A 56,430-nucleotide genomic window follows, 5' to 3' on the forward strand; every position below is an offset into this window, starting at 1 on the left:
CGCGCTCCGTTATTGAGCATGGCGCGCTGACGCTGGACCTGGCCAGCCACGAGGTTAGCTTCGAGGGCCAGCCGGTCAAGCTGTCGGCCCGCGAGTTCTCCGTGCTGCGCGCCTTGCTGGACAGTCCCGGCAGCGTGGTGTCGAAGAGCCAGCTGGAAGAAAAACTGTATGGCTGGAACAGCGAGGTGGAAAGCAATACCGTCGACGTGTATGTGCACCACCTGCGCAAGAAATTCGGCGCCGACTTTATCAAGAACGTGCGTGGCGTCGGCTACAAGATTCCGGTGTCCCGATGATGACCATCCGCCGCCAGCTGCTGCTTGGCCTGATGGGGGCGATGCTGCTGTGCGTGCTGGGCGCCGGCGCCTCGCTATATCGCTCGCTGCTCAGTGAAACCAACGAGCTGGCCGACCTCCAGCTGCGCCAGCTGGCGGCGGCGCTGCCGCACGAGTTTGCGCCGGACAGCGGCATGCCCGCCGCCGAAGACCCCGAGGAAGAATTCGTGCTTCAGTCCTGGGACGAGGAGGGCAAGCAGCAATCGCTGCTGCCCGGACGGCAGGAGCTGCCGCGCTACGCGGTGCAGGGCTTCTCGATGGCGACGGTCGACGGCGAGCAATGGCGGCTCTACGGCGAAACACGGCGCGGCCGCTACGTGCAGGTGGCGCAGCGGATGGAGGTGCGCGACGAGCTGGCGGCCAGCATGACGCTGCGCGCCGGCGCGCCGCTGCTGCTGTTTGGCGCGGTGCTGGCGGTGCTGATCGTGGTGGTGGTGGGGCGCGCGCTGCGCCCGCTGAACCGGCTGGCGCAGGCGGTGGCCGGACGCTCGCCCGACGCCCTGACACCGCTGGCCACCGACGACATGCCGCCGGAATTGCGTCCGGTGGTGCTGGCACTGAATGGCCTGATGCAGCGGTTTGAGGCGGCGCTGACGGCGCAGCGCACTTTCGTGGCCGACGCGGCGCACGAACTGCGCTCGCCGCTGACGGCGCTCAAGCTGCAATTGCAGCTGGTGGAGCGCGCCGGCAGCGAGCAGGCGCGCCAGGTGGCGCTGGTCAAGATGCATGAACGGCTGGACCGCGGCACCCATCTGGTGCGGCAGTTGCTGAGTCTTGCGCGCCACGAGACGCCGCTGGGCGCGGCGCAGCGCCGGCCGGTGGACCTGGGCTTGCTGCTGGAGGCGGCGGTGGCCGACCATTCGGCGCTGGCCGACAGCCGTAATATCGATCTGGGCATCGAGGCGCCGACGCAGGTGGTGATCGTGGCCGACGCCGACGGCCTGCGGGTGCTGCTGAATAACCTGATCGACAACGCGCTGCGTTACACGCAGCAGGGCGGCAGGGTGGATTTGCAGACGGCGGTGGAAAACGGCCGCCCGCTGCTGCGGGTGCGCGACAATGGTCCGGGCGTGCCGGCCGAACACCGCGCGCGCCTGTTCGACCGTTTCTTCCGCCCCGACGGGCAGCAGGTGTGGGGCTGCGGCCTTGGCTTGTCCATCGTCCGCAACATCGCCGATCATCACCAGGCCGACATCGTGCTCACGGAAGCGGAAGCTGAAACGCGACGGGGCCTGTGCGTGACGGTCGTGTTCAAACCCTAGATCAGACGCCTGGCGGCGGGCCGCCGGCGCCAGGGCCGCCCGGACCACCGGGGCCGCCCGGACGCGGGCCCCAGCCGCCTTCCTCATGCTTGTCCGAACCCGACCCCGCGCCGCCGAAGCGGTACGACAGGCCGACATACACCACGCGGCCGTCGAAGCGGCGGGTGCTGGTTTCGCGCAGCGTATTGCTGTTGATGATGGTTTCCATCTTGTTGGTGTTGAACACGTCGGTGACGTTGGCCACCAGCGTCAGTTGCGGCGTCAATGTATGGCGCCAGCTGGCGTTGAGCGTGCGGTTCGGCGAGCGGTAGCCCTGGCCGGACAGCTGCTTGCCCATCATCTGCAAGGCCAGCTGGAACTGGTTGGCGGGATCGTACTGATAATTGAGTCGCACGCGGCCGCTCAGCGAGTTGGCGGTGCGTTCCACCAGCACGCCGCTGTCGTCGTAGAAGCTCTGCGTGGCGCGCATCAGGTTACCGCTGGTGTTGAGCGTCAGCGCTGGCGTCAGCTTGCCGCTGACCGTGAATTCCAGGCCGCTGGAATGGCTGCCTTCGCCATTGGCCTTGGTGGTCAGCAGCACGTTCGGCGCCACGAAGTAGCGGTAGTCGACGATGGCGTCGGTGTCGTGGCGGTAGTAGCCGCGCAAGTTGGTTTCCAGGCCGCCGAAGCGCGTTTCGTAGCCGATCTCGAAGGAGTCGGTCTTGGTCGGCTTCAGGTCCGGGTTGCCCGAGGAGACGTTGAATTCGTCGCGATAAGTCACATACGGATTGAGGTCGTTGGCGTTCGGGCGGCGGATGCGGCGCGCGTAAGAGAAGCGCAGGTTGGCGTCGCTGTTGACCTTGTACGTCGCGTACGCGCTCGGAATGTAGTTGATGTAGTGGTTCTTTGCCTGGACGCCGCCGGTGATCTGGTTGATGTCCATGTCGGTGTATTCGGCGCGCAGGCCGGCCAGCGCGCCCCAGCGCTCGTTCAGGCGCATTTGATAGGTGCCGTACAGCGCGTACACGGTTTCGTCCAGGTCGTAGGCGTTGGTGCGGCCGTTGTTCACGTGCGCCACGCCGGTGGCCGGATCGATATCGGTGTACAGCGTGTTGAAGGAGTTGTCGTTGGTCGCCACCTTGTAGCCGGCCTTGGCGGTGCCGCCCCACAGAGGACGCTCGTAGTCGCCGGTGAAGTCGACGATGCGGGTGCTGAACTGGTTGCGCTGCGTGGCGCGCGTGTCGGCCATGCCGGCGGTGGCGTAGTCGTTGGTGTAGTCGCTGTCGTTGTCGTTTTCCGAGGCGGACACGCGCAGGTCGATCTTCAGCGTCTCGCCCGGCAGTTCGCCCTTGTGGTCATAGCGGCCGCCCCAGCTGAAGTTGCTGCTGTCGCCGTTGCGCACGGTGCTGCGGACGTAGTCGCTGGCCGGAATCAGGCTGGTGGCGCCGTTGATGTAGTGGTCGCTGGAACGCTGGTCGTTGGTGCGGCTGTTGTAGGACACGCTGCCGGTCAGCGTGTCGGCCTGGCCGAGGTTGTAGCTGACGCTGCCGTTGACGCTGGCCATGTCGTTCAAGCCGCGCCCGGACGACTGCTGGCTGCTGTGCACGAACTCGCCGGTGTTGGCGTCGAGGCGGTCGCGGCTGACATCGGCCACCGAGTTGCGGCCGTCGTGGCGGACGTTGGCGCTGCCCTGGAAGCCCCACGCGCCTTCGTTGTAGCTGCCGTTGACGCCGCTGTTGTAGCGGCCGGCCGTGCCGGCGTTGCCGTTGACGGTGGCCATGCCGCCCGGCTTGCGGTTGCGGCGCATCACCAGGTTGAGGATCGGGCCGCCGCCAGCCTCGTTGCCGAACTGCGCGCCGGGATTGTTGATGACCTCGACCGATTCGATATCGTCGGCGGCCATGGCCTGCAGCGCCGGGCCGCGGTTGTCGCCTTGCAGCATCGCCGATGGCTTGCCGTCCACCATGATCTGCACATTGCTGCTGCCACGCAGCGTCACGCTGCCGTCCGGATCGACATTCACCGACGGCACATTGTTGAGCGCGTCGGCGGCGCTGCCGTTGGTGCTGGAGACGTCGGACTTGACGTCGTAGACCTGGCGGTCGATGCGGTTGGTCGGGCGTTCGGCCGAGACGGTCACCTCCGGCACCACCGGCGCGGCCTCTTTGGCCTTGGTGGCGGCGGCCGCCTTGCTGGCGGGCTGGTCGGAGGTGGTGGTTTGAGCGTAAGCGGGCAGGATGGCGCTGCCGGTCAGGCAGCAGGTAAGCAGGATCTTTTGCATGGTCTGGACGGCACACCGTCTCTGTACGGTAGAGTTGCCATTATACCAGCGCGAAATACGCCAAAACCCGCATTTACGCTTCTTTACCTGGGCTTTACATAGCGTGTTGCGTCAGGTGCCGGCATAGGCCATGGTGGCGCTCGACACCAGCAGAAAGTCGCCGCCTATCCAGTTCGAGGTGAAGCCGCCGAACAGCGTATCGACCGCGAGTATGCGGATCGTGACGGTGACGGTGGCCGGCAGCGAATAGCCGTCGCAGTAGGCGGCGCCGCAGATAATGGTGATCGTCGGCGGATACGGCGTGCTGGAAACAGCACTCAGTTCCGACTCGATCATGGCGCGCGCCAACGCCGTGTGATAGCCGATCTGCGCCGGATTTTTCATGTCGAGCTTGCTCACCGACGACAGGTAGCGGCTGGCGTTGCGCGCGGCCTTCTGCGCCACCTCATATTTATAATGCAGGCTGCCCGCCAGCAGCAAAAACATCAGCACCATGAGGATCACCGGCAGCGCGAGCGCAAGCTCGATCGTGGCGATGCCGCGGCACTTCAGGCTGGGGAATGGGCGCATGGTTGCTCCGTGTCGGTGGTCCGCCAATGCTGGCGGATGCAGGCGCAACTGCCTTGCGGCCAGACAAGAAATAGCGCCGCCGCGCGCGTCGTTCGGCGGCTGGCGTGACCGGCCTCAATTCTTTTCCATTTCCCCGGAACCTGGCGGCACGTCCCACGGTCTAACCACGGCAAGTTGAGCCATACAACGACTTCCGGGGGATGACATGGATCTGATTACACGCCTGGCCGGGCTGCTCGCAGTCACGGCCAGCTGCTCTGCCGCAGGCGCGCCCTTGCTGTTCGAGGAGTTTGACAACATCAACGCCCTGGCCGGCAAGGGCTGGCTGTTCGAGAACCGCAGTGCGCCGCCCGGCGTCAGCGGCTGGTTCCAGGGCAATCCGGTGGTCTTTCCCGCCGCCGCCGGTGCGGCCAACTCCTATGTCGCAGCCAATTTCAACAGCGCGGCCTATGGCGGCGACATCGACAACTGGCTGTTCACGCCGCAGCTGCAACTGGTCAACGGCGAATCGCTCAACTTCTCGCTGCGCTTGCTGGGCGAGGGCGCGCTCGACCGGGTGGAGGTGTATCTGGACGCGGGCGCCGGCTACGCCTTGCTGGCCGGCTTCGAGGCCGACGCCGATACTGGCTGGCAGGAGCGCGCGGTGCTGGTCAGCGGCCTGGCCGCGCCGGCCAGCGGGCGCTTCGGCTTCCGCTACGTGGTCGACGATACCAGCCTCAACGGCAACTACATCGGGATCGACTCGGTCAGCGTCAGCGCCGTTCCCGAGCCGGCCACGGTGGCGCTGATCTGCCTTGGCGCCATCGCGCTGCGGCGCCGCAAGCGGCCGCCGCGCCGCTGGCTGGGCTTCTTCGGGCTGTCGGCGCTGGCCGTGAGCGCCCATGCGGTGGAGCCCGATGGCAATGGCGTCATGCGTTTCACGCAGGTGAGCGTGGTCGCGCAGCAGGCCGCGCCGTCGCAAGCGGCAGCCGGTGGCTTCATGGCCTACAAGGACCCGCTCACCGGCCAGCTGACGCGTCCCGATCCGCAGCAGGCGGCGCTGCTGACCGCCGCCGCCCGCGCCCCCGCGCCGCTGGCGCGCCAGACGCCGCCGCAGCTGACGCGCGCGCCGCACGGCGGCGTCAGCCTGATGCTGGACGAACGCCAGGCGCGCTACGCCGTCGCCCGCAAGCATGCCGACGGCCGCGTCACCGAAAGCTGCGAACCGCAACGCGGAGCACGGCCATGAAAAAGCTGCTGACCGCCATCTGCATGCTGCTGCTGGCCGGCGCCAGCCAGGGCGCCGCCACCATCACCATCGTCAACGGCGACGCGCCGGGCGTCGGCTTCAATGACCAAACACCGGTGGCGCCGGTCGGCGGCAACGCCGGCGTCACGCTCGGCGCGCAACGGCTGAACGCCTTCCAGGCCGCCGCCAGCAAATGGGGGCAGACGCTCGATAGCAACGTGCCGATCCGCGTACTGGCCACCTGGGACGCCTTGCCGTGCACCGATACCGCCGCTGTGCTCGGCAGCGCCGGCGCGCTGGAAGTGTTTGCCGACTTTCCCGGCGCGCCGCAGCCCAACGCCTGGTACGGCAAGGCGGAAACCAATAAACTGCTCGGCTTTGACGCCGACCCCGAGGTGCCGGACCTGCGCGCGCGCTTCAACGTCAACCTCGGCCAGCCGGGCTGCTTCACCGGGTCGCCGTTCTATCTCGGCCTGGACAACAACCACGGCCCCAATACCGACCTGGTCACGGTACTGCTGCACGAGTTCGCTCACGGCCTCGGGTTCCAGACCTACACCGACGACCAGACCGGCGAGCTGCTGGCCGGCATCCCCAGCATCTGGGACTATTTCCTGCTTGATACTACCACCGGCAAGGCATGGAAAGACATGAGCAATGCCGAACGCGCCGCGTCGGCGGTCAAGTCGGGCAAGCTGGTGTGGAACGGCGTCCAGGTCAGCAACGCCGCGCAGAGCGTGCTGCAGGCGGGCACGCCGGTGCTGACCGTGCTGACGCCGGCCGAGGTCGCGGGTGTGTATCAGGTCGGCGGCGCCGCCTTCGGGCCGCCGCTCAACAGTCCGGGCCTGACCGGCGAGGTGATGCCGGTGGTCGATACGCCGCCGGACCAGGGGCTGGCCTGCGCGCCGCTGTCGCCGCTGAACGCGCGCGCGGTCAGGGGCCGGATCGCGCTGGTCGATCGCGGCGCCTGCGCCTTCACCGCCAAGGCGCGCAATGTGCAGGATGCCGGCGCCGTCGGCATGATCGTCGCGGACAACGTTGCCGGCGCGCCGCCGCCGGACCTCGGCGGCAGCGATCCGGCCATCGTCATTCCGGTGGTGCGCATTACGCTGGAGGACGGCCAGGCGCTCAAGGACGCCGTTGCCAGGCGCGCGCGCACGCGCTCGGGCATGTACGCCAATATCGGCGTCAATCTGGCGGTGCGCGCCGGCGCCGATCTGCTGGGGCGGGTGCTGATGTATGCGCCGCGGCCGAACCAGCCCGGCTCGTCGGTGTCACACTACGATACCAGCGCGCGCCCGAACCAGCTGATGGAGCCGGCCATCAACGCCGACCTGCGGCACGAGGTCAAGCCGCCATGGGACCTGACCTATCCGCTGCTGAAGGATATCGGCTGGTAGCGGCGCTTACGCCGGCGCCGTCGTCACGTAGTCGACGATGCGGTCGGCGCAGGCCTCGGAAATGGCGATGAAGCGGGCGCCGTTGCGAAAGCGCCCGTGCGTGCCGATGGCGTTGCTGTGCACCACGGTCAGCGTGATCTCGTTGCGGATCGCGCTGCCGGGGAAGCTGAAGTTGAGCAGCAACTGCTCGTCGGTCGGCATGGCGTGGTCGCTGACAAAGGCCACGCCCATGCGCGAAATATCGATGATCTGGGTCGGCCGGCTGGACTGGCCATGGATGTCGCTGACGTAGGCGTCCACCTGCAGCAGGCGCCTGACATGTTCTCTTCTCGGGTCCATCGTTTTTTGGGATAGCCGCTTAAAAGCGATAGTATAGTGTGGCTGCGCACATACCGGCTATCTGAATTTCACTACGCTGCGGGCATGACTACCTCGCTCAATACCCAGATAGATCGCCTGCTCCGCAAGGTGTTCGGCATCGACGCGCTGCGCGATGGCCAGCGCCGCGTCATCGACAGTGTGCTGGCCGGCCGCGACACGCTGGCCGTGATGCCGACCGGCAGCGGCAAGTCGCTGTGCTACCAGCTGCCGGCGCGGCTGATGCAGGGCGTCACCGTGGTGGTGTCGCCCCTGATTTCGCTGATGAAGGACCAGGCGGAGAAGCTGGAGGAGGCCGGCATCGCGCGCGCCGCGCAGGTCAACAGCAGCCTGTCGCGCGCCGATGAGCTGGAAGCGCTGGAAGCGATTGAAAATGCCGGCAAGGACGTCATCTTCTGCACGCCCGAGCGTCTCGCCACGCCGGAATTCCAACAACTGCTGCAACAGGCGCAGATCGCGCTGGTGGTCATCGACGAGGCGCACTGCATTTCGCAATGGGGCCATGACTTCCGCCCGGCCTATCTGGAAATCGGCGCCGTGCTGGAAACGCTGGGCAAGCCGCAGGTGCTGGCGCTGACGGCCACCGCCACCGACGACGTCATCGCCGACATCCGCGTGCAACTGGGGCGGCCCAAGCTGCGGGTGGTCAACACCGGCATCTACCGGCCCAACTTGCAATACCGGGTGCGCCAGGTGACGAATCCGCAGGAAAAGAACCAGGTGCTGCTGGACCTGGTCCGCAACACCGGGGGCGTTGGCATCATCTACGCCGCCACTGTCAAGGCGGTGAAGGAGGCGTACCACCTGCTGGCCGATGCCGGCGAAAGCGTCACGCTGTACCACGGCCGCCTGAAAGCGGCGGAACGCAGCGAGAACCAGAACCTGTTCATGAACGGCGAGCGCCGCGTCATGGTGGCCACCAACGCCTTCGGCATGGGCATCGACAAGACCGACACCCGCTTCGTGATCCACCTGCAGGTGCCGGGCAACCTGGAAGCGTATTATCAGGAGTCCGGCCGGGCAGGGCGCGACGGTGAAGACGCCGAATGCACGCTGCTTTACTATCACGACGACACGCGGCTACAGAAATTCTTCCTCATGAAGAGCAAGGCGCCCGACGAGAAGCATGAACTGGACCGCGAAAAGCTCGAACGCATGATCGCTTACGCGCAAAGCGGATTTTGCCGCTGGAAGCTGCTGCTCGACTACTTCGGCGACTCCGCGCCCAACTTCGAGCGCTGCTGCCGCTGCGACAACTGCCTGTCGCCGCCCGCCATCTCAGGGGAGCACTTCGAACAGCAGGAACTGGGTGACCTGGGCCTGGTTAAAGTTGTCGTCGGAAACCAGCACCAGGCTGGCGTGGCCGTTGGCTAGGCGCGGGCCGAAGGCGATGCCCTCCAGGTTATCGATCACCGGCAGGCCCAGGGTGGCCAGGTCCAGCACCAGCCGCTTGCGCACCGGCGTATAGCTGGCCGCCTTCAGCGATTGGGTGTGCTGCACATCGGTGGCGTGGGCGGTGTCGATCTCGTGCAGCCGCACGAAGGTCTGGTAGCCGCCATCGGCGCCTTGCACGCCGGCCCGTTCCAGCACCAGCAGCTTGCTGTCGCCGATTGCCAGTATCTCGGAAATGCCGTTGTTGGACGCCATGCCCGGTCCCGGCCTGGCCGGAATCGCATCCAGCGGATAGACGTACTGCCCCAGCACCTTGCCGTCGCGGCTGAAATGCGTGATGCGGCTGGCGGCGCCGTGCGTCGGATCGGGCAGCGGCCCGTCCTGGTAGAGCGGTCCTTCCAGCGAGGCCCATAGCGAATTTCCATCCGGCGAAAAGCTCAAGCCCTCGAACGCCTCGTTGTTGCGCGGCCCGGAGCGCTGATCCTGCGCCACCGTGAACAGCGGCGGCAGCGGCAAACCGGCCACGAAGCGGCCATCGCGCGCGGCATGGCGCACGAAGGGATCGAGTCCCAGCCGCGCATCGCCCTCGCTGGCGTACCAGATGCTGGCGTCGCGCGGATCGACGCGCAGCGCTTCCAGGTCCGGCACCGCGCCCACGCCGGGCCGGTAGGCTTCCTTCGACGGATAGGCGCTGCCGTCGGGCTGCCGCATCGTGGTCACGCCGGTCAGTTGCACCGACGTGAACGCGTGCTGGTCGAACGCCAGCCTGGCGCGGTAGTAGCGCGCCGGATTGTGCTGCGAGCGGTCGTCGCAGATCATCACCCATTCATCGTTGGCGGCATCGTAATCGATGCCGGACAGGCCGCCGACCAGCGTGCCCTGGTACCGCATATGCCAGGGCAGGCGCTGTTCGCCGATGAAGCGCAGTTGCGTGACCGCGTCCTGCTGGCGCGGCGGAAGCTCGGCGCAGCCGGCCAACGTCAAGGCCAGCCCGCAGGCGAGGGTGATGAGTGGCTTGTTCATGGGCCGCGATCATAACATCACTCGATCAACCATTGCGGGAAAGGGTCGGGATAACGCCGCCACGCCGTCTCGCCCGCGGCCTGCTCGGCGTCGGTCAGCACGCAGCTGGAGAAGGCCTGCTCGATCTCAGCACGGTCCATGCCGCGGCCGATGAACACCACTTCGTTGACACGGTCATCATACGGCTCGGCCCAGCGGCCAACCGGTTCCAGCGACGCGATCTTGCCGGCGCGGGAATACACCACCGCCCATTCCGGCCGCGTCGCCAGCCACAGATAGCCCTTGGCCCGCACCAGGCCGGTGAAGCCATGGTTGAGGAAATGGTCGAAGCGTTGCGGATGCAGCGCGCGCGGCTCGCGCAGCACAAAGCTGGAAATGCCGTATTCCTCGGTCTCCGGCGTATGCTCGCCGGCCAGTTCGCGCGCCCAGCCGGCCATTTCGCTGGCCTTCTCCAGGTCGAACTTGCCGGTGCCGAGCACCTTGCGCAGCGGCACCTGGCCGCGTTCCGCATAAACGATGTCCGCGCCCGGATTCAGCGCCTTGATGACCGCGCGCACTTCGCCGATCTGCTCCAGCGTCACCAGGTCGGTTTTGCTGACCACTACCACGTCGGCAAACTCGATCTGCTCGCACAGCAGGCCGGCCAGCGAACGGTCGTCGCCTTCGCCGGCGGTTTCGCCGCGCTGCGCCAGGAAGTCGGTGCTGTTGTAGTCATTGAGCAGGTTAAGGGCGTCCACCACCGTCACCATGGTGTCGACGCGCGCCACCTGGTTCAGCGACTGGCCCTGTTCGTCTTCGAAGTCGAAGGTGGCGGCCACCGGCATCGGCTCGCCCACGCCGGTCGATTCGATCAGCAGGTAATCGAAGCGGCCTTCGGTGGCCAGCTTGCGCACTTCCAGCAGCAGGTCCTCGCGCAGGGTGCAGCAAATGCAGCCGTTGCTCATCTCGACCATTTTCTCCTCGGTGCGGGAGAGGGCGGCGCCGGCGTTGCTGCTGCCGTCGCGCAGCAGGCTGGCGTCGATATTAACTTCGCTCATGTCGTTGACGATGACAGCCACGCGCAGGCCGTCGCGGTTGGCCAGGATGTGGTTGAGCAGGGTGGTTTTGCCGGCGCCGAGAAAACCGGAAAGGACGGTCACGGGCAGGCGGCTATCTTGGAAGGACATGACGAATCTCGCTTAAATGCAAACGAGTTGCATATTAAGCGGATTGGGAAGTAAACGCAACTAAGTTGCGTTAGTTAGGTTTTACGATTGCAATTTGCGCAAGTGCCTTTGATGAGGAAGTCGATTTCCTGGGTCTGGAAGCCTTCCGGCAGCTTGATCTTGCGCGGCAGCGCCAGGTCGGTGAAACAGGTGACCTGCTCGCAACTGATGCACTGGAAGTGCGCATGCTCGTGCGCGTGATGGCCGGCGCCGGCGCTGAAGCGCCACACCTGGTCGGCGCCGGCGATGCGGTGGATCAGTTCATTCTCGGTCAGCCATTCGAGGACGCGGTACAGCGTGACGGAGTCCAGCTCCTCGTGCTGTTTTTTGGCCAGGGCAGCCTGGATCTCATGGTGCGTCAGCGATTTTTGCTGGCCCAGCAAAAAATCGAGAACCAGCACGCGCTGGCGGGTGACACGGGCGCCGGTGGCTCGGATCTGGGATTCGGCGATAGATGTTTGCATGCCGCTATGGTAACACGCCACGTAATGCGGTTAAAATACCGGCCATATGTATCGCCGCCGCCGCATAGTCCACGTCTTCCTCGCGCTGCTGTTGCTACTCACGCAGCAGTTGGGGGTAACGCACGTCTACAGCCACTGGAGCGGCGTCGAGCAGTTGAGCGCACAGGCGCTCGCGCAGCTCAGCGAGGCCGATCAGGCCGAGCACCGCAAGCGCATAGCCGTCGACAAGGTCTGCGCCGAATGCATGTCGGCCGCGCAGATGGAGGCGGCCATCACCAGCACCCCGCTGACGCTGGCCCTGTCCACCCTCGGCACCGGGCCGGTCAGGCTGCAGTTTACGCGGCCGGCGTGCGAACGCACCGTCTGTGTCTTCCAGTCCCGCGCGCCTCCTGTGGCCTGACACCCGAAATCCGTCCTGAATTTTGAGTTTTGTCGCCGCCGCGTGTCCGCACAGCCGGGCCGTCGCGCGCGACCGTCACCACATTGCTAGAGGTTTTACATGAATATCCAACGCACGCTGCTGGCCAGCGCGATCCTGTCCGCCTATTCCACGCTGGCTTTCGGCCAGACTGCCGCCGCACCCGAAGTGCAGCAGGTGATTGTCACCGCCAACCCGTTCGGCACCAGCGCCAATGACCAGATCCTGACTCCGGCGAAAGTGCTGTCCGGCGACGAGCTGCGCGACAAGGCCGGCAGCTCGCTGGGCGAAACGCTGTCGCAGGAACTGGGCGTATCGGCATCGGCGTTTGGCGCCGGCGCTTCGCGCCCGATCATCCGCGGCCTGGAGGGCGCGCGCGTCAAGATGCTGGAAAACGGCATGGCCGTTTCCGACGTCTCCGGCCTGTCCAACGACCACGCGGTGGCGGCGGAAGGCGCGGTAGCGCAGCAGATCGAAATCCTGCGCGGCCCGGCCGCGCTGCTGTACGGCTCCGGCGCCATCGGCGGCCTGGTGAACGTCGTCAACGAGCGTATCCCAACCACGCTGGAGCCGAAGCTGACCGGCCAGATCGAGGCGCGCGCCAGCACCGTCGATCAAGGCCGCAACGCCTCGGGCACCATCGACGGCTCGGTCGACAAGTTCGCCTGGCACCTCGACGGCAATGCGCGCAATGCGGACGACTACAAAATCCCGGGCAACCGCGTGCTGGGCGACCTGGATTCGGCCTCCGGCCGCCTGCCGCATTCGGACACCCGTGAGCGCAACTTCGGCGCCGGCGGTTCCTACGTCGACAACTGGGGTTTCGTCGGCGCGTCGGTGTCGCACCTGACCAATGTGTACGGCATTCCAAGCGACGAAGGCTCGAAGATCGACCAGAAGCAAACCCGCTACGACATCGACAGCCTGGTGAAATCGCCGTTCGCGGGCTTTGAAAGCTTCAAGTTCAAGGCCGGCTTCACCGACTACGAACACGCCGAAATCGGCGAAGACGGCGCGCCCGAAGTGATCTTCAAGAACCGCTCGACCGAAACGCGCGCGGAACTGACGCACAAGGCGGTCGCCGGCTGGCACGGCACCTTCGGCGTGCAGACCGAGAACACCAACTTCTCGGCGCTGAGCGCCGAGGGCGGCCCGGACACCGTGCCGGTCACGCATTCGACCTCCAACGCCGCCTTCCTGGTGGAAGAGACGGACTTCGGCCCGGTCAAATTCAATGCCGGCGGCCGGGTCGAACGCGTCAAGCGCGAGCCGGTAACGGGCGTCGACCGTTCGTTCAACCTGCGTTCGGCCTCGGTGGGCGGCATGTGGCCATTCGTGCCGGGCTACGCGCTGGGCGCGACGTTCTCGTATGCGCAGCGCGCGCCGTCGACCGAAGAGCTGTATTCGTCCGGCCCGCACGACGCCACCGTCACCTTCGACATCGGCAATGCCGATTTCAAGAAGGAGACCTCGCGCAACATCGAGCTGAATCTGCAAAAGACCACGGGCCTGGTGCGATGGAAGGCCAACCTGTTCCGCAACAAGGTCAGTGACTTCATCTACGGCCATATCACCGGCAACCTGCTCGACGAAGAGGGCAACCCGGGCGACGAGCTGCGCGAGCGCATTTTCGAGCAGGCCGACGCCACCATCCATGGCGCGGAGGCGGAACTGGAATACAACCCGACCGGCGCCGGCTGGTCGGGCCGCGTATTCGCCGACACCTCGCGCGGCAAGCTCGATCGCGGCGGCAGCCTGCCGCTGCAACCGGCCACCCGTTTCGGCGTCAGCACCGCGTACAAGATGGGGCCTCTGCGCGCCGGCCTGTCGCTGGTGCACGCGCAGTCGCAGGATCGCCTGGCGTCGTTCGAAACCACCGATACGCCGAGCTACAATCAGCTGAACGCCAATGTCTCGTACACGCAAAAGCTGAACGGCTACGACCTGACCTGGTTCGCACTGGCGAAGAACCTGACCAACGACGAAATCCGCGTTTCGACCTCGGTGCTGAAGGATATCGCGCCGCTGCCGGGGCGTAATTTCGTGTTCGGCGTGCGCGCCAAGTTCTAAGCGTGCAGGCTGGCGAGGATGTCGGCCTTCAGATGGGCCGCGTCCACGTCGCCGCGCTTGCGCGGGGCCGGGCCGGGATCGAACCCGGTCAGGCGACCGTCCAGCAGTACCACGCGGTCGCTGAGGTAAAGCGCCTCGTCGATGTCGTGCGTCACCAGCAGCACCGTGAGTTTGTGCTCGCGGGCGACGTTGAGCAGCAGGTCCTGCAACTTCATGCGGGTGAAGGCGTCGACGGCGGAAAAGGGCTCGTCGAGCAGCAGCACGCGCGGTTGCGTGAACAGGCCGCGCGCGATGGCCGCGCGTTGCGCCTGGCCGCCGGACAGCTGTTTTGGCAGCGCGCCGGCGTGGTCTTGCAGTCCGACCTCGGCCAGCAGGCGCGTGACCAGGCGCCGCGTCGACGGTGCGTTAGCGCTGTCGAAGGCGACGTTTTCGGCCACCGTCAGCCACGGGAACAGGCGCGGTTCCTGGAAGATGAAGCCGATGTCGCGGCTGACGCCTTGCAGCGGCTGGCCATGCAGCTTGATCTCGCCGCTGAACTGGCGGTCCAGGCCCGAGGCGATCGACAACAGGCTGCTTTTGCCGCAGCCGCTGGCGCCGATCAGGCTTACCACTTCTCCCTCCTTTAATTGCAGGCGGATGTCGCGCAGGATGGTGCGCGCGCCGTGGCGTTTTTCCTTGACGTGGATATCGAGTGCGATGGTCATACGTAGCTGTCGCGCCATGCCAGGCTGCGTTTCTCGATGGCGGCCATCAGCGAGTCGCTGGCTTTGCCGAGGATGGCCAGCAGTGCGATGGCCGCCAGGACGATGTCCGCGCGGCTGGTTTCGCGGCCGTCGGAGAGCAGGTAGCCCAGGCCTTTGCTGGCGGCGATCAGTTCCGCCGCCACCATGAACATCCAGGCCAGGCTAAGGCCGTTGCGCAGGCCGGTGAGGATGGCCGGCAGCGCGGCCGGCAGCAGCACGCGCCGCGTCAGCGCCACAGCCGATAGCCGGTAAAGCCGCGCGACTTCAATCAGCTTGCGGTCCACGCCGCGTATGCCGGAGGCCACGCCCATGTAGACCGGGAAGAACGCGCCGATGGCGATCAGGACGATCTTTGGCGCTTCGTCGATGCCCAGCCACAGCAGCAATAGCGGCACCCAGGCCAGCGACGGGATCGCGCGCAGGGCCTGGAAGCTGGGGTCGAGCAGGGCTTCGGCATGGCGGCTCAAGCCGACCGCTGCGCCCAGCAGCACGGCCAGCGCGGCGCCGCTCGCAAAGCCTGCCGCCACGCGCAGCGTGCTGGCGCCGATGTGGCCCAGCAGTCCTTGCGCGCCGAGATCGCGCAGGGTATCGATAATTTGCGAGGGCGCTGGCAGCAGGTTGGCAGGAATCAGGCCAGCGCGCACCGACAGCTCCACCGCCAGCAACGCTGTCACCGGCAGCAGCAGGCCAAGCAAGGCCCGTCGCCTACGTCCGTCCCCGGCGCGCACGTCGGGCGCGTCCGAAGCCTCTGCCGCCACCACCGTCGCTTCCGCAGCCACCGCCGTTGCCGATGTCGCCATGCTGAAGTGTCCTATGCCCGCGCGATATAGGATTGTGCGAAGCGCGTATCCACCAGCTCCGCAATCGCCTTGTTCAAATCGGCATCGCGCTTGACCAGCGCCTCGTCCTTGAGAATCGGCGCGGCGACCTGCAAAGCCTTCACATGCTCGGCGCCCGGCTGGGGATTGGAGAAATCGCTGCGCAGCTTCACCTGCAGCAGCGCCACCGGCAGCGACACCTTGGCCTCCTCGGACAAAATCTTCGCCGCCTCGGAAGGATGGGCGCGTATCCATGCGCGCGCCTTCTCGTAAGCCTTGATCACGCGCGCCACCTCTGCCGGCCGCGTGGCCAGGAAATCCTCCCGCACATTCAGGAAGCCGTAGGTATTGAAGGCGATATTCCGGTAAATCAGCTTCGAGCCGCTTTCCAGCTCGCTGGCCGCCATGTGCGGATCGAGTCCCGCCCACGCATCCACCTTGCCCTGCTCCAGCGCCGCGCGGCCGTCCGCATGCTGCAAGCTCACATGCTCGATATCGCTGCGCGTCAAGCCCGCCGTCTGCAGGGACCGCAGCAGGAACAGATACGGATCGGTGCCTTTGGTGGCGGCGACCTTCTTGCCCTTCAAATCCGCGATGGTGCGGATATTGGAATCCTTGCGCACCACCAGCGCGGTCCACTCGGGGCGCGAATAAATATACGGCGTCTTGATCGGATTGCCGTTTGCCTTGGCCAGCAAGGCCGCCAGTCCGGCGGAGGAACCGATATCGATGCTGTTCGCGTTCAGGTATTCTAGCGCGCGATTGCTGCCGGCGCTCAGCACCCAGCGTACCTGCACGCCATCGGCCTTGAACTCATCTTCGAGCCAGCCGAAGCGCCGCAGCACAAGGCTGGTGGGCGAATAGTAAGCGTAGTCCAGCCGCAGCTCCTTCAGCGGAGCCGCAACGACCAGCGATACGGGAGACAAACCGGAGATGGCGGCGCTGCCGGCCGCCAGTTTCAACAGAGTTCTGCGCTTCATGTTTTCCCAAGGTTAGGCGTGGATGTATAAAGTATTACACCCACGCCGCGCCGGGTACACGAAGAAATCCAGCTTTACATAGTTGGAAAGCGCATCAGGCCAGGGCTTCCGCCGGGCCGAAGAACTCATAATGCGTCTGCGATGGCGGCACGCCCACCTCGCGCAGATACGACTTGATCGCCTTCATGAACGGCGTAGGGCCGAGGAAGTAGGCTTCCACATCGCGCGTCTCCGGCAGCCACTGATCCAGGTGCCGGGGATGCAGATTGCCGTAGCAGTAGAAGCGCTGGAGTTGTGGATGCTCGGCCGCCAGCGCATCCACATGCTCGCGGAAGGCATGCACCTCGGGGTTGCGCGCCGCATGAATGAAGTGGATAGGGCGCTTGCTCGCCAGCGCCTGCGTCAGCATCGCCAGCGTTGGCGTGATGCCGACGCCGCCGCTGATCAGCACCAGCGGCTTGTCGCTATCGGCCAGCACAAAATCGCCGGCCGGCGGGAACAGCTGAACGCTGTCGCCGACATGCACCTGGTCGTGCAGGAAGTTCGACACCTGGCCGCCCGGCTCGCGCTTCACGCTGATGCGGTAATCGTCGCCATTGGCGGCGGCGGACAGCGAATACTGGCGGCGCTGCTCGTTGCCGTTCATGTTGACCACGATGCCGATGTACTGGCCCGGCTTGTGCGTCACCACCTTGCCGCCATCGGCCGGCGCCAGCACGAAGGAGGTGATCTCGTCGCTTTCCGGCGTTTTCGACACCACCTTGAAAGCGCGCGCGCCGCGCCAGCCGCCATTGGCCTGTTCGTTCTGCCGGTAGAGATTTTCCTCGGCGCCGATCAGGATATCGGCCAACTGGCCATACGCCGCGCCCCACGCCTCGATCACCGCATCGGTCGCCACCTCTTCGCCCAGCACCTCGCGGATCGCCTTCAGCAGCGAGGCGCCGACGATAGGGTAGTGCTCCGGCTGGATCTGCAAGGCCACGTGCTTGTTGACGATGGTGCCGACCAGCGGACCAAGCTTTTCCAGCTTCTCGATATTTTTCGCATACATCAGCACCGCGTTGGCCAGCGCGCGCTGCTGGGTGCCCTCGTGCTGGTTGGCCTGGTTGAACAAGGGCGACACTTGCGGATAATCGCGGAACATCGACTTGTAAAAGTGGCGGGTCAGCGCTTCGCCGCCTTGTTCGAGCAGGGGAACGGTGGCGGTGATGATGGCTTTGTGTTGTTGGCTAAGCATGGTCTTCTCTCGTGGTTGTGAACTCGACGAAAAGAAGTATATCAGATGAATGTTTAAATTGCAGAACTTGTTGACAGGCTGGATATTGAGAATGAGAAGTGTTATCATCTCCGCCATTTACATACTTTCATATTGCTTCCATGTCCGAATTCAAACTGACCGCACTGGCCGCCGCCGCATTCCTGTTGGTGGCGTCCGCCGCCCACGCCCAACAAACGGAAGACGCGCCGATGGAATCGATCCAGGTCTCCGGCAGCTGGCTGGGATCGGGGCTGCAAAACAGCGTCAAGAATTTCGCCGGCGCGCGCACGGTGGTCGGCAAGGAAGCGATAGAAGAGAGCGGCGCGGCCAACATCGGCGACGTGCTCCGCCGCATCCCCGGCGTGCAATCGACCGACAACTCGGGCACGGCGGGCAGCGCCATCTCGCTCAACATCGGCATCCGCGGCCTGACGGGCCGCTACTCGCCGCGCTCGACCGTGCTGCTGGACGGCATACCGCTGGCGGTGGCGCCGTATGGCCAGCCGCAACTGTCGTTCGCGCCGGTCAGCCTGAACAATGTCGAATCGATCGACGTCGTGCGCGGCGGCGGCGCGGTGCGTTACGGCCCGCAAAACGTCGGCGGCATCATCAACTTCCGCAGCCGCGCGATCCCGGAGGGCGAGGGCATCCACGGCGACGCCAGCGTGCGCTACAACGACTTCGGCGAAGGCGGCAGCAACCGCCAGTACAGCGCCTTCGTCGGCGGCACCGCCGGCAACGGCCTCGGCGTCGCACTGATGTACTCGGGCATGGAAGGGCGCGAATGGCGCCAGGGCAGCGACGAAAAGGTCAACGACGTCGCCGTCAAATTCCGCTACCGGCTCGACCGTAACAGCGAGGTGTACGGCAAGGTCTCGTACTACGACGTCAAATCGAAAACGCCGGGCGGCCTGACGGTGGCCCAATACAACGCCGATCCGTTCCAGAACACCCGCCCCAGCGACTTCTGGAGCGGCGACCGCAAGGGCGCGGACGTCGGCTACCTGAACACGATATCGGCCACGCAGGAATTCGAGGTCAAGGCCTACTACAACGAAAGTTTCCGCCAGAGCGCGCTGATCAACGCAGCCAAAACGCAAATCACCTGGCAGCCGCGCAACTACGAAGTGCTGGGCGTGGAGCCGCGCTACACGCAGCGCTTCAGCAGCGGCGGCCTGACGCACGACGTCACGCTCGGCTACCGTTTCCTGCGCGAGCGCGGCGACGACAACAGCTACATCCAGACCGTCAGGACCGGTGCCAACGGCGCCACCACCAGCTTCCTCAACAGCACCGACGCGCACGCCGCCTACATCGACGACCGCATCGCGCTGGGCCAATGGCGCATCACGCCGGGCTTGCGTTACGAAAAAATCTCATCGACCCGCGACGACGTGGCCGCCAGGTCTACCTTCGAAACCGACAACAACAAAGCGCTGCCGTCGCTCAACGTCGCCTATTTGGTCAACCGGGCGCTGACGGTCTTCGTCAACTACACCACCTCGTTCGGCGCGGTGCAGAACACGCAACTGAACTCGCAAACGCCAGGCAACCCGCTGAAACCGGAGCTGGCGAAAACGGCCGAACTGGGCGCGCGCTGGAAAACCGGCGCGGTCAGTGCCGAAGTCACCGCCTTCCGGCTCAAGTTCGACAACCAGATCGCGCAAGTGCCGGGCATCACGCCGGCCACCTTCCAGAACATAGGCGCCACCCGGCACGACGGCCTGGAAACGGCGATCGACTACAGCTTCGACGACGCCAGCGCGCTGGCCGGCCTGAACGTCTACGCCAACTACACGTACACCAAAGCCATCCAGGAATCGGGCGCCACGGCGGGCCTGGACGTACCGTTCTACTCGCGCAACACCGACACGGTTGGCGCGCGCTACCGCGTTGGCGCATGGACGGCCAACCTGTCCAGCACACACCAGACCAAGCAATACTCCGACACCGCCAACACGGTTGCGGAAGCGGCAAACGGCGGCGCCGGCCTGATCCCTGGCTTCCGTCTGTGGAACGCGCAAGTGTCGTGGAAACAACCTGCCTACGAAATCGCGGCCGGCGTCAACAACATCGCTGACAAGCGCTACTACACGCGCAACGTCGACGGCAACGCCGGCCGCATGGTCGGCGCGCCGCGCACCGCCTACCTGCAACTGCGCGTCGCCTACTAAACCGAATCCGGGGTCAGGTCTGACATTCGCACACGGGCTCAACTGCGTAGCGGTTGAGCCCGTGTGCGAATGTCAGACCTGACCCCGGGCGTAGGACTAAGATGACATTTTGCAATGTTCGCAGCCTACATTGGACTACAAGGTGCTCCTATACCGGCAGTTTAGGCCGCTGGGTATAGTGTCTACATCAACCAGACAGACACTTACAGAGGCACACCATGAACGCAATCCATACCGCACCAGCCGCCCAACAGACCGTTAGCCTGATCGGCGCGCAACAGAACGATTTGCTGCGCGCCCTGTCGCGCGATGATCTGCTCGCCCTGTTCGGCGACCTGGAATTGGTCACGTTGCCGGAAGGTAAGCATCTGTTTGATTTTGGTGACGCCGTCGAGTACACCTACTTCCCGACCAACGCCATTGTTTCCCTGCAGTATGTCATGGAAGATGGTGCGACCACCGAGATCGCTGTTGTCGGCCGCGAAGGTGTGGTGGGCGTGGCGCTGCATCCGACCGAGCGCGCCAGCTACGCGGCCGTGGTCCAGACCGCCGGCTATGGCTACCGTCTGAAAACCTCGGTGCTGCGCGACGTGTTCTATAGCGGCGGCCCGTTGGCCCAGCAACTGATGCGCTATACCAGCATGATGTTCGCCCAACTGGCGCAGAGCGTGGCCGGTAGCCGTCATACCAGCATCGAGCAGAAGCTGTGCCGCTGGCTGCTGGAGCGCCTCGACCGTTCGCTGTCGAACGAGCTGAAAGTGACCCAGGAGATGATCGCCAATATGCTCGGCGTGCGCCGCGAGAGCATCACCGGCGCGGCAGGCAAGCTGGCCCAGGAAGGCCTGATTACCTACCGCCGCGGCCTCGTGACCGTGCTGGACCGTGATGGCATGGAGCGCCGCGCGGGCAGCTGCTACCAGGGCCGCGTCAATAAATCGGCCCCGGCCCAGCAACGTTACGCGGCATAAGAAGTGATTAGTGCAGTACGCGCGATGGCGGATTGATCAGGAAACCACCGAAATCCGCCCGCGCCGGCAGACGCGCAGCCAGATCCTGGTCCAGCTTGCGCTGCACCAGTTTGTGCCAGGCGCTGGCCCACCGGGCCGCCAGTTGCGATTCTTCCGCCGAGCGCGCATACAGCGTTCTTTCCACGGCGAGTTTTTGGCGTTGCAAGGCGTAGCTGGCGGATATCAAAGTAGTCATGGCGTAGTTGACTGAATAGTTGATCGGGAATGCGTTGCCATTGTGCTCCTGTCACCCCGGTGCTGAATGTGCGCCACTTCACCCATAGCGATGAGTAAAACTCTGCATTGCGTGTAAAATGCAGGGCTGTTGCTCATCCGCATCGTTTCTTTCCGGCTTGTTCCCTCATGAATTTCTCTAAAAACGCGTTGGCGGGCTTGACCACGTCATTCGCGCTGGTGCCCGAGTGCATCGCTTTTGCGCTGGTTGCGCATCTCAATCCGCTGGCCGGGCTGTACGGCGCTTTCTTCATCTGCACTATCACCGCCTTGTTCGGCGGTCGTCCCGGCATGATTTCCGGCGCCGCCGGTTCGATGGCGGTGGTGATCGTGGCCCTGGTTGCACAGCACGGCTTGCAGTATTTCCTCGCCACCGTCGTGTTGAGCGGGCTGATCATGCTGTTGTTTGGCGTGCTGCGAATGGGGAAACTGGTGACGATGGTGCCGCATCCGGTAATGCTGGGTTTCGTCAACGGGCTGGCGATCGTCATTGCGTGGTCGCAATTGCAACATTTCAAGGACGGCGCCGGCTGGTTGCAGGGCGCGGCGCTGGCGTGGATGTGCGGCCTGGTGCTGCTGACGATGCTGATCGTGTATCTGCTGCCGCGCTTGACCAAGGCGCTGCCGCCCGCGCTAGTGGCGATTGTCGGCGTCGGCGTGTTGTCGGCAACGCTGCATCTGCCGGTGCGCACGCTGGGCGACATGGCGCATATCGCCGGCGGCCTGCCGTCGTTTGCCTTGCCGGAGCTGCCGATGAATCTGGAGACGCTGCGTATTGTGCTGCCGTACGCCTTCCTGATGGCGATGGTGGGCCTGCTGGAAACGCTGCTGACTTTTAACCTGACCGACGAAATCACCGAGACGCGCGGCTTGCCGAATCGTGAATGTGTGGCGCTGGGCGCGGCCAATGTGGCGTCCGGCCTGTTCGGCGGCATGGGCGGCTGCGCGATGATAGGCCAGACCATGATCAACCTCAGCTCCGGCGGCCGTACGCGCGTGTCGGGGGCGGTGGCGGGCATCATGATCCTGCTGTTTATTCTGTTCCTGTCGCCGCTTATCGAGCAGATTCCGCTGGCGGCGCTGGTGGGCGTGATGTTCGTGGTGGCGCAGGAGACGTTTGCCTGGGGTTCGCTGCGTGTGCTGGGCAAGGTGCCGCGTCACGACGCCTTGCTGATTGTGGCGGTGACGGCGATTACGGTGGCGACCGATCTGGCGATGGCGGTCATGTGCGGCATCATTATCGCGGCGCTGAGCTTCGCCTGGCGCCATGCGCGCGATATCCGCGCGGACGTGAGCAGCGTCGATGGCGTGAAGCGCTATACGCCGCATGGGACGCTGTTCTTCGCTTCCGTTGCCCACTTCAACGCCTTGTTCGATCCGCAGGGTGATCCGCAGCACGTGGTGCTCGACGCCCGCGATCTGCGCCTGGCCGACCATTCGGCGGTGGTGGCGGTGGCCACGCTGAGCGAGCGTTATGCCAAAGCCGGCAAGACGCTCCAGGTCCAACACCTGTCCAAGCGCTGCGAAACGCTGCTGCAACGGTCGGGAGTCATGGCTACCGCGTGACGTGCCGATCGGGGCGTGCGGCTACCGGCCAGGGATGCGCCAACGTTTGAAGCAGGTCAGTAGAAGTAAGGCGTCTTGCCCGCCCACTCGGTATTGCCGTAGACCTTGTGCAGCAGCGTGAAGGCGCGCTTCGACAGCGTTTTCGCATCCGCGTCCAGACAACCGCCGCGCGTCGATTGCACCACGGTGTGCAACAGCCATGGCAGCTCCGGATCTTTCGGCATCGCCGCCGCGCGGCGCAGCACGTGGTCGCCGACAAAGCCGGTGGCGGTCTTCAAAGCGCCCAGCTGCGCCAGCTCCTTGTTTCGCACGGCGGCATTGCCGGTTTCCGGCGCCGGCGGCGCCTGTTCGGTGGCGACGTCCTCGTCGACCTCGACCCCGGCCTTGGCCGGCAGCTTGCACCACATGCTGGCCGTGGTTTCATCTTGCGGCATCTGCGCAAAGTCGGCGCGGGTGGCGGTCCAGCCGTTCAGCGTTGGCGTGAGCTGCCATTTCATCGCGCTGACCAGCATCCAGTGACGACGCTCCTGCACCGTTGCCAGTTTTTGATACTCGCGCATCACCGGCGCCAGCGCCGGCGCGCTTTGCTCGACCTGTTTCGCGGCAGCCAGCGCCGGCGCTTCCTGTCCAAGCAAGTCAAAACGCATCCACGCCGCGATGGCGATGCGCGTGCGCAGCGCCGCCGGCAGGCGTTTGTCGGCGCTTAGCGCGAACAGGTCGGCGGTGGCAAGGCCGCTGTTCAGCCAACGCTGGCCGTCCGCCGCCAGTTCTTCGACCGGCGGTTGGCTGCCGGCCTTCTCGCCGGTGTCGGCGTCGCGGCGCTCGGCCAGGCCGCGCATCAGGTAAGCCGCCGCTTCCGCCGGCGTCAGCGCGATGGCGAAGCGCTCCTGGCGAAACAGATTGCGCGCGCTTGGTGACGCCGCGCGTTGCAGCGCGCCGCTGGCCAGCACCGCATCCTCAAGCACGCGCGCCTTGTCGGCCTGCCTGGTCAGGCGATAGTGCCGCGCCAGCGCATAACGGACGGTCAGATATTCCGGCGCATTTTCCGGCACCTGCAAGGCCGCTTTCTCGACATCCGCCGGCAGCGTGCTGTGGTTGATGGTCGCCGCCATCAGCCAGACGCGCGCCTGCGGCGTATTGCCTTCTCTGGCGTAGCGGCGCCACTGCGCCAGCGCATGTTCGCGTTCCGGCGCGCAGGTGCTAGCCTGCGCGCCGCCGTAGCACTGCACGCTCTGGATCCAGTCGATGAAGCCGACGTTCTTGCGCATGGCGTCCACCGGCATCAGTCGATCCGCCAGCAGGCGCCAATCGCCCAACTTGTCTTCGGCGTAGGGATCGGCGTTGGGATTGTCCAGCGCCTTGCTCAGTTCCGCGAAGCGCAGCTTTGGCGTCAGGCGCGCACGCATGCTGCGGCCGATGGCGCGGGCGTCTTCGTGCATGTCCTTGAGCGAAGCATCGGCCAGGATGTGATCGATGCTGCGCTGGATCGCGTCCATGACTTTCTGCTGCGCGGCCTCGCGTGCGGCCGCCGCCTCCGGACCCTCGGATGCGATTTCACGCTCGCGCCGCCAGCGCTCTTCCTGCGATACGCCCGGCGGCACATAAGTGGCCAGACGCGCCTGCGCGCGCAACGCCAGGTATTCTCCCCAGTGGCGCAGCGGATGCTTGTCGGTGGCGCCGATGCGCGCGAAGACCCGGTTGGCGGCGGCGTAGTCCTGCGCGTAGAAGGCGGCGGAAGCCAACTGGTATTCCTGCATCTGGCGCCAGTACAGCGCTTCCGACGCCGGCAGCGGCGCCGGCTGCGCCACCGCCGGCCTGGCCTGGCCCCAGCCGGGCGGCTTCGCTTCGGGATCGTCGCCACAGATGCGGAACACCTGGCGCTGGGTGTTGACCCACGCCGCCAGCCGCACCGGCGTCGCGTCCTCGCGCTGGGCCAGCGCGTTCAGCGTTTGCGTGGCGAAGGCGTAGCTGCTGTCCGGGCAGGCGCGATAGGTGGCGGCGACATTGTCCTTGTCGCGCGCCGGCAGCACTTCGCGCTTCAGCGCAGCGCTGACGGCCAGGCGCCAGCCATCGTAGACGTTATTCGGCGCGCTTTCGCGCCAGTCGCCGTAACCGCCCGGACGGCCCTCGACCGAGACCGTCAGGCCGTTGGCCATGCCCGGCGACGCCTTCAGGCCCGGCGCGCCGAGCATCACGCCGCGCCACGCGGCATACAAATAGCTGCGCGCGTAGGACGGCAGCACCACGCCCAGCTCACCGGCCTGATAGCGGTTCAGCGCAATGTCCGCCCCCAGCCGGTTGGTGTAACGGTCGTAGGCGACGTCGCCGCTGGCGCCGGCGTTGGCGGCGACCAGCAGCGCGACGGCGGCCAGGGCGCCGGGACGATAAGAACGATTCATGGAGTGCTCCCGATATCTGTGCCACGCTTCCATGCGTAGCGGTCGAACCAATAGGTCTTGCGGTAGCGCGCCGCCACCTGCGGCGGAAACGCTTCTTGCGGCGAAAAGCCGGCGACAGTGCGGCAGCTGGCGTGCAGCGTCGCGGGCGATTGTTCGATGACGCGGCGCAGGGCGGCGTTGTCGCGGCCCATGCGGAAGAACATCGGCACCACTTCGTCGGCGCCCAGATCGTCCAGCCATGCCGGCGAGCGGCACCACCAGGCCAGCGCGGTAACGGACAGCTTGATTTGCGGCGGCAGATCGGCGCGCAGCTGGCGCACCAGCGACCGATAGAACACGCGCTGCGAAGGCCTGGCCTCCATGTCCAGCTGCACCCAGCCCGAGGTGCTGACGGTCGCCGCCTCGTGCATCGCGCGCAGGATCATGGCGCGGCGGCGTTCGATATCGATGGGCGGATTGACGGTGCTGACTTCCACATGCACCACCGGCGTAATGCGCGAGGCGGCGGGCCAGCGGGCGCGCGGGCGGGTCAGGGCGGCGTCGCCGCTGAGAAGAATGTGACGTTGCAGGACGGCCGCTTCGGGCTGCGACCATGGCGGCAGCGCGGCGCCGTCCCACAGCCATGCGATCTGCTGCGCGGCGGCGCAGGGGCAGAGCAGGGCCAGGATCAGGAATACAAGGGGCATCAGTGCAATGGGGCGGCGTAGAGACTAAGCCGCCCCATTGTACCGCAGTTACTTGCCTTCGAGCGCTGCGATCGCCGCTGCCACGCCGGCGCCGTAGGCCGGATCGGCCTGGGTGCAGTTGTCGATGTGGCGCTGCTGCACCGGCTTCGACACGCCATGGATCGCGCGCGCGGTGTTTTCGAACAGCAGCTGCTTCTTGTCGTCGGTCAGCAGGCGGAACAGATTGCCCGGTTGCGAGAAGTAGTCGGTGTCCACGCGGTGGTTCCAGTGGTCGGCCGCGCCTTCCAGCGACAGCGGCGGTTCCTTGAACTGCGGGCTTTCCTGCCATTCGCCGCGGCTGTTCGGCTCATACGGCGTCTGGCCGCCGCCGTTCGGCGTCACGCGCATGGCGCCGTCGCGGTGGTAGCTGTGGAATGGGCACTTCGGCGCGTTCACCGGAATCTGGTGGTGGTTCACGCCGAGCCGGTAGCGCGCCGCGTCGCCATACGAGAACAGGCGCGATTGCAGCATTTTGTCCGGCGAGAAGCTCACGCCCGGCACCACGTTGGCCGGCGAGAAGGCCGATTGCTCGACTTCCGCGAAGTAGTTTTCCGGGTTGCGGTTCAGTTCCAGCACGCCGACATCGATCAGCGGGTAGTCGCCCTTCGGCCACACCTTGGTCAGGTCGAACGGATGGTACGGCACCTTGGAGGCATCGGCTTCCGGCATGATCTGCACCGCCAGTTTCCAGCGCGGGAATTCCTTGCGCTCGATGGCGTCGAACAGGTCGCGCTGCGAGCTTTCGCGGTCGGCGCCGACCAGTGCGGCCGCCTCGGCGTCGCTGAGGTTCTCGATGCCCTGCTGCGAGACGAAGTGGAACTTGACCCAGAAGCGCTCATTGGCGGCGTTGATGAAGGAGAAGGTGTGGCTGCCGAAGCCGTGCATGTGGCGGTAGCCCTTCGGGATGCCGCGGTCGCTCATGACGATGGTGACCTGGTGCAGCGCTTCCGGCAGCAGGGTCCAGAAGTCCCAGTTGTTCTCGGCGCTGCGCAGATTGGTCTTCGGATCGCGCTTGACCACGTGGTTCAGGTCCGGGAACTTGAGCGGATCGCGGAAGAAGAACACCGGCGTGTTGTTGCCAACGATGTCCCAGTTGCCTTGCTCGGTGTAGAACTTGACGGCGAAGCCGCGGATATCGCGTTCGGCGTCGGCGGCGCCGCGCTCGCCGGCCACGGTCGAAAAGCGCATGAACACGTCGGTCTGCTTGCCCACTTCCGAGAACAGCGCGGCCTTGGTGTAGCGGGTGATGTCGTGGGTGACGGTGAAAGTGCCGTAGGCGCCGGAGCCCTTGGCGTGCATGCGGCGCTCGGGGATCACTTCGCGCGCGAAGTGGGCCAGCTTTTCCAGATGCCATACATCCTGCAGCAGGACCGGGCCGCGCGGGCCGGCGGTCTGGGTGTTTTGGTTGTCGACGACGGGAGCGCCGGCGGCAGTAGTGAGATTTTTCATGAAACTTCCTTCGCCTGTTTGGGATGAACGGAAACTTCCAGCATAACGACTACCACAGCTTTGCGCCGCTCTCAAAAGAGAGAGCCGCAATGAAAAACGCCCGGCGGTGCCGGGCGTTCGATACTACATCAATTACTTGCTTGGGTAGATGATGTCGTCGCGACGGTCGTGCGCGCGGGCAGCGTTGTCGGTGCCGGTCGATTTCTCTTTACCGTACGAAACGGCTTCCATCTGGCCGTCTTTCACGCCTTGTGCTTTCAGGGCGGTGATCAGGGCCTGGGCGCGCTTCTGGCCCAGGGCCAGGTTGTATTCCGCGCCGCCGCGGTCGTCGGTGTTGCCTTCGACTTTGATTGCTACGTTCGGGTTAGCCGACAGGAACTTGGCGTGGTCCGCGACCAGGGCGTCGAATTCCGGCTTGACGGTGTACTTGTCGAAGTCGAAGTAGACGCTACGGTTTTTGTAGATCGAGCTGTTTGGGTCCAGGTACGCTGGCAGCGGTGCCGGTGCTGGCGCCGGTGCTGGTGCGGCCACTGGCGCTGGGGCCGGGGCTGGCGCAGGTGCCGGTGCTGGCGCCGGGGTTGGTGCAGGTGCTGGGGTCGAGCATGCGCTCAGCAGTGCGATGGTGCAGGCTGCCAGCAGGATATTGGTTTTAGCTTTCATCGAAATTACTCCCGAATTGGTTTTGTTTGTGGGGACACGCTAGGTGTGAGGCTGTTCCGCAGCCCGCGAGCAGTATTATATAAGGGTTTCCCGTTGAAATATTGGTGTCCTGCATTATTTTTTCAACCAAGATAAAAAGGGCGTCAAATCCATCTCGCTTTCGACATACCAGGCGCGCCTGGCGATGTCGAACTTGGCGCCCAGCGCCTTGACCTGGTCCTTCTCGTGGAAGCCGGCGTCCAAGTAGTGGCGCGTTGCCGGAGCGGCGCGCGGGGCGCGCTGGTTGCGCTCCAGGGCGGCCTCCGCTGCTGCTGAAGATTTAGGCAGGCGCATCTGCGCAATGAAGCTGCTGCGGCGCGCCGCGGCGGTCGGCGAAAGCAGCGTCAAGCGTGATCTGGCGCGGGTTGCCGCCACATAGAACAAGTTTTCTTCCTCGCGCCGCGGCTGCGCCGGATGGGGGAATTCGCCTTCCTCCAGGAACGGCAGGATCACGTGCTCGAACTCCTTGCCCTTGGCGTTGGCGGCGCATTCGATCAGCACCGACTTGCGGTCGCGCTTGCGGCGGATGAAGGCTTCGCGGGCGTTGACCGCCTGCCAGAACTCGCGCAGGCTGTGGCCGGAGGCGGCGGCCGCCTGCAACAGGCCGGCGATCGATTTATTGATGACGCCGGCGTCGTAAGCGCGCACAAAGATGCGGCGCGCGGTGGCGGCCAGCTGCACCCGCTCGCACAATTCGGTCAGCACGGCGGCGGCCGGAGCGTCGGCGTCGACCGTCGCCAGCCAGGCCAGCGCGGCGATCACCGCACGCCTGGTGCCCTCGCTGGCGACGTCGCGGTAGCCGGCTGCGACGCCGTCGCGGCGCTCGTCCTCGATCAGGAACAGCTCGCCTAGCAGTTCCGGGCTCTTCAGGATCTGTTGCTTGAAGTTGTCCATGCTGCGCGCCGCGAACTTCATTTCGCTGAAGGCGACCAGCGCATCGACGATGGCCAGGCGCACCGGTTCCGACTTCACCGCCGCGAAATCGCGCAGGGCGATGGCCAGCAGGCCGCGCAGGAACAGGATTTCGTCGCGCTGCAGATAGCCGGCCATCGGCGGCGTGCGGTAGTCGATATCGGCCTCGATCAGCGCGTTTTCGATCGCCATCGACTGGTGGCGGTCGCGGATCAGGATGGCGCAGCCGTCGAGGGCGTGGCCGTCGGCCCGCCACTGGCGCACGGCCGCCACGGCGCGCTGGGCGCAGCCGGCGGCGTCGTCATAGTGGGCCTGGACGATCTCGGTGCGCAGCGGCAGGCCAGACTCCACCGGCTTTTGCTTGAACTCGGCCATGGCGCAGGCCAGGTGCGGGCCGTGGCGGTAGGTGCGCGTCAGCGGGTAGCGCACCAGCCTGGGAAAACGCTCGCCGAAGCGGCGGCCGAGGAACTGGTCGCTGGCGCCCAGCCCGGCGTGGATCACCTGATCCTTGTCGCCGGCGCCGACGAAAAAGCATGGCGGCCGCTCGATCAGCGCTTCGAGGATGCGGAAGGCCGCCTCGTTGAGGTCGTGCAACTCGTCGCACAGCACCAGCCGGTAGTCGGGTAACTGCGCGGCCAGGCGCGCGCCGCCGTGCAGATTGCAGGCCAGGTCGTAGGTGGCGTCGAACGGGCCGCGAAACAGCGCGCCGGCGCCGCCGTCGAGCCGCAGCGTTTCGTACTCGATGGTGGTCAGGTAGTCGCTCAGCGGGATGCCCAGCAATTCGGCGGCCTCCTCGTGGCCCATGAATTCGACGTCGGTTTGCAGCGCCATCGTGGCTTTCAGGTGCTGCTGGGTTTCGAGGAATTGCGCCAGCGCCAGGCTGTGGGTATGCAGTTCCAGGCCGTCGACGCTGCCGGCGTAGCGCTCGCCGGCGCGGTCGATCGCCCGCAGCGCGGCATCCTTGAGCGCGCGCAGGTCGCGGCACTGGCGCACGTCGTCGCCGTCGGCCAGGTCCATCATCCAGGCGGAAAAATCGTCGAAACTGATCACGGCGACGCGCGCGGCCAGCGGCGCCGGCACGCCCACTTCCAGCAGGCGGCGGCGCAGCACTTCGCGCGCCTCCGGCGTGAAGGTCAGCGCCAGGATCTGTTCCGGCGCCAGCTTGCGCGCCAGCGCCTCGCCGATGCGCAGCGCCAGCGTGGTGGTCTTGGCGGCGCCGGCGTTGGCGTCGACCAGCACCACCTTGTGCTGCGCCAGCTGAATGGCGGTCTGTTCGGCGGTAGGTAGCAGGCCTTGCGGGGTGAAGCGCGGAGAATTGGGGGCGGTCGGCTGGTTCATCCGCTACATTATAGCGACCGCCGGCGGCAAGCCGGTAGCGCCCGATGCCCCGGCGGCGCGGCCGGCGGGCGCCGGCGCGCGGTCGCGCCTTCGATGAACTGCGGGCTGAACATGCGTCTTTCGGTATCGGTGTCGTGGCGGTCGATGCGCGCGCACAGCAGTTCGGCGGCCGCGGCCGCCATTTTCTGCATCGGCTGGCGCAACGTGGTCAGCTTGTAGCTGATCCAGGCGGACGGCTCGACCGCGTCGAAGCCGGCCACCGACAGCTGGCCCGGCACGTCCAGTCCCAGCTCGTGGCGGGCGCAGTCGAGGCAGCCGATGGCCATGACGTCGCTGCCGCAGATGACCGCGTCGGGCACGCCGCCGAGCTGCGCAATGACGGCCTTCAGGCCCAGCGCGCCGCTGCGGTAGTCGTAGTCGCCCGCCACCACCACCGGCGCCGGCAGGCCCAGTTCGGCCAGGCGCTCGACCGCGCCGCGGCGCCGCTCGCTGGCCACGCTGGAGTCCATGCCGCCGCCGATGATGGCGAACTGGCGGTGGCCGGCCGCGGCCGGGCGCGTGGCCAGCAGGCGGCCAGCCTCGGCGTGGTCGCAACTGACGGTGTTGACCGCGTGGTCGCGCATGGCGCGGTTGAACAGCACCAGCGGCATGCGCCGGCGCGCGAATTCGGCCACGTGCTGGCCGGACAGGCGGGCGGCGGCGATCACGCCATCGACCTGGTATTGCCAGACATCGGCCAGCGCGCGGTCGACCTCGGCCTCGCGTTGCAAGGTGAACAGCAGCACGCGCTTGCCGCGCGCGCTGAACTGCTGGCTGACTTCGGCCAGCAGCTCGGGATAATACAGGTTGGCCTGGTTGGTGATGATCAGCGCCACCATGTTGGAGCGGCGCGTGATCAGGCTGCGGGCGGCGGCGTTCGGGATGTAGTCGAGCAGGGCGGCCGCCTTCATCACCAGCGCATAAGTGGCCTTGGATACGCTGGCGCCCGGCTTGAAGCAGCGCGACACGGCCGACTGCGACACGCCGGCCACCTGCGCCACGTCGTACGATGTGACGCGGCGGTTCTCGCTGGCGATCACCGCTTTCAGCGCGCTGGCGCCATGTTCTACTGTCAGCTTGGATTTGCTCATCGTCTGGCTGCTCTCTTACTAGTTGAACAAGGATAAATAACAAATTACCACATGGCAACAAATATCGCATTTCTGGTGGGAAATATCTGCCCGCCTGTGGTTATGGCGCAATGGCTGGCGGGGCCGGCCTTTATCTGCTAGAATCCCGCCCCTTTACCTGAACGGAAGGGGCAAGATGAGCATCGCTTGCGGCGTCGATTTCGGCACGTCCAATTCCACCGTCGGCTGGGTGCGTCCCGGCCAGCCGGTGATGCTGGGACTGGAGGATGGCAAGACGACCTTGCCGTCGGTGGTCTTCTTTAATGCGGATGACGACGACGTCACCTATGGCCGCGCTGCGCTGGCCGAATACCTGGCCGGCTACGAGGGGCGCTTGATGCGCTCGATGAAAAGCCTGCTCGGCACCAGCCTGATCGACGGCCAGACCGAGGTCGGCGGCCGCGCGCTGCCGTTCCGCATGCTGCTGTCCCAGTTCATTGGCGAACTGAAGCGCCGCGCCGAACGTTCGGCCGGCCGCGAGTTCACCTCGGCCGTGTTCGGCCGCCCGGTCCATTTCATCGACGACAGCAAGGAAAACGACCAGCTGGCCGAGGACACGCTGGCCGAAGTGGCCCGCGCGGTCGGCTTCAAGGACATTTCCTTCCAGTTCGAGCCGATCGCGGCGGCGTTCGATTACGAATCGCAGATCGAGCGCGAGGAACTGGTGCTGATCGCCGACATCGGCGGCGGCACCTCGGACTTCTCGCTGGTGCGCCTGTCGCCGGAACGGGTAAAGCAGGCCGAGCGGCGCGACGACATCCTGGCCAACGGCGGCGTCCACATCGGCGGCACCGACTTCGATAAATACCTCAGCCTGTCGTCGATCATGCCGCTGCTGGGCTACGGCAGCCGCCTGCGCAACAATAGCGAAGTGCCGTCCAGCTATTTCTTCAACCTGGCCACCTGGCACACCATCAACCAGGTGATACCAAGAAGATGTGGACCCAGCTGTCGGACCTGCTGCGCGATTCGGCCGAGCAGGAAAAACTGGGCCGTTTACAGCGCCTGATCGACGAGCGCGCCGGCCACTGGCTGGCGATGAAGGCCGAAGAGGGCAAGATCGCGCTGTCCGGCGCCGCTCAAGTGCAGCTGGCGCTGGACCGGCTGGCGCCGCCGGTGCTGCTGGACCTGCACCGCGCCCAGTTCGACGACGCCATCGACCACCTGGTCGGCTCGGTTGAGCGCACGGTGCTGGACCTGCTGCGCGACGCCGGCGTCAGGCCGGAGGATGTGGACACGGTGTTCTTCACCGGCGGTTCCAGCGGCGTGCGCAAGCTGCGCGAGCGCATCGGCGCGCTGGTGCCGTCCGCGCGCAAGGTCGAGGGCGACCTGTTCGGCAGCATCGGCGCCGGTCTGGCGCTGGACGCGGTACGCAAATTCGGATAAACCATTCATATATATATATGTTCGATCAACCGATAGTCATGCTGGACTTTGAAACCACCGGCCTCACGCCGGTGCAGGGCGACCGCATCACGGAGGTGGCGGCGCTGCGCATCGTTGGCGGCCAGGTGGTCGAGCGCTACGTGTCGCTGGTGAATTGCGGCGTGCGCATTCCCGCCTTCATCACCGGCCTGACCGGCATCACGCAGGCGATGGTGGACAGCGCGCCGCCGGCCTCGGAGGTGGTGCCGGAGCTGCTCGACTTCATCGGCGGCGACGCGCTGTCGGCCCACAACGCCAGCTTCGACGAGAAGTTCCTGCGCGCCGAGGCGCAGCGGCTGAATCTGGCGCCGCGCCATGCCGCGCTGGTGTGTTCGCTGAAACTGTCGCGCCGCGTGTTCCCGCAGCTCGGCAGCTACAAGCTGGGCCATCTGTCGGGCTCGCTGGGCATCCGCTTCGCCAGCGCCGCCCACCGGGCCGAGGCCGACGCCGAGGTCGCCGCGCAGGTGCTGATCCACATCGGCCAGCACTTGCGTTCCAGCTATGGCATCGGCCAGATCGACACCGATCTGCTGGTGGCGGTCAACCAGCTGGCGGCCGCCAAGGTGCCGCAATTCCTGCAAAAGCGCGGCCAGCCCGTTTGAGCGTCGTCAAATCCCCGGCGGGACCGCGTTTTACACTTCCATCAACAATGTTGTCATGTTGGTCAGAGGTGTATCGTGAAAAAACAGTGCTCGGCCAAAGAAGCTCATGACGTCTACCGCTGGTTCCTGGAGGCTGCGGAGCGCGGCAATGCCTACGCGCAGTTCAACCTCGGCCGCATGTTCAAGACCGGCGACGGCGTCGCGCGCGACGAGGCGCAAGCGTTCCACTGGATGAGCAAGGCGGCCTGCCAGGGCTTGGCCTATGCGCAGAACCAGCTGGGCGCGATGTACTACTACGGCCGCGGGGTGGATAACAACGACCACCACGCGCTGCACTGGTTCCGCTGCGCCGCCCATCAGGGCGATGCCTCGGCCCAGCAAAACCTCGGCCTGATGTTCAAAAAGGGCGCGGCGTCGCGCAAAGCGACGACATCGCGCTGTGCTGGTTCTGCCGCTCCGCCGAGCTGGGGCTGGCCAGCGCGCAAACCCTGCTCGGTGAAGCCTACGCCAACGGCCGTGGCGCGCCGCGCAACTATCCGATGGCGCTGGCGTGGTTCCGCAAGGCCGCGCTGCAAAACGACGCCAACGCGCAACTGCATCTCGGCCTGATGTACAAGCACGGGCGCGGCGTCGCGCGCAACGAGGCGCAGGCGGTGGCCTGGTTCAGGCAGGCGGCGGCGCAGGACGATGCGGTGGCGCAGCGGCTGGTCGGCGTCGCCTATGCCGAAGGGCTGGGCGTGGCGGCCGATCCGCAGCGCGCGTTTGCCTGGCTGTTGCGGGCGGCCGAGCAGGAGGACGCCGACGCCCAGTTCAACCTTGGCGTCATGCTGGCCAACGGCAAGGGCGTGGAGCAGGACGACGAGCTGGCGTTCACCTGGTATCACCGCGCCGCCGAGGCCGGCCACGCGCTGGCGCAGTACAACCTGGGCGGCATGTACGCGCGCGGCCGCGGCGTCGAGCGCGACGAGCGGCAGGCGCTGGCGTGGTACCGGCTGGCGGCCGAGCAGGGGACGCCGCATGCGCAATTCAACGTCGCCGTCATGTACGCCAACGGCCATGGCGTGAACAAGGACGATACGCTGGCGGCCGCCTGGTATCGCAGCGCCGCCGAGCAGGGCGACGCCAGCGCGCAGAACAACCTTGGCGTGATGTACGCCAACGGCCTCGGCGTCGAGCGCGACGATGCGCAGGCGGTGGACTGGTATGGCAAGGCGGCCGAGCAGGATCACGCGCTGGCCCAGTTCAATCTGGGCGGCATGTACGGCAGCGGCCGCGGCGTGGCGCGCGATCCGGCGCTGTCGTTCATGTGGCTGACGCTGGCCGCGCAGGGCGGCGACGTGGCGGCGGTCAGCAACCGCCGCAAGATGTCGCTGGCGATGACGCCGCAAGCCATCGCCAGCGCCCATGAGCTGGCCCGCCGCTGGCGCGACGCCCATCCGTTGCGCGGGTGTCTGCGCTAGCTATCGTTGTCGTTTGCGCGCGCGTGACGGGCGGGGGCGCGGCGGTCGAGGAACAGGCTGTTGCCGTGGATCTTCTTGGCCTGTTTCTTGGACTCCGCCGCCGCGGTGGCGATCTGGTGATGGGTGTAGTACTGGCGCGGCTCGACGCGGATCGCCCCGATCGACAGGCTCATCAATGAGTAAAACACCTTCTTGCCCTGGCGGTCCTCGCTCAGGTAGCCGCCGCGCTCGCGGTCCTCGATGCTGTAGAAATCCGGCACATTGCGGCCGAACTCGTCCAGCACCGACTGGCAGCGCCGCTCCCAGTCCTCGCTCTGGAACAGCACCATGAAATCGTCGCCGCCGATGTGGCCGACAAAATCGCGGTCGGGATCGATGTGGCCGCTGAGGATGTTGCCGGTCAGCTGGATCACGTCGTCGCCGCGGCGATAGCCGTAGACGTCGTTGAACGGCTTGAAATGGTCGAGGTCAAAATAGCAGACCCAGAAGCGGGTGCCGCTTTCCAGCAGCCGGTCGATATGCTCGTTGATCGGCACATTGCCCGGCAGTTGCGTCAGCGGATTGGCATAGCGCGCCGCATGGATCTGCAGTTGCGTCAGCTCGCGCATCAGGTCGTGGCCGGTGCCCATGCCGAGGTAGCGGCCGTGTTCGGTGATCATGAAGCCGTTGAACAGGTGGTGGGCGTCGGCCGCCGCCATGCGGTAGCTGAGCTCCTGCAGGGTGGTGCTGCGGTCGGCGATCAGCGGCGTGCGGTCCATGAACTGCGTGCACGGCTTTTTGCCATACAGCTCGCGTTCGTAGGGCCGGGCGAAATGCTCGATCATGTCGAAGCGGTTGATCAGGCCCAGCGGCTGGCCGTCGTCCACCACCGGAATGATTTGCAGCTTGGGCGCCTGCTGGAAAATCTGGTACACCTCGTTGTTGCTGGTGCCGGCCGACACCGCCTGCACCGGGTGCAGCAGCTTGTGGATGGTGGCGCCATGCTTGTCGTGGCCGCGCTGCGGGTAGACCGCCACGCCGTTGCGCGCCAGCGCCTTGACCACCTCGGCCGGCGCCGCCCGTGCCGGCAGCGGATGCGGCCGGCCCAGGTGGTAGCCCTGGCCGAGCGCCACACCGACGTCGCGCAGCACCAGCAGCTCGGCCTGCGTTTCGATGCCTTCGGCGATCACCCGCGTGTTGGATTTCTCGGCGATTTCCTGGATCGAGCGCACAAACTGCAGCTTCACCGGATCGTGATTGATGCCCTGGATGAAGTGCATATCGATCTTGACGTATTCCGGCCGCAATTCCGACCACAGCCGCAGGCTGGAAAACCCTTCGCCGAGGTCGTCGATAGCGATCTGAAAGCCCATTTTGCGGTAATGCAGCACCGCTTCGCGCATCAGCTCGTAATCGTAGGTCGGCTGGTTTTCGGTCAGCTCGATGATCACGCGGTCCGGGTTGATGCCGATCTGGTGGATCACTTCCAGCGTTTCGCCGTGGCGGGCGTCGCGCTGCAGCAGCGACTCCGGGCTGACGTTGAGGAACAGCTTGCCCGGCAGTTGCAGCTCGGCGAAGCGCTCCAGCACCACCTTGCGGCACAGGTGCTCGACCTGCACCGTCAGGCCGTTGGCGCGCGCCGCCTTGAACAGATTCATCGGAGAATGCAAGGGCGTGTCGGACGGGCCGCGGATTAAACCTTCATAGGCGATGATTTCGCCGGTCTGCATGTGTACAATCGGTTGAAACAGCGCACTAAGCTGCTTGCGCGCCAGGATCTCGTATAAGTGCGCGCGCAACATGGCGTCCTCATCGTTGTCGCGAGGTTTCAGGTAGGTGACGGTGGCGCCAAAAGCTGGCTGCAGGGCGGAGTTCACAATGAATCGTTTGCCAAATGTCGGTTTAACTGTACGATCATACTGTCCGTCTGTTACCGCATGATGACTTAAGGAAAATGCAATATGCGTGGAAGCCTGCGTGGTATGGTGTTCTTGAGTTTGCTTTTGGCGGCAGCGGCAGCGGCCGGCGCCAGCGGCGTGGCGGTGCAGGTGCAGGATGCGGCTGGCAAGGCGCTACCCGATACCGTGATCTATATCGAGCCGGAAGGCGCGGCCCCGGCGGGCGGCAAGCCGGCCGCCGCGCTGATCGAGCAGAAGGGCCTGAAGTTCCTGCCCCTGGTGACGGTGGTGCAGACCGGCGCCACCATCAACTTCCCCAATAACGACAAGGTGCGCCACCACATCTATTCGTTCTCGCCGGCGCACAAGTTCGACCAGAAGCTGTATTCGGGCCAGGCGGCCTCGCCGCAGGTGTTCGACCGGGCCGGCACCGTGGTCCTCGGCTGCAACATCCACGACAAGATGATCGCCTACATCAAGGTGGTCGACACGCCGTACTTCGCCAGAACCGACGGCGCCGGCGCCGCGCGCATCGAGCTGCCGGCCGCCGGCAAGTACGTGGTCAAGGCCTGGCACTACAACACGGCCGGCGGCGCGACGCCCGAGCAGACGCTGACGGTCAAGGCCGGCGAGCTGGCAACCGCCTTGTTCAAGCTGCCGATGAAGCCGCCCGTGACGGGAGACGCCGGCACATGAAACTGGACTTGCGTTTTCACAGCATCGAAAGCCGCATCGTCACGCTGTTCCTGGTGCTGATCGTCGCGGTACAACTGATCGGGCTGCTGGTGATCCAGCACGGCATCGACAACAACGCGCGCGTCGCCATCAGCAATGAACTGAACAACGGCACCAAGGTCTTCGCCCGGCTGCTGGAGCAGAACGCGCAAAGCCTGCGCTTCGGCGCGCGCTTGCTGGCGCGCGACACCGCCTTTGTCGCGGCCATCGGCAACAACGATGAAAGCGACCGCGCCACCATCGAATCGGCGCTGGAGAACAGCGGCCGCCGCATCAAGGCCTCGCTGTCGATGCTGATCAGCGACGAACGCAAGATCAGCGCCACCACCAACCCGGCGCAATCGGCGGCGCTGGAGACCATCGCGCTGTCGATGCTGGACGCGGCCGAGGCCGCCGACGGCGCCAACGGCATCGCCATCGTCGACCACCGGCCGTTCCAGATCGTCGCCATGCCGGTCAAGGCGCCGATCACCATTGGCTGGATTGTCATGACCTTCCCGATCGACCGCCAGCTGGCCAACGACATGCGCGAAGTCAGCTCGCTGCACACCACAGTGCTGACGCGCAGCCCGCAGGGCAAGTGGCTGCAAGCCGGCTCCACCTTCGTCGGGCCGTCGGCGCAGTCGGTGGTCGAGCAATTGCAGGCCTATGGCGACAAGGTGCCGGCCAAGCCGTTCGACATCAGCGTCGAAACCGTGCAATTCAGCGCGCGGCTGCTGTCGATCGGCGAGGACAACGGCCAGACCGCCAGCGTGCTGCTGGCGCGCTCGATCGACGAGGCCACCGCCGAATACCGCCGGCTGGAACGCTGGCTGCTGCTGCTGACGCTGGTGGGCATCATCATTTCGGTGGTGATCATCGTGCTGACGGCCAAGCGCATCGCCCAGCCCATCGGCGAACTGGTGGTCACCGCCAGGCGCCTCGAAGGCGGCGACTACAAGACGCCGATCGACAGCCGCCGCGAGGACGAAATCGGCCAGCTGGCGCACGCCTTCGACGCCATGCGCGAGGGCATCTCCAAGCGCGAGCAGGAAATCCGCCGGCTGGCATACTGGGACACGCTGACCAACCTGCCGAACCGCGCGCAATTCGTGCTGCTGCTGAACGATGCGCTGATCGACGCCCAGCGGCGCGGCGAGGCGCTGTTCGTGCTGATGATGGACCTGGACCGCTTCAAGCACGTCAACGACGTCATGGGCCACAGCTTCGGCGACGCGCTGCTGCGCCAGGTGGCGGGGCGGCTGCAACTGCTGCTGGCCAACCGCCGCCAGCTGTCGGCGCAAGTGGCGCGGCTGGGCGGCGACGAGTTCGCCGTGCTGCTGCCGGCCGCCAATGTCGACGCCGCGCAGATGATGGCGGCGGAAATCCTGCAGGCGCTGGAAACGCCGCTGTCGCTGGAAGACCAGATGGTCGACATCGGCGCCGGCGTCGGCATCGCCGGCTATCCCGACAACGCCGACGACGGCGAAACGCTGCTCAGCATGGCCGAGGTGGCGATGTACACCGCCAAGCAGCGCAACGACGGCGCCGTGCTGTACGACGCCGCGATGGACAAGGGCAGCGCCAAGAGCCTGTCGCTGCTGACCGAACTGCGCAACGCGGTCGAGCGCAACGAGTTCCGCCTGCACGTGCAGCCGAAAATCGCGCTGGCCAGCGGCAAGGTGGTCGGCATGGAGGCGCTGGTGCGCTGGGTGCATCCCGAGCGCGGCAATGTGTTCCCCGACGAATTCATCCCGTTTGCCGAGCAGACCGGCTTTATCCGCCAGCTGACGCGCTGGGTGATGGAGCGCTCGGCCGAGCTGTGCCGCGAGCTGGCCAGCCAGGGCCATCATCTGAAAGTCTCGGTCAACCTGTCGACCCGCGACCTGCTGGACCAGGACCTGCCGGCCAAGTTTGCCGACCTGCTGACCCGGCACAAGCTGACGCCCGGTTCGTTCTGCCTGGAGATCACCGAGAGCGCCATCATGGACGACCCGGTGCGCGCGCAGCACACGCTGGAGCGCCTGAGCGCCATGGGGCTGGACCTGTCGATCGACGATTTCGGCACCGGCTACTCGTCGCTGGCCTACCTGAAGCGTTTGCCGGTCAACGAGCTGAAGATCGACAAGTCCTTCGTGCTGAACATGGAAAAGGACGAGGGCGACACCAAGATCGTCCGTTCTACCATCGACCTCGGCCACAACATGGGCTTGCGCGTGGTGGCGGAGGGCATCGAGAGCGAGGCCGTGTGGCGCTTGCTGGCAGCGCTGGGCTGCGACCAGGGCCAGGGCTACTTCATGAGCCGCCCGATCCCGGCCGACCAGCTGACCGGCTGGCTGGAGAAGTGGCGCGCGCCGGTGTCGGTGGCCGAGCAGGCGCTGCAAACGGACGAGGCGGAAGCGGGCTACGCCAGGTAAATGCTTTGGTTTTTTGCTAAGCCGGCGGCTACGCGTTATGATCTGTGTTCCTGATGAACCTTACCTGGATACGGATCACATGCAACGTAAAGCACTACTGGCTTCACTGATTATTTCCCAAGCCGCCATGGCGCAGACCTGCCCGGCGCCGGGCGCCGCCGTCAACTACCCGGTCACGCGCACCGTGGACCAGCAGGACAATTATCACGGCACCGTCATCGCCGACCCGTATCGCTGGCTGGAAGACGCCAACAGCGCAGAAACCAAGGACTGGGTCGAGGCGCAGAACAAGCTGACGCAAGGCTACCTGTCGCAGATTCCGAGCCGCGAGGCGATCAAGGAGCGCCTGACCAAGCTGTGGAACTACGAGCGCTTCAGCGTGCCGTTCAAGGAAGGCGGCCGCTACTTCTACAGCCGCAACGACGGCCTGCAAAACCAGTCGGTGCTGTACACGATGAAAACGCTGGCCGACGTGCCGCGCCTGCTGCTGGACCCGAACACGCTGGCCGCCGACGGCACCGTGGCGCTGGCCGGCCTGGCCGTCAGCCCGGACGGCAAGTACCTGGCCTACAGCACCGCCGCCTCCGGCTCGGACTGGAACGAGATCAAGGTGCGCGACATCGACACCGGCAACGATGTCGAGGACCACATCAAGTGGGTCAAGTTCTCGCGCACCGCGTGGCTGCACGACGGCTCCGGCTTCTTCTACAGCCGCTACGACGAGCCGAAGGAGGCCACCAAGCTGGCCGATGTCAACTACTTCCAGAAGCTGTATTTCCACAAGCTCGGCACGCCGCAAAGCGCCGATGAGCTGGTGTATGAGCGCCCGGACCACAAGGACTGGGGCTTCAGCGCCGACGTCACCGAGGACGGCCGCTTCCTGATCATCAACGCCTCGCAGGGCACGGAAAACAAGAACCGCATCTTCTACAAGGAGCTGGGCAAGAAGGACGCCAGGGTCGTCGGCCTGCTGGAGGACTTCGACGCCGCCTATGACTTCATCGGCAACGATGGCCCGGTGTTCCTGTTCCGCACCGAGCGCAACGCGCCGCGTGGCCGCATCGTCAGCATCGACACGCGCAAGCCGGGCGTGCTGAACTGGAAGCAGCTGGTGCCGGAAAGCAGCAATACCATGGTGTCGGCGTCGCTGGTCAACAACCAGCTGATCGTCGACTACCTGAGCGATGCGCACAGCCTGGTCAAAGTGTACGACCTGAAGGGCAAGGCGCTGCACGACATCGAACTGCCGGGCCTGGGCACCGCCGGCGGCTTCAGCGGCAAGCGCGCGGATACCGAAACCTTCTACTCGTATACCAGCTTCAACACGCCGTCGACCATTTATCGCTACGACCTGAAAACCAATAAGAGCAGCGTCTACCGCCAGCCCAAGGTGGACTTCGATCCGGGCGCGTTTGAAACCCGCCAGGAATTCTTCACCTCGCGCGACGGCACCAAGGTGCCGATGTTCATCGTCTCGAAAAAAGGTCTCAAGCTCGACGGCAACAACCCGACCTACCTGTACGGCTACGGCGGCTTCAATATTTCGCTGACGCCGGCCTTCTCGGTGGCCAACCTGGCGTGGCTGGAAATGGGCGGCGTCTACGTCATGGCCAACCTGCGCGGCGGCGGCGAGTACGGCGAATCGTGGCACGCGGCCGGCACCAAGCTGCACAAGCAAAACGTGTTCGACGACTTCATCGGCGCGGCCGAATGGCTGATCTCGCACAAGGTCACCTCGCCGGCCAAGCTGTCGATCGGCGGCGGCAGCAACGGCGGCCTGCTGGTGGGCGCGGCCATGACCCAGCGCCCGGACCTGTTCGCGGCGGCGATTCCGCAGGTGGGCGTGCTGGACATGCTGCGCTTCCACAAGTTCACCATCGGCTGGGCGTGGACCTCGGACTATGGCTCGTCCGACAATCCGGAAGAGTTCAAGGCGCTGGTGAAGTACTCGCCGCTGCACAACCTGAAGAAGGGTACTTGCTATCCGGCCACCATGATCACCACCGCCGACCATGACGACCGCGTGGTGCCGGCCCACAGCTTCAAGTTTGCCGCCGCCGCGCAGGCCGACCAGGCGCCGGGCGGCGCGCCGATCCTGATCCGCATCGACAGCAAGGCGGGCCACGGCGCCGGCAAGCCGACCAGCAAGCAGATCGAGGAAGTGGCCGACCGCTGGGGCTTCCTGACGCGCGCGCTGCACATGCCGGGCGGCGCACCAGCGGCGGAACCAGCCAGGCTGTCCGCACCAAAATAAGGCCTTGTTTTAGTGCGCACCGGCTCGGTGCGCATTTTGCACCAATGTGAAAATCCATTGAAATCAACCACTTAAACTTTTGCACCAAATTGGAACGATTATTGCTTCTTGCATGAAACGTTCTTAATAGTTGCATTGTTTTGGGGAGTGATTTTGATGGATGCACACAAAGACGGCGCCAACGCGTTATTTATACTGCTCGGCGCCATCATGATTCTGGCCATGCATGCCGGCTTTGCCTTCCTTGAGCTGGGCACGGTGCGCAAGAAAAACCAGGTCAACGCGCTGGTCAAGATTCTGGTCGATTTTGCCGTATCGACCATTGCGTATTTCTTCATCGGCTACAGCATTGCCTATGGCATCAATTTCTTCTCCTCGGCAGATGTGCTGGCCGACAAGAACGGCTATGAGCTGGTCAAGTTCTTCTTCCTGCTGACTTTTGCCGCCGCCATTCCGGCGATTATCTCGGGCGGCATCGCCGAGCGGGCGCGTTTCCACCCGCAGACCATTGCCACCGCCTTGCTGGTCGGCCTGGTCTACCCGTTCTTCGAGGGCATAGCCTGGAACGGCCGCTTCGGCATCCAGGACTGGCTGACGGCGAACTTCGGCGCCGCCTTCCACGACTTCGCCGGCTCGGTGGTGGTGCACGCGGTCGGCGGCTGGATCGCGCTGCCGGCGGTGCTGCTGCTGGGCGCGCGCCGTGGCCGCTACACCAGGAACGGCGGCGTGGCGGCGCATCCGCCGTCGTCGATTCCGTTCTTGGCGCTGGGGGCGTGGATATTGACGGTCGGCTGGTTCGGTTTCAATGTCATGAGCGCGCAGTCGCTGGACAAAATGAACGGCCTGGTCGCCGTCAACTCGCTGATGGCCATGGTCGGCGGCACGCTGGTCGCCCTCCTGATGGGCAAGAACGATCCCGGTTTCGCCTACAACGGCCCGCTGGCCGGTCTGGTGGCGGTATGCGCCGGCTCTGACCTGATGCACCCGCTGGGCGCGCTGATTACCGGCGGCATCGCCGGCGCGGTGTTTGTATGGATGTTCACGCTGGCGCAGAACAAATGGAAGATCGACGACGTGCTGGGCGTGTGGCCGCTGCATGGCCTGTGTGGCGCCTGGGGCGGCATCGCGGCGGGAGTGTTCGGTCAGAAGGCGCTGGGCGGCGTCGGTGGCGTCTCGCTGCTGTCGCAGCTGGCCGGCACGGCGCTCGGCGTGGCCATCGCGCTCATCGGCGGCTATGCGGTGTACGGCGTGCTGAAAGCCACGATGGGCCTGCGGCTGGACCCGGAAGAGGAATTCCAGGGCGCCGATCTGTCGATCCACCGCATTTCCTCGACGCCGGAACGCGAGGTCAATTGGTGAACAGGCCGCAAGTCAGCGGTGGATCACCACCATCAGCGCCTTCGCCTCGGCCTTGCCGGCGTTGCGGATGACGTGCTGCTGGTCGGCTGGGTAGCGCGCGGTCGCGCCCAGCTTGACCTTCTTCTTGCTGGCGCCCACTTCCAGCTCCACCGAGCCGTGCAATAACGTCAGGTGTTCCTGCGCGCCGGGATCGTGGCCCTGCGAGGCCAGCTCGCCGCCCGGCAGCAGCGTCAGTTCATACCATTCATATTTGCTGGCCAGCTCCAGCGGCCCGAGGATGCGCAGCACATAGCCGGCGTGCAGGCCGGGCAGGGTGGGCGTCTCGTGCGCTTCGACCACGCGGATGGTTTCCGTCTCCCGCGCCGCCGTCGCCAGCAGTTCGCCGATCTGCACGCCCAGCGCGTTGGCCAGGCGCCAGGTAATTGCAATGGTCGGATTGGCCTTCTCGCGCTCTATTTGCGATAACATGGATTTGGAAACGCCGGCGATGCGCGACAGGTCTTCCAGCGTCAGGCCGCGCGCCAGGCGCAGGCGTTGCAGGGCGGCGCCGACTTCCGGCGGGGCATTGTTTGGAACGGATGTTGTCATTGTTATTGGGTTGCGGAGTTCACTGGATCGCTTTAGAATTCAATATATCGAATTTGAGTTCGGCATAACGAATTTCGCATAAGATAGTGAAATCGTATCACACACAAGGACCATCATGAGCGACAAAAAAAGCAACTTCTACAGTGGCCTCCAGCAGAATCTGGATCAATTGCGCGAGCAGGGGCTGTACAAGCCGGAACGCGTATTGGCATCGCGCCAGGGCTCGGAAGTGGTGAGCGAAGATGGCCGCACCCTGATTAATATGTGCGCCAACAACTACCTCGGCCTGTCGGGCCAGGAGTGGGTGGCGCAGGCGTCGATCGACGCCACCGAAAAATACGGCTACGGCCTGTCGTCGGTGCGCTTTATCTGCGGCACGCAGACGGTGCACAAGCAGCTGGAGCAGGCGATCTCCCGCTTCCTCGGCACCGAGGACACCATCCTGTACGCGGCCGCCTTCGACGCCAACGGCGGCGTGTTCGAGCCGCTGTTCGACGAGAACGACGCCATCATCTCCGATGCGCTGAACCACGCGTCGATCATCGACGGCATCCGCCTGTGCAAGGCGGCGCGCTTCCGCTACGCCCACAACGACATGGCCGACCTGGAAAAGCAGCTGCAGGCGGCTGCCGACAAGCGCCACAAGATCATCGTCACCGACGGCGTGTTCTCGATGGACGGCACCATCGCGCAGCTGGACAAGATCGTTGAACTGGCCGACCGATACGGCGCGCTGGTGATGATCGACGAATGCCACGCCTCGGGCTTCATGGGCAAGACCGGCCGCGGCACGCACGAGCATCACAACGTGATCGGCAAGATCGACATTATCACCGGCACGCTGGGCAAGGCGCTGGGCGGCGCCATGGGCGGCTTTACCTCCGGCCGCAAGGAAGTGATCGAGATGCTGCGCCAGAAGTCGCGTCCCTACCTGTTCTCGAACACGCTGGCGCCGTCGATCGCCGGCGCCTCGCTGGCGGTGCTGGAGCGCCTGTCGTCGTCGACCGAGCTGCGCGACCGCCTGCACGAAAACACCGCTTACTTCCGCAAGGAGATCGAGCGTATCGGCTTTACCATCAAGCCTGGCACGCACCCGGTGGTTCCCGTGATGCTGTTCGACGCGCCGGTGGCGCAGAAGTTCGCCGCGCGGATGTACGAGCTGGGCGTGCTGCTCAGCGGCTTCTTCTACCCGGTGGTGCCGATGGGCCAGGCGCGCGTGCGCGTGCAGCTGTCGGCCGCCCACACCCGCGCGCAGCTGGACACGGTACTCAAGGCATTCGAACAAGCCGGCCGCGAACTGGGCCTGCTGAAGAACTAAATATCAGGAACATGGAAATGAGTCAGCAAAAAATTCTCGTCATCGGCGCCAATGGCCAGATCGGCAGCGAACTGGTGGAAGCACTGGCGGCGCAGCACGGCGCGCAAAACGTCATCGCCAGCGATGTCAGCCCGACCAATTTGTACAACGCGGCGCGCTACACCACGCTGAACGTGCTGGACAAGCAGGCGCTGTCCGAGCTGATTACGTCGGAAGGCGTGACCCAGGTCTACCAGCTGGCGGCCATGCTGTCGGCCACCGGCGAAGCGGCGCCGCTGAAGGCGTGGACGCTGAACATGGACGGCCTGCTGAATATCCTGGAAGTGGCGCGCGAGCGCGGCGCCATCGGCAAGCCGCTGAAGGTGTTCTGGCCGTCGTCGATCGCCGCCTTCGGCCCGAACACGCCAGCCGCCGGCACGCCGCAGCTGACGGTGATGGACCCGACCACCATCTACGGCATCAGCAAGCTGGCCGGCGAGCGCCTGTGCGAATACTACTTCCTGAAGTATGGTGTTGATGTACGCTCGATCCGTTATCCGGGCATCATCAGCTTCAAGTCGCCGCCGGGCGGCGGCACCACCGACTACGCCATCGCCATCTTCCACTCGGCGCTGCGCGGCGAGCGTTATGAGTGCTTCCTCGGCCCGCACACCACGCTGCCGATGATCTACATGCCGGACGCCATCCGCGCCACCATTGAATTGATGGATGCGCCGCCGGAGCTGGTGAAGGTGCGTTCTTCGTATAACGTGGCCGGCGTGTCGTTCAACCCGGAACAGCTGGCTGCGGCCATCACGCGCAAGCTGCCGGACTTCAAAATCGCCTACGTGCCGGACAGCCGCCAGGCCATCGCCGACTCCTGGCCGCAAAGCCTGGACGACAGCGCCGCCACCGCCGACTGGGGCTGGAAAGCGCGCATCGGCGTTGATGAAATGGTGGACAGCATGCTGGCGAATATCGACGTCAACCTCGGCAAGGCCGCCTGACGTCATGCCCGCGCAGGCGGGAATCCATAGAACGCATGGGTTCCCGCCTGCGCGGGAACGACGCAAAGCAACAATAAACGAGACAAACACTATGGACATGAGCGTTTTTGATTTATTCAAAATCGGCATCGGCCCATCGAGCTCACACACCGTGGGTCCGATGGTAGCCGCGCGCCGGTTCTTGCAGGACAACGCTCCGCTGGATGACGTCACCGAAGTCAAGGCCGAGCTATATGGCTCGCTGGCGTTGACCGGCATCGGCCACGCCACCGACAAGGCGGTGCTGCTAGGCCTGATGGGCGAAACGCCGCAAGACGTCGACCCGACGCAGGTCGACAAACAACTGGCGGCGGCCGAAGGCGCCGGCCGGCTTGCGCTGCTGGGCCAGCACCAGAGTGCCGTTCAAGCGCGGCACCCACCTGGTATTCCACATGGCCGAGTCGCTGCCCGAGCACCCGAACGGCATGCGCTTCACGCTCACCCGCGCTGATGGCCGCAGCGCCAGCAAAGTGTATTACTCGGTCGGCGGCGGCTTTATCCGCGAAGAAGGCGAGGAAGCGGCCGCCGTGGCGTCGGTGGCCGTGCCTTACCCGTTCGGCACCATGGACGAACTGCTGGCGCACGGCGTGCGCAGCGGACTGACCATCCCGCAGATGCTGCGCGCGAACGAATGCGCACGTCTCGGCGACGAAGAACTGAACGCGGGACTGGACAAGATCTGGCACGTCATGCGCGACTGCATCGCCCATGGCCTCGACACGCCGGGCCAGCTGCCGGGCGGCTTGAACGTCAAGCGCCGCGCCGCCAGCCTGTGGACCCAGGCGCAGGCCAACGCCAACAATCCGAACAGCCTGCCGCACGACGCAATGCATCAGGTCAGCCTGTACGCGATGGCGGTCAACGAGGAAAACGCCGCCGGCGGCCGCGTGGTCACCGCGCCGACCAACGGCGCGGCCGGCATCATTCCCGCCGTGCTGCGCTACTACGCGGAAGACTGCAAGCCGAGCGACCCGGCCACCGGCGTACGCAATTTCCTGCTGACGGCGGCCGCCATCGGCATGCTGTGCAAGCGTAACGCCTCGATCTCCGGCGCCGAAATCGGCTGCCAGGGCGAAGTGGGCGTGGCTTGCGCCATGGCGGCGGCGGGCCTGGTGGCGGCGCTGGGCGGCAGCAATGGCCAGATCGAGAACGCCGCCGAAATCGGTATCGAGCACCACCTGGGCATGACCTGCGATCCCATCGGAGGGCTGGTGCAAATTCCCTGCATCGAGCGTAACGGCATGGGCGCGGTCAAGGCCATCACGGCCGCCTCGCTTGCTCTAAAGGGCGACGGCACCCATTTCGTCAGCCTCGATGAAGTGATCGAAACCATGCGCCAGACCGGCGCCGACATGCAGGCCAAGTACAAGGAAACCTCGCTCGGCGGCCTGGCGATTCACGTCATCACCGTCAATCACGCTGCCTGCTGAGCAGCGCTTCGAAACCTTCCGGCGGCAGCGGCTTGCTGAAGTGGTAGCCCTGCATTTCATCGCAGAGCTGCTCCCGCAGGAATTCCAGCTGTTCGACCGTCTCCACGCCCTCGGCGATGGTGGTCAGTCCCAGGCTGCGCGCCATGTTGATGATGGCGCTGACGATGGCCTTGTCCTCGGCGTCGGTGCTGATGTCGCGCACGAAGGACTGGTCGATCTTCAGCTTGTAGACCTTGAACTTCTTCAGGTGGCTCAGTGACGAGAAACCGGTGCCGAAATCGTCGATCGACATGCGGATGCCGCGGTCGTGCAGCTGGTTCATGGTGGCGATGGCGCCTTGCGGGTCCTGCACCGCCACGCCCTCGGTCAGCTCCAGTTCCAGGTACTCGGGCGGCAGCCCTTCCTCGTACAGCACCTGCGCCACGTGCGAGGGCAGGTCGGCGGTGCGGAACTGGATCGCCGACAGGTTCACCGCCATCACCAGCGGCGGCAGGCCGGCATCCAGCCACGCGCGCGCCTGGCGCACCGCCTGGCGCAGCACCCAGTCGCCGATCTGGATAATCAAGCCGCTTTCCTCGGCCGCCGGAATGAATTCGGCCGGCGACACGGCGCCCAGTTCCGGCGTGCTCCAGCGCAGCAGCGCCTCGGCGCCGATGATGCGGCCGGTCTTCATCGATACCTGCGGTTGGTACACCACGTGCATCTGTTCGCGCTCCAGCGCGTAGCGCAAGGCGTTCACCAACTGCAGGTGGCGCGCGGCCCGCAGCTGCATGGCGGCCGTGAAGAAGCGGAAGTCGTGGCGGCCGGCGCGCTTGACCTGGTACATGGCGGCGTCGGCCCGTTGCAGCAGCGTTTCGACATCGTGGCCGTCGTCCGGGTACATGGCGATGCCGATCGAGGCCGACACCTTGAGGTCATGCGCGCCCACGGTATGGGCCTGGCCGGTCATGTCGAGCAGCTTGCGGGCGACGTCGCTGGCCTCGCCGCTGCCGACATTGCGCAGCACGAAGATGAATTCATCGCCGCCCAGGCGCGCCACCACGTCGCCCTCGCGGATGCAGCCGGTCAGGCGCAGCGCCAGTTCCGACAGCAGCGCGTCGCCGACCGTGTGGCCGAGCGAGTCGTTGATGTCCTTGAAGTGATCGAGGTCCAGCATCATCAGCGCCATCGGCATGCGGTGGATGCGCGCCTGCTCCAGCAGCTGGCGCGCGCGCTCGTGCAATTGCGAGCGGTTCGGCAGGCCGGTCAGCACGTCGTAGTGGGCCAGGTACTGTATCCGCTGGTCGGCCTGCTGGCGTATGGCCTCGCGGTCGAAGTTCTTCAGCGCGAACTCGATATCCAGCGTCATTTCCATCAGCAGCTCGCGCACGTCCTGATCGAAGGCGTTGACGGTGCTGGAGTAGGGTGCGAAGAAGCCGATGATTTCGCCGTCGCGCCGCAGCGGAATCGCCGCCGACGCCGCCCAGCCGTAGCGCGCGCCGTGCGCGTGCCAGTAGGCCGTCTCCGGCGCGTGCTGGTAGTCCTGGCACCAGTAAGGCTGGCCGCTGTGGTACGACAGGCCGATCGGCCCGCGTCCCTCCGGCGTGTTCGGGTCGAGCGACACTTCCAGCTGGTTGAGGTATTCGACGCCGCCGCCGAACGATGCAGCCACTTCGATGCGGCCGTGCTGCTGGTCGATCAAACCGATCCAGGCCATGGCCATGCCGCCGTAGCTGACCACATCGCGGCAGATGCGGTCGAACAGTTCGGCCTCGCTGCGGCTGCGCACGATGGCCTGGTTGCACTGGCTGAGCGCCGAGTACAGGCGGCTGACGCGCTGGATGCGTTCCAGCGCCTCATTGCGCTCGGCGTCCAGCCGCGCCAGTCCCTGCTGGGTGTGCGCCAGCCATGCCCAGACGCTGTCCCGCGCGCGTTCGGGCACCGTCAGCTGGTTCGAAAAGTCGCCCCGGCCCAGGCGCTCCATGCCGGCGCGCAGCTGGTCGACCGAGCAGCCGAGCGCCGCGTCCAGCCGGCGCTTGGCGCGCCAGACCAGCAGTACCAGCGCGATCGCGGTGAGCATGACGGCGGCGCGCGCCAGATTGGCGTCGAACGCCGTCTGCGCCACCAGCAGGCGGGTGCGCTGGTCGACGCTGTCGGCGACGGCGCCGATCGGGCGCATGATGTCGGCCTTGGCGCGGTGGTAGGCGGCGTCGTGCAGCATGGCGGTGGCGCCGGCGGTGTCGCCCTGGTCGCGCAGGTCCATGGCGGCCGTTTCCAGGCTGACCAGCTTGTCCGATTCGTTCTTGGCGGCGGCCAGCAGCGCCACTTCTTCCGGCGCGAAGCGGGCGTTGCGCAGCAGATCCATCAGCGGCGTCCTGGCGTCGCCGGCGCGCAGGCGCTGGCCGCTGGCCAGCACCAGGTCCCAGTAGACGTTTTCATAGTTCTGCGGGCGGGCGATGCGGCCGTCGCGGATATCGACGATTTCCCGGTAATAGCGGCGGTATCGGGCGTCGCCGGTGGCGACATAGGTGCGCGCCATGCGCGTCAGATCGTCGGAGGACTGGCGCAGTTCCTCGATCAGGCTATGCGACTCGTAACGCAGTTCGATGGCGGCGTCGATGCGCCGCTCGGTCCATACATACAGCATGAAGGCCGCGGCCACCAGCAGCAAGGTGCCAAAACAAGCCCACAGATAGCTGATGAATTGCGGTGGCGACGGCGAAACGGACGACTTCATGACGATGGACGACGATACTCAAGAGCCCATAGTATAGGGCATGACCATAAAACAACGTGAATTTCACCGGAACGCGCGAGGCGCACTATAATAGCCGCTCGCCTTTGAACCGTCCTGCAGCACAACTGGAATTTTCACATTTATGCAATACGTGTCTACCCGCGCCGCTTCGTCGGCCGCCGCTTCGTCTTCCCACCAATTTTCCGACATCCTGCTGGGCGGCCTGGCCGCTGACGGCGGCTTGTTCCTGCCGGTGTCCTACCCGCAGGTGACCGGCGCGGAGCTGGACGCCTGGCGCCAGCTGTCCTACGCCGACCTGGCGTTCGAGATCCTGAAGAAGTTCGCGACCGATATTCCGGAAGCCGACCTGCGCGCGCTGACCGCCAAGACCTATACCAAGGAAGTCTACAAGAACGTTCGCCAAGGCGAAAAAGCCAGCCAGATCACGCCGCTGCGCGTGCTGGAAGAGCGCGACGACGGCTCGAAGCTGGTGTTGCAGGCGCTGTCGAACGGCCCGACGCTGGCGTTCAAGGACATGGCGATGCAGTTGCTGGGCAACCTGTTCGAATACGCGCTGGCCAGGCAGAACGCGGAACTGAATATTTTCGGCGCCACCTCGGGCGATACCGGCAGCGCCGCCGAATACGCGATGCGCGGCAAGCAGGGCATCCGTGTCTTCATGCTGTCGCCGCACCAGAAAATGAGCGCCTTCCAGACCGCGCAGATGTTCAGCCTGCAGGACCCGAATATCTTCAACATCGCCATCGAAGGCGTGTTCGACGACGCGCAGGACATGGTCAAAGCCGTCTCCAACGACCTCGAATTCAAGGCCAGGTACAAGATCGGCACCGTCAATTCGATCAACTGGGCGCGGGTGGTGGCGCAGGTGGTGTACTACTTCCGCGGCTACCTGGCGGCCACCACCTCGAACGACCAGAAGGTGTCGTTCACCGTGCCGTCGGGTAACTTCGGCAATATCTGCGCCGGCCACATCGCCCGCATGATGGGCCTGCCGATCGACAAGCTGGTGGCCGCCACCAATGAAAACGACGTGCTCGATGAATTCTTCCGCACCGGCGTGTACCGCGTGCGCAAATCGGCCGAAACCTACCACACCAGTAGCCCGTCGATGGACATCTCCAAGGCGTCCAATTTCGAGCGCTTCGTCTATGAACTGGTGGGCCGCGACGGCGAGCGCACCCGCGCGCTGTTCCAGAAAGTGGAAAGCCACGGCGGCTTCGACCTGTCGGGCAAGCCGGGCAGCGACGGCGACGAGTTCAAGCTGGTGGCGCAATACGGCTTCAAATCGGGCAAGTCGACCCACGACGACCGCGTCAACACCATCCGCGAAGTGGCGGACGATTACGATATCGTCATCGACACCCACACCGCCGACGGCATCAAGGTCGCCAAGGAAAACCTGGAGCCGGGCGTGACGATGATCGTGCTGGAAACCGCGCTGGCGGCCAAGTTCAACGAAACCATTCTGGAAGCGCTGGGCCAGGACGCCGAGCGTCCGGCCGGCTTCGAGAACATCGAAGCGCTGCCGCAGAAATTCGTCGTCATGAAGCCGGATGTCGCCGCCATGAAGGCGTACATCGCCGCCAACACGGGCCTGTGATGAGCGAGCCGCGTAAGCCGATGCTGTCGGTCAGCGAGGCGCTGGCGCAGATGCTGGGCGCGGCGCGCCCGGTGGCCGAGGTCGAAACCGTGCCGACGCTGGAAGCCAATGGGCGGGTGCTGGCCAGGGCCCAGGTCTCGGGCATGAACGTGCCGGGCGCCGACAACACCCAGATGGACGGCTACGCGGTGCGCGCCGAAGATTGCGCCAGCGGCAGCGCCTCGCTGACGGTGTCGCAGCGCATCCCGGCCGGCCATGTCGGCCAGCCTTTGCTGCCGGGCACCGCCGCGCGCATCTTCACCGGCGCGCTGATTCCGGAAGGCGCGGACGCGGTGGTGATGCAGGAGCAGTGCGAACTGGCCGGCAATGTCGTCACGGTCAGGCACGCGCCCAAGCCGGGTGAATGGATACGCCGCGCCGGCGAGGACATCACCCATGGCAGCGTGGTGTTGCCGGCCGGCGCGCGCCTGCGCAGCCAGGAACTGGGCCTGGCGGCGTCGGTCGGCCTGGCCGAACTGCCGGTGCGGCGCAAGCTGCGCGTGGCGGTGTTCTTCACCGGCGACGAGCTGGCCATGCCGGGCGAGCCGCTGGCGCCGGGCGCCATCTACAACTCCAACCGCTTCACGCTGCGCGCGCTGCTGGAAAACCTGGGCTGCGAGATCACCGACTTCGGCATCGTGCCCGATGCGCTTGACGCCACGCGCGCCGTGCTGCGCGAGGCCGCGCAGGCGCATGATTTGATCGTGACCTCGGGCGGCGTGTCGGTCGGCGAGGAGGATCACATCAAGCCGGCGGTGGAGGCCGAGGGCCGGCTGGATATGTGGCAGATCGCCGTCAAGCCGGGCAAGCCGCTGGCGTTCGGCGAAGTGGGGCGGTCGTTCTTTGTCGGCCTGCCGGGCAATCCGGTGTCGAGCTTCATTACCTTCATGCTGTTCGTGCGGCCATTCGTGCTGCGCCTGCAGGGCGTGGCGGGTTCGGTGGCGCCGCGCGCGTTCCAGATGCGCGCCGATTTCGACTGGCCGAAAGCCGACCGGCGCAACGAGTTCCTGCGCGCCCGCATCAACGAGGCGGGCGGCGTGGAGCTGTTCCGCAACCAGAGTTCAGGCGTGCTGACGTCGACGGTGTGGGGCGACGGCGTGATCGACAATCCGCCCAATCATCCGATTGCCGCCGGCGACACGGTTCGATTTATCCCGTTTAACGAGTTACTGTACTGATGGTTATTACCGTAAAATTTTTCGCCAGCGTGCGCGAGGCGCTTGGCGCCTCGTCGGAATCGCTGGCCGTGCCGGACGGCGTGGCCACTGTCGGCGCGCTGCGTGAACATCTTGCCGCGCGCGGCGAGCAATGGGCGCAGGCGCTCGGTCATCCGGCCCTGCGCATGGCGTACAATCAGGTGATGTGCGGCGCCGATACGGCGCTGGCCGACGGCGCCGAGGTGGCGTTCTTCCCGCCCGTCACCGGCGGTTAGGGATCACCGGCGGTCAGGGATTTTTCTTGCGCACGGCGGCCACGCCGTCGCACACGCCGCAGGCCTGGGCGTTGCGCCAGCGCCGCCACGCGCTGTAGGTGAACACGCCGGCGGCGATCACCGCCCACGCGGCGGCGCTCAGATAGTCTTCTTTTGCGGTCGAACCTTTGAACCACTCCACGGCGGCCAGGATCGCGAACAGCGGCACGGCGGCCAGCAGGAAACGTTTAATCCAGAATATCGCGCCCATCGTATCTCCCTTGTTGATTGAATATTGGACCGAATGCATGCAGTCTAGTTTGACACCTTTTCGCGTCGCCGTCATCGGCGGCGGCCCCGCCGGGCTGATGGCCGCGCAAACGCTGGCGCAGGGCGGGGCGCGGGTGGACGTGTACGATGCGATGGCGTCGGTCGGCCGCAAGTTTTTGCTGGCCGGGCGCAGCGGCATGAACATCACGCACGCGGAGGATTACGGTAATTTCGTAACGCGTTACGGCAAATCTGTCGATGCGCTGCGGCCGATGCTCGACGCTTTCGGCCCGCAGGATGTGCGTGAGTTCGTCCATGGGCTGGGGCTGGAAACGTTCGTCGGCACGTCGGGCCGGGTGTTCCCGACCGATATGAAGGCGGCGCCGCTGCTGCGTGCGTGGCTGCACCGCCTGCGCGAGAGCGGCATCGGCTTTCACATGCGCCATCGCTGGCTGGGCTGGCAGGATGGCGCGCTGCGCTTTTGCGCGCCGGACGAGGACGGCAACCCGGCGGCGCGCGAGCTGCTGGTGCGCGCCGACGCGGTGGTGCTGGCCTTGGGCGGCGGCAGCTGGGCGCGGCTCGGTTCGGATGGCGCGTGGCTGCCGCTGCTGGCGGCGCGCGGCGTCGAGGTGGCGCCGCTGGCGCCGGCCAATTGCGGCTTCGATGTCGATTGGAGCGCGCATTTCAGCAGCCGGCACGCCGGTGAGCCGTTGATGACGGTGGCCGTTATCGCGCGCGATGCGCAGGGGCAGGAAATGCGCAAGCAGGGCCAGTTTGTCGTGACGCAAGGCGGTGTCGAGGGCAGCCTGATTTACGCGCTGTCGGCCGCGCTGCGCGACCAGATCGCCGCCGAGGGGTCGACCACCATCTGGCTCGATCTGTTGCCGGACCTGAGCGCGCAGCGCGTTGCCGATGAGGTGGCGCGGCCGCGCGGCGCGCGTTCGATGGCCAGCCATTTGCAAAGCCGGCTTGGCATCAAGGGCGTCAAGGCCGGGCTGCTGCGCGAGTGCCTGAGCAAGCAGCAGTTCAGCGACGCGGCCCAGCTGGCGCGCGCGATCAAGCGGCTGCCGCTGCGGCTATCGCGTCCGCGTCCGATCGATGAGGCGATCAGCACCGCCGGCGGCGTGCGCTGGGAGGCCTTGCAGGGAACCATGCTGAGCGCCGTGCCTGGCGTTTTCGTCGCCGGCGAGATGATCGACTGGGAAGCCCCCACCGGCGGCTATCTGCTCACCGCCTGCTTCGCCAGCGGCATCGCCGCCGCCCGCGACGCGCTGGCCTGGCGCGCCACGCCGCTTACTCCGGGCTGACCGCGCTGCAGCCGCTGCGGCTGACCGGGCGCGGCATCGCGCTTACTCCCAGCTGACCTCGCCGGAGCCGGTACGGTTGACGTTGCGCTGGTTGGGATTGCCCAGCACGCGGATGTCGCCGCTGCCGCGCAGCGTCAGTTCCGCCGATTGCTTGGCGAACACGTGGCTGGTGCCGGAGCCGCGCAGGTTGACCGTCACCGTGTCCGCCGCCAGATTGCGCGCGTTCAGGTCGCCCGAGCCGGTCAGCTCCGCGTCCAGCACCTTGCAGCTGCCGGACGCCGTGATCTGGCCCGACCCCACCAGCACCAGTTCCACATGCTCGGTGCTGCCGGCATTCAGGTTCAGATTGCCGCTGCCATGCGCGCCCACGCTCAAATCCCGGTAGCGGCCGCTGAAGTGCACATTGCCCGAGCCATGCAGCTGCAACTCCATGTGCTCGCCGTTGAAGCCGCTCACCTTGGTATCGCCGCTGCTGTTGATAATCAATTCCTCCAGCGACGGCAGCACCAGCTCCACCTGCAAGCGGTGGCGCGGATTGAGCAGCATGCCCTTGGTGCCGATATGCAGGTCGCGCCCATCCTGTTCCGTCTCCACATTGCCCAGCGAGCGCTGTTCGCCGCGCACTTTCAGCGACGCGCCCGGCCCCTGCGTCAGTATCAGGTCGATCGGCCCGCTCAACTCCACCGAGGTGGCCATGGCGTCGATCTTGCGCGTCTCGCTGCCCAGCGCGCGGCCGGCGCTGCTGGCCGGGTTGTTGCTGCCGTAGGCCTTCAGCATGCTGTAGGACACGCCGACCAGCGCAAACGCCAATACCAGCAATCCGGCGCCGATTTTCATTAAAGCCCGCATGGCATCCTCCTCAACGTCCGCGCAGCAGCGACATATTCATCGCCGCGTAGCGCTTCAGGCCGATTATCGTGTAGCGCGTCAGCACAATGCTGATCAGGCACAGGCCGATGCCGCCCAAAATCAGGCCGAAGCCGATCAGCGACTGCGTGGTGCGCGCGCCGCTGTCGAAATCGGTGGTGATAAAGACATCGCCTGTGGCCACCGCCTCGGCGCGGTTCAGCAGGCGGCCGCTGCGGCTCAGGCCCTCGTCGCCGCGCGGCGTGTCCGGGTCG

Annotated in this window: 45 protein-coding genes and 3 pseudogenes (2 of these 48 cut by a window edge); 25 read left to right on the plus strand and 23 right to left on the minus strand. The window is 65.6% G+C overall.

Features of this window, described 5'->3' with window-relative positions:
• Both ACRQ5J_RS14485 and ACRQ5J_RS14490 read left to right on the plus strand, forming a co-directional pair.
• Positions 1-296: the 3' portion of a response regulator gene (locus tag ACRQ5J_RS14485; protein ID WP_432377605.1), read on the plus strand. Its footprint begins 367 nt before the window's first position; the window shows 296 of its 663 coding nt (coding positions 368-663); its start codon lies beyond the left edge, outside the window; the stop codon is at positions 294-296.
• Positions 293-1,597 (plus strand): ATP-binding protein, encoded by a 1,305-nt coding sequence (locus tag ACRQ5J_RS14490; protein WP_432377606.1) that lies wholly within the window; start codon positions 293-295, stop codon positions 1,595-1,597. Before ACRQ5J_RS14485 ends, ACRQ5J_RS14490 begins: the two co-directional genes overlap by 4 nt.
• A 1-nt stretch (position 1,598) precedes the next feature.
• On the opposite strand, the gene ACRQ5J_RS14495 is transcribed toward ACRQ5J_RS14490, so the two are convergent.
• Positions 1,599-3,857 (minus strand): TonB-dependent receptor domain-containing protein, encoded by a 2,259-nt coding sequence (locus ACRQ5J_RS14495; protein WP_432377607.1) that lies wholly within the window; start codon positions 3,855-3,857, stop codon positions 1,599-1,601.
• A gap of 111 nt (positions 3,858-3,968) precedes the next feature.
• Positions 3,969-4,427, minus strand: a complete 459-nt coding sequence (locus tag ACRQ5J_RS14500) for a TadE family protein (protein ID WP_432377608.1) — start codon at positions 4,425-4,427, stop codon at positions 3,969-3,971.
• A gap of 205 nt (positions 4,428-4,632) precedes the next feature.
• On the opposite strand from ACRQ5J_RS14500, the gene ACRQ5J_RS14505 reads away from it, so the two are divergent.
• A complete protein-coding gene (locus ACRQ5J_RS14505; protein WP_432377609.1) occupies positions 4,633-5,655 on the plus strand; it encodes a choice-of-anchor J domain-containing protein in 1,023 nt (340 codons plus the stop codon).
• Positions 5,652-7,055 (plus strand): PA domain-containing protein, encoded by a 1,404-nt coding sequence (locus ACRQ5J_RS14510; protein ID WP_432377610.1) that lies wholly within the window; start codon positions 5,652-5,654, stop codon positions 7,053-7,055. The genes ACRQ5J_RS14505 and ACRQ5J_RS14510 overlap by 4 nt, the downstream gene beginning before the upstream one ends.
• Positions 7,056-7,061: 6 nt before the next feature.
• Here the strand turns inward: ACRQ5J_RS14510 and ACRQ5J_RS14515 are convergent, their stop codons facing one another.
• On the minus strand, positions 7,062-7,394 hold the full coding sequence (locus ACRQ5J_RS14515) for a PilZ domain-containing protein (protein ID WP_432377611.1): 333 nt from the start codon (positions 7,392-7,394) through the stop codon (positions 7,062-7,064).
• An 84-nt stretch (positions 7,395-7,478) separates the two neighbouring features.
• Between ACRQ5J_RS14515 and ACRQ5J_RS14520 the strand changes: the two genes are divergently transcribed.
• The gene (locus ACRQ5J_RS14520) at positions 7,479-8,807 is read left to right on the plus strand and encodes a RecQ family ATP-dependent DNA helicase (protein WP_432377612.1); all 1,329 of its coding nucleotides are present in this window, start codon (positions 7,479-7,481) and stop codon (positions 8,805-8,807) included.
• Here ACRQ5J_RS14520 and ACRQ5J_RS14525 read toward each other — a convergent pair.
• The 3 genes from ACRQ5J_RS14525 to ACRQ5J_RS14535 form a co-directional block, all read right to left on the minus strand.
• Complete coding sequence (locus ACRQ5J_RS14525) at positions 8,712-9,848, minus strand: esterase-like activity of phytase family protein (protein ID WP_432377613.1); 1,137 nt, start codon at positions 9,846-9,848, stop codon at positions 8,712-8,714. The genes ACRQ5J_RS14520 and ACRQ5J_RS14525 overlap by 96 nt on opposite strands.
• Before the next feature lie 17 nt (positions 9,849-9,865).
• A complete protein-coding gene (locus tag ACRQ5J_RS14530; RefSeq protein WP_432377614.1) occupies positions 9,866-11,014 on the minus strand; it encodes a GTP-binding protein in 1,149 nt (382 codons plus the stop codon).
• 74 nt (positions 11,015-11,088) lie between these two features.
• The gene (locus ACRQ5J_RS14535) at positions 11,089-11,517 is read right to left on the minus strand and encodes a Fur family transcriptional regulator (protein ID WP_432377615.1); all 429 of its coding nucleotides are present in this window, start codon (positions 11,515-11,517) and stop codon (positions 11,089-11,091) included.
• A gap of 46 nt (positions 11,518-11,563) precedes the next feature.
• Here ACRQ5J_RS14535 and ACRQ5J_RS14540 point away from each other — a divergent pair, with 46 nt between their 5' ends.
• Together ACRQ5J_RS14540 and ACRQ5J_RS14545 are read left to right on the plus strand one after the other, a co-directional pair.
• On the plus strand, positions 11,564-11,917 hold the full coding sequence (locus tag ACRQ5J_RS14540; protein ID WP_432377616.1) for a hypothetical protein: 354 nt from the start codon (positions 11,564-11,566) through the stop codon (positions 11,915-11,917).
• A 99-nt stretch (positions 11,918-12,016) separates the two neighbouring features.
• Positions 12,017-14,005 carry a TonB-dependent receptor gene (locus ACRQ5J_RS14545; RefSeq protein ID WP_432377617.1) on the plus strand — a complete coding sequence of 663 codons (1,989 nt, stop codon included), beginning with the start codon at positions 12,017-12,019 and terminating at the stop codon, positions 14,003-14,005.
• On the opposite strand, the gene ACRQ5J_RS14550 is transcribed toward ACRQ5J_RS14545, so the two are convergent.
• The 4 genes from ACRQ5J_RS14550 to hmpA all read right to left on the minus strand — a co-directional run bounded on the left by ACRQ5J_RS14550 (position 14,002) and on the right by hmpA (position 17,783).
• Positions 14,002-14,709: an ABC transporter ATP-binding protein gene (locus tag ACRQ5J_RS14550; protein ID WP_432377618.1), complete on the minus strand. Its 708-nt coding sequence runs from the start codon at positions 14,707-14,709 to the stop codon at positions 14,002-14,004. The two genes, ACRQ5J_RS14545 and ACRQ5J_RS14550, sit on opposite strands and share 4 nt — an antisense overlap.
• Positions 14,706-15,548 carry an ABC transporter permease gene (locus tag ACRQ5J_RS14555; RefSeq protein WP_432377619.1) on the minus strand — a complete coding sequence of 281 codons (843 nt, stop codon included), beginning with the start codon at positions 15,546-15,548 and terminating at the stop codon, positions 14,706-14,708. Before ACRQ5J_RS14555 ends, ACRQ5J_RS14550 begins: the two co-directional genes overlap by 4 nt.
• An 11-nt stretch (positions 15,549-15,559) precedes the next feature.
• Positions 15,560-16,546, minus strand: coding sequence for an aliphatic sulfonate ABC transporter substrate-binding protein (locus ACRQ5J_RS14560; RefSeq protein ID WP_432377620.1), 987 nt, complete (start codon positions 16,544-16,546; stop codon positions 15,560-15,562).
• A gap of 94 nt (positions 16,547-16,640) precedes the next feature.
• On the minus strand, positions 16,641-17,783 hold the full coding sequence (hmpA, locus tag ACRQ5J_RS14565) for an NO-inducible flavohemoprotein (RefSeq protein WP_432377621.1): 1,143 nt from the start codon (positions 17,781-17,783) through the stop codon (positions 16,641-16,643).
• 140 nt (positions 17,784-17,923) lie between these two features.
• Here hmpA and ACRQ5J_RS14570 point away from each other — a divergent pair, with 140 nt between their 5' ends.
• Positions 17,924-19,978: a TonB-dependent receptor family protein gene (locus tag ACRQ5J_RS14570; protein WP_432377622.1), complete on the plus strand. Its 2,055-nt coding sequence runs from the start codon at positions 17,924-17,926 to the stop codon at positions 19,976-19,978.
• 218 nt (positions 19,979-20,196) lie between these two features.
• Complete coding sequence (locus ACRQ5J_RS14575) at positions 20,197-20,946, plus strand: Crp/Fnr family transcriptional regulator (RefSeq protein WP_432377623.1); 750 nt, start codon at positions 20,197-20,199, stop codon at positions 20,944-20,946.
• A gap of 7 nt (positions 20,947-20,953) precedes the next feature.
• Here ACRQ5J_RS14575 and ACRQ5J_RS14580 read toward each other — a convergent pair whose 3' ends face one another.
• Positions 20,954-21,181: a hypothetical protein gene (locus ACRQ5J_RS14580; protein WP_090187632.1), complete on the minus strand. Its 228-nt coding sequence runs from the start codon at positions 21,179-21,181 to the stop codon at positions 20,954-20,956.
• 167 nt (positions 21,182-21,348) lie between these two features.
• Here ACRQ5J_RS14580 and ACRQ5J_RS14585 point away from each other — a divergent pair, with 167 nt between their 5' ends.
• Positions 21,349-22,785: a SulP family inorganic anion transporter gene (locus ACRQ5J_RS14585; RefSeq protein ID WP_432377624.1), complete on the plus strand. Its 1,437-nt coding sequence runs from the start codon at positions 21,349-21,351 to the stop codon at positions 22,783-22,785.
• A gap of 56 nt (positions 22,786-22,841) precedes the next feature.
• Here ACRQ5J_RS14585 and ACRQ5J_RS14590 read toward each other — a convergent pair whose 3' ends face one another.
• From ACRQ5J_RS14590 to ACRQ5J_RS14615, 6 genes are all read right to left on the minus strand, one after another.
• Positions 22,842-25,184: a hypothetical protein gene (locus ACRQ5J_RS14590; protein ID WP_432377625.1), complete on the minus strand. Its 2,343-nt coding sequence runs from the start codon at positions 25,182-25,184 to the stop codon at positions 22,842-22,844.
• Complete coding sequence (locus ACRQ5J_RS14595; RefSeq protein WP_432377626.1) at positions 25,181-25,870, minus strand: hypothetical protein; 690 nt, start codon at positions 25,868-25,870, stop codon at positions 25,181-25,183. Before ACRQ5J_RS14595 ends, ACRQ5J_RS14590 begins: the two co-directional genes overlap by 4 nt.
• Positions 25,871-25,918: 48 nt before the next feature.
• The gene (locus ACRQ5J_RS14600) at positions 25,919-27,358 is read right to left on the minus strand and encodes a catalase (protein WP_432377627.1); all 1,440 of its coding nucleotides are present in this window, start codon (positions 27,356-27,358) and stop codon (positions 25,919-25,921) included.
• A gap of 132 nt (positions 27,359-27,490) precedes the next feature.
• Complete coding sequence (locus tag ACRQ5J_RS14605) at positions 27,491-28,018, minus strand: OmpA family protein (protein WP_432377628.1); 528 nt, start codon at positions 28,016-28,018, stop codon at positions 27,491-27,493.
• Positions 28,019-28,132: 114 nt separating this feature from the next.
• Positions 28,133-30,307 (minus strand): 3'-5' exonuclease, encoded by a 2,175-nt coding sequence (locus ACRQ5J_RS14610; RefSeq protein WP_432377629.1) that lies wholly within the window; start codon positions 30,305-30,307, stop codon positions 28,133-28,135.
• 8 nt (positions 30,308-30,315) lie between these two features.
• Positions 30,316-31,437 (minus strand): LacI family DNA-binding transcriptional regulator, encoded by a 1,122-nt coding sequence (locus ACRQ5J_RS14615; RefSeq protein WP_432377630.1) that lies wholly within the window; start codon positions 31,435-31,437, stop codon positions 30,316-30,318.
• A 175-nt stretch (positions 31,438-31,612) separates the two neighbouring features.
• Here ACRQ5J_RS14615 and ACRQ5J_RS14620 point away from each other — a divergent pair.
• From ACRQ5J_RS14620 to ACRQ5J_RS14635, 4 genes and pseudogenes are all read left to right on the plus strand, one after another.
• Positions 31,613-32,862: pseudogene (locus tag ACRQ5J_RS14620) on the plus strand (Hsp70 family protein).
• 17 nt (positions 32,863-32,879) lie between these two features.
• Positions 32,880-33,503 carry a 3'-5' exonuclease gene (locus ACRQ5J_RS14625; protein WP_432377631.1) on the plus strand — a complete coding sequence of 208 codons (624 nt, stop codon included), beginning with the start codon at positions 32,880-32,882 and terminating at the stop codon, positions 33,501-33,503.
• Positions 33,504-33,680: 177 nt separating this feature from the next.
• Positions 33,681-33,818, plus strand: a pseudogene (locus ACRQ5J_RS14630) (sel1 repeat family protein); the annotation flags it as partial.
• A gap of 224 nt (positions 33,819-34,042) precedes the next feature.
• Entirely contained in the window at positions 34,043-34,963 is a 921-nt protein-coding gene (locus tag ACRQ5J_RS14635) for a tetratricopeptide repeat protein (RefSeq protein ID WP_432377632.1), read from the plus strand.
• On the opposite strand, the gene ACRQ5J_RS14640 is transcribed toward ACRQ5J_RS14635, so the two are convergent.
• A complete protein-coding gene (locus tag ACRQ5J_RS14640) occupies positions 34,960-36,744 on the minus strand; it encodes a GGDEF domain-containing protein (protein ID WP_432383655.1) in 1,785 nt (594 codons plus the stop codon). The genes ACRQ5J_RS14635 and ACRQ5J_RS14640 overlap by 4 nt on opposite strands.
• Positions 36,745-36,924: 180 nt before the next feature.
• On the opposite strand from ACRQ5J_RS14640, the gene ACRQ5J_RS14645 reads away from it, so the two are divergent.
• The 4 genes from ACRQ5J_RS14645 (at position 36,925) to ACRQ5J_RS14660 (ending at position 43,584) form a co-directional block, all read left to right on the plus strand.
• The gene (locus tag ACRQ5J_RS14645) at positions 36,925-37,536 is read left to right on the plus strand and encodes a methylamine utilization protein (protein ID WP_432377633.1); all 612 of its coding nucleotides are present in this window, start codon (positions 36,925-36,927) and stop codon (positions 37,534-37,536) included.
• Positions 37,533-39,971 carry a putative bifunctional diguanylate cyclase/phosphodiesterase gene (locus ACRQ5J_RS14650; RefSeq protein ID WP_432377634.1) on the plus strand — a complete coding sequence of 813 codons (2,439 nt, stop codon included), beginning with the start codon at positions 37,533-37,535 and terminating at the stop codon, positions 39,969-39,971. Before ACRQ5J_RS14645 ends, ACRQ5J_RS14650 begins: the two co-directional genes overlap by 4 nt.
• Positions 39,972-40,050: 79 nt before the next feature.
• A complete protein-coding gene (locus ACRQ5J_RS14655) occupies positions 40,051-42,225 on the plus strand; it encodes a prolyl oligopeptidase family serine peptidase (protein ID WP_432377635.1) in 2,175 nt (724 codons plus the stop codon).
• A gap of 156 nt (positions 42,226-42,381) precedes the next feature.
• Complete coding sequence (locus tag ACRQ5J_RS14660) at positions 42,382-43,584, plus strand: ammonium transporter (RefSeq protein ID WP_432377636.1); 1,203 nt, start codon at positions 42,382-42,384, stop codon at positions 43,582-43,584.
• 12 nt (positions 43,585-43,596) lie between these two features.
• On the opposite strand, the gene ACRQ5J_RS14665 is transcribed toward ACRQ5J_RS14660, so the two are convergent.
• Positions 43,597-44,172 carry a helix-turn-helix domain-containing protein gene (locus ACRQ5J_RS14665; protein WP_432377637.1) on the minus strand — a complete coding sequence of 192 codons (576 nt, stop codon included), beginning with the start codon at positions 44,170-44,172 and terminating at the stop codon, positions 43,597-43,599.
• 115 nt (positions 44,173-44,287) lie between these two features.
• On the opposite strand from ACRQ5J_RS14665, the gene kbl reads away from it, so the two are divergent.
• The 3 genes and pseudogenes from kbl (at position 44,288) to ACRQ5J_RS14680 (ending at position 47,945) form a co-directional block, all read left to right on the plus strand.
• Positions 44,288-45,490, plus strand: coding sequence for a glycine C-acetyltransferase (gene kbl / locus ACRQ5J_RS14670; protein WP_432377638.1), 1,203 nt, complete (start codon positions 44,288-44,290; stop codon positions 45,488-45,490).
• Positions 45,491-45,507: 17 nt separating this feature from the next.
• Positions 45,508-46,476: an NAD-dependent epimerase/dehydratase family protein gene (locus ACRQ5J_RS14675; RefSeq protein WP_432377639.1), complete on the plus strand. Its 969-nt coding sequence runs from the start codon at positions 45,508-45,510 to the stop codon at positions 46,474-46,476.
• Between the two features lie 91 nt (positions 46,477-46,567).
• Positions 46,568-47,945: pseudogene (locus tag ACRQ5J_RS14680) on the plus strand (L-serine ammonia-lyase).
• On the opposite strand, the gene ACRQ5J_RS14685 reads toward ACRQ5J_RS14680, so the two are convergent.
• On the minus strand, positions 47,926-50,661 hold the full coding sequence (locus ACRQ5J_RS14685; RefSeq protein ID WP_432377640.1) for a putative bifunctional diguanylate cyclase/phosphodiesterase: 2,736 nt from the start codon (positions 50,659-50,661) through the stop codon (positions 47,926-47,928). The pseudogene ACRQ5J_RS14680 and the gene ACRQ5J_RS14685 overlap by 20 nt on opposite strands.
• Before the next feature lie 142 nt (positions 50,662-50,803).
• On the opposite strand from ACRQ5J_RS14685, the gene thrC reads away from it, so the two are divergent.
• Genes thrC through moaD form a run of 3 tightly spaced genes read left to right on the plus strand, consistent with a single transcriptional unit; the run spans position 50,804 to position 53,753 of the window.
• Positions 50,804-52,282: a threonine synthase gene (gene thrC, locus ACRQ5J_RS14690; protein ID WP_432377641.1), complete on the plus strand. Its 1,479-nt coding sequence runs from the start codon at positions 50,804-50,806 to the stop codon at positions 52,280-52,282.
• Positions 52,282-53,499 (plus strand): molybdopterin molybdotransferase MoeA, encoded by a 1,218-nt coding sequence (locus ACRQ5J_RS14695; protein WP_432377642.1) that lies wholly within the window; start codon positions 52,282-52,284, stop codon positions 53,497-53,499. The genes thrC and ACRQ5J_RS14695 overlap by 1 nt, the downstream gene beginning before the upstream one ends.
• Complete coding sequence (gene moaD, locus ACRQ5J_RS14700; protein ID WP_432377643.1) at positions 53,499-53,753, plus strand: molybdopterin converting factor subunit 1; 255 nt, start codon at positions 53,499-53,501, stop codon at positions 53,751-53,753. The genes ACRQ5J_RS14695 and moaD overlap by 1 nt, the downstream gene beginning before the upstream one ends.
• A 13-nt stretch (positions 53,754-53,766) precedes the next feature.
• Here moaD and ACRQ5J_RS14705 read toward each other — a convergent pair whose 3' ends face one another.
• Positions 53,767-54,003, minus strand: coding sequence for a hypothetical protein (locus ACRQ5J_RS14705; RefSeq protein ID WP_432377644.1), 237 nt, complete (start codon positions 54,001-54,003; stop codon positions 53,767-53,769).
• Between the two features lie 37 nt (positions 54,004-54,040).
• Here ACRQ5J_RS14705 and ACRQ5J_RS14710 point away from each other — a divergent pair, with 37 nt between their 5' ends.
• Complete coding sequence (locus ACRQ5J_RS14710; protein ID WP_432377645.1) at positions 54,041-55,309, plus strand: TIGR03862 family flavoprotein; 1,269 nt, start codon at positions 54,041-54,043, stop codon at positions 55,307-55,309.
• Positions 55,310-55,351: 42 nt separating this feature from the next.
• Here the strand turns inward: ACRQ5J_RS14710 and ACRQ5J_RS14715 are convergent, their stop codons facing one another.
• Entirely contained in the window at positions 55,352-56,158 is an 807-nt protein-coding gene (locus ACRQ5J_RS14715) for a head GIN domain-containing protein (RefSeq protein WP_432377646.1), read from the minus strand.
• 10 nt (positions 56,159-56,168) lie between these two features.
• Positions 56,169-56,430, minus strand: partial view of a DUF1700 domain-containing protein gene (locus ACRQ5J_RS14720; protein ID WP_432377647.1) — the end only. 530 nt of this gene lie beyond the right edge of the window; 262 of the gene's 792 nt are visible here — the last part of the coding sequence; its start codon lies off the right edge, out of view; the stop codon is at positions 56,169-56,171.

Origin of the sequence: Duganella sp. P38, from assembly GCF_050859475.1 — a bacterium.
In the GTDB taxonomy this organism is placed as follows: domain Bacteria; phylum Pseudomonadota; class Gammaproteobacteria; order Burkholderiales; family Burkholderiaceae_D; genus Rugamonas.

Coding starts and splice junctions, on each gene's coding strand:
- ACRQ5J_RS14490 (WP_432377606.1), top strand. CDS start 293: ATGATGACCATCCGCCGCCAGCTGCTGCTTGGCCTGATGGGGGCGATG.
- ACRQ5J_RS14495 (WP_432377607.1), bottom strand. CDS start 3,857: ATGCAAAAGATCCTGCTTACCTGCTGCCTGACCGGCAGCGCCATCCTG.
- ACRQ5J_RS14500 (WP_432377608.1), bottom strand. CDS start 4,427: ATGCGCCCATTCCCCAGCCTGAAGTGCCGCGGCATCGCCACGATCGAG.
- ACRQ5J_RS14505 (WP_432377609.1), top strand. CDS start 4,633: ATGGATCTGATTACACGCCTGGCCGGGCTGCTCGCAGTCACGGCCAGC.
- ACRQ5J_RS14510 (WP_432377610.1), top strand. CDS start 5,652: ATGAAAAAGCTGCTGACCGCCATCTGCATGCTGCTGCTGGCCGGCGCC.
- ACRQ5J_RS14515 (WP_432377611.1), bottom strand. CDS start 7,394: ATGGACCCGAGAAGAGAACATGTCAGGCGCCTGCTGCAGGTGGACGCC.
- ACRQ5J_RS14520 (WP_432377612.1), top strand. CDS start 7,479: ATGACTACCTCGCTCAATACCCAGATAGATCGCCTGCTCCGCAAGGTG.
- ACRQ5J_RS14525 (WP_432377613.1), bottom strand. CDS start 9,848: ATGAACAAGCCACTCATCACCCTCGCCTGCGGGCTGGCCTTGACGTTG.
- ACRQ5J_RS14530 (WP_432377614.1), bottom strand. CDS start 11,014: ATGTCCTTCCAAGATAGCCGCCTGCCCGTGACCGTCCTTTCCGGTTTT.
- ACRQ5J_RS14535 (WP_432377615.1), bottom strand. CDS start 11,517: ATGCAAACATCTATCGCCGAATCCCAGATCCGAGCCACCGGCGCCCGT.
- ACRQ5J_RS14540 (WP_432377616.1), top strand. CDS start 11,564: ATGTATCGCCGCCGCCGCATAGTCCACGTCTTCCTCGCGCTGCTGTTG.
- ACRQ5J_RS14545 (WP_432377617.1), top strand. CDS start 12,017: ATGAATATCCAACGCACGCTGCTGGCCAGCGCGATCCTGTCCGCCTAT.
- ACRQ5J_RS14550 (WP_432377618.1), bottom strand. CDS start 14,709: ATGACCATCGCACTCGATATCCACGTCAAGGAAAAACGCCACGGCGCG.
- ACRQ5J_RS14555 (WP_432377619.1), bottom strand. CDS start 15,548: ATGGCGACATCGGCAACGGCGGTGGCTGCGGAAGCGACGGTGGTGGCG.
- ACRQ5J_RS14560 (WP_432377620.1), bottom strand. CDS start 16,546: ATGAAGCGCAGAACTCTGTTGAAACTGGCGGCCGGCAGCGCCGCCATC.
- hmpA (WP_432377621.1), bottom strand. CDS start 17,783: ATGCTTAGCCAACAACACAAAGCCATCATCACCGCCACCGTTCCCCTG.
- ACRQ5J_RS14570 (WP_432377622.1), top strand. CDS start 17,924: ATGTCCGAATTCAAACTGACCGCACTGGCCGCCGCCGCATTCCTGTTG.
- ACRQ5J_RS14575 (WP_432377623.1), top strand. CDS start 20,197: ATGAACGCAATCCATACCGCACCAGCCGCCCAACAGACCGTTAGCCTG.
- ACRQ5J_RS14580 (WP_090187632.1), bottom strand. CDS start 21,181: ATGACTACTTTGATATCCGCCAGCTACGCCTTGCAACGCCAAAAACTC.
- ACRQ5J_RS14585 (WP_432377624.1), top strand. CDS start 21,349: ATGAATTTCTCTAAAAACGCGTTGGCGGGCTTGACCACGTCATTCGCG.
- ACRQ5J_RS14590 (WP_432377625.1), bottom strand. CDS start 25,184: ATGAATCGTTCTTATCGTCCCGGCGCCCTGGCCGCCGTCGCGCTGCTG.
- ACRQ5J_RS14595 (WP_432377626.1), bottom strand. CDS start 25,870: ATGCCCCTTGTATTCCTGATCCTGGCCCTGCTCTGCCCCTGCGCCGCC.
- ACRQ5J_RS14600 (WP_432377627.1), bottom strand. CDS start 27,358: ATGAAAAATCTCACTACTGCCGCCGGCGCTCCCGTCGTCGACAACCAA.
- ACRQ5J_RS14605 (WP_432377628.1), bottom strand. CDS start 28,018: ATGAAAGCTAAAACCAATATCCTGCTGGCAGCCTGCACCATCGCACTG.
- ACRQ5J_RS14610 (WP_432377629.1), bottom strand. CDS start 30,307: ATGAACCAGCCGACCGCCCCCAATTCTCCGCGCTTCACCCCGCAAGGC.
- ACRQ5J_RS14615 (WP_432377630.1), bottom strand. CDS start 31,437: ATGAGCAAATCCAAGCTGACAGTAGAACATGGCGCCAGCGCGCTGAAA.
- ACRQ5J_RS14625 (WP_432377631.1), top strand. CDS start 32,880: ATGTTCGATCAACCGATAGTCATGCTGGACTTTGAAACCACCGGCCTC.
- ACRQ5J_RS14635 (WP_432377632.1), top strand. CDS start 34,043: ATGGCGCTGGCGTGGTTCCGCAAGGCCGCGCTGCAAAACGACGCCAAC.
- ACRQ5J_RS14640 (WP_432383655.1), bottom strand. CDS start 36,744: ATGTTGCGCGCGCACTTATACGAGATCCTGGCGCGCAAGCAGCTTAGT.
- ACRQ5J_RS14645 (WP_432377633.1), top strand. CDS start 36,925: ATGGTGTTCTTGAGTTTGCTTTTGGCGGCAGCGGCAGCGGCCGGCGCC.
- ACRQ5J_RS14650 (WP_432377634.1), top strand. CDS start 37,533: ATGAAACTGGACTTGCGTTTTCACAGCATCGAAAGCCGCATCGTCACG.
- ACRQ5J_RS14655 (WP_432377635.1), top strand. CDS start 40,051: ATGCAACGTAAAGCACTACTGGCTTCACTGATTATTTCCCAAGCCGCC.
- ACRQ5J_RS14660 (WP_432377636.1), top strand. CDS start 42,382: ATGGATGCACACAAAGACGGCGCCAACGCGTTATTTATACTGCTCGGC.
- ACRQ5J_RS14665 (WP_432377637.1), bottom strand. CDS start 44,172: ATGACAACATCCGTTCCAAACAATGCCCCGCCGGAAGTCGGCGCCGCC.
- kbl (WP_432377638.1), top strand. CDS start 44,288: ATGAGCGACAAAAAAAGCAACTTCTACAGTGGCCTCCAGCAGAATCTG.
- ACRQ5J_RS14675 (WP_432377639.1), top strand. CDS start 45,508: ATGAGTCAGCAAAAAATTCTCGTCATCGGCGCCAATGGCCAGATCGGC.
- ACRQ5J_RS14685 (WP_432377640.1), bottom strand. CDS start 50,661: ATGAAGTCGTCCGTTTCGCCGTCGCCACCGCAATTCATCAGCTATCTG.
- thrC (WP_432377641.1), top strand. CDS start 50,804: ATGCAATACGTGTCTACCCGCGCCGCTTCGTCGGCCGCCGCTTCGTCT.
- ACRQ5J_RS14695 (WP_432377642.1), top strand. CDS start 52,282: ATGAGCGAGCCGCGTAAGCCGATGCTGTCGGTCAGCGAGGCGCTGGCG.
- moaD (WP_432377643.1), top strand. CDS start 53,499: ATGGTTATTACCGTAAAATTTTTCGCCAGCGTGCGCGAGGCGCTTGGC.
- ACRQ5J_RS14705 (WP_432377644.1), bottom strand. CDS start 54,003: ATGGGCGCGATATTCTGGATTAAACGTTTCCTGCTGGCCGCCGTGCCG.
- ACRQ5J_RS14710 (WP_432377645.1), top strand. CDS start 54,041: ATGCAGTCTAGTTTGACACCTTTTCGCGTCGCCGTCATCGGCGGCGGC.
- ACRQ5J_RS14715 (WP_432377646.1), bottom strand. CDS start 56,158: ATGCGGGCTTTAATGAAAATCGGCGCCGGATTGCTGGTATTGGCGTTT.